Here is a 56,158-nt window from a genome sequence, read left to right on the forward strand (position 1 = left end):
AAGACGACCCGGTGCGAGAGCATCGTCCACTCGCTCTTGGGGAAGATCGCGCAGATCTCCGCCTCGACCTTCTCCGGGTCCTCCTGCTCGGTCAGCTTCCAGCGGCGCACCAGGCGGCCGAAGTGGGTGTCGACCGTGATCCCGGGGACCCCGAAGGCATTGCCGAGGACCACGTTGGCGGTCTTGCGGCCGACGCCGGGCAGGGTCACAAGGTCCTCGATCCGGCCCGGCACCTCGCCGCCGAAGGTGTCCCGCAGTGCGGCGGAGAGCCCCAGCAGCGACTTCGCCTTCGCCCGGAAGAACCCGGTCGGCCGGATGATCTGCTCCAGCTCCTCGGGCACGGCCTGCGCCATGTCCTCCGGGGTGGGGTAGGCGGCGAAGAGGGCCGGGGTGGTCTGGTTCACCCGCAGGTCGGTGGTCTGCGCGGACAGCACGGTGGCGACCAGCAGCTCGAAGGGGTTGCGGAAGTCCAGTTCCGGATGGGCGTAGGGATAGACCTCGGCCAGCTCACGGTTGATCCGGCGGGCTCGCCGGACCATGCCGAGGTGGGATTCCGCTTTCGCCGCCTTCACCGGTCGGGCCGGCTGCGCGGCCTTCGCCTCCACGGTCTTCGCCGCCTTCCCCGCCTCCGGCGCCTTCACGGTCGACCCAGGGGGTTTTTTGGCCGAATCTTTGCCTTTTGTGCGCCGCGGCTCCTCCGGAGCTGACCCGGAAGGGGCCTGTTCGCCCACAGCAGAATTACGGGTCGCGGTCACACCCGCGGACCCCTTGGCCTGTGCTCTCACCGGCTTATTGGACACCCGGCCAGCCTAAGGCCGGGCGCTGACACCCGCCCGGACCTCTGGTAACACCACTCCGATTGGCCTCTCGCCGCACAGCACGCCCGTATGTCCGGCATCCTTGTGACTTGAGTGACTGATCGCACTGTTTGAGGCGTCCGGCAAAATGGGGCCGAAGGTCCCTGACGCCGGTCGACATAGGAGAGAGACTCGTGGACGACGTTCTGCGGCGCGCCCCGCTCTTCGCGGCGCTCGATGACGAGCAGGCCGCGGAGCTCCGCGCATCCATGGGCGAGGTGACCCTCGCCCGCGGTGACGCCCTGTTCCACGAGGGCGACCCCGGCGACCGCCTGTATGTGGTGACCGAGGGCAAGGTGAAGCTCCACCGCACCTCGCCCGACGGCCGCGAGAACATGCTGGCCGTGCTCGGCCCCGGCGAGCTGATCGGCGAGCTGTCCCTCTTCGACCCGGGCCCGCGCACCGCCACGGCGACCGCGCTGACCGAGGTCAAGCTGCTCGGCCTCGGCCACGGCGACCTCCAGCCCTGGCTGAACGCCCGGCCCGAGGTCGCGACCGCGCTGCTGCGCGCCGTCGCCCGCCGCCTGCGCAAGACCAACGACCAGATGTCCGACCTGGTCTTCTCCGACGTACCGGGCCGCGTGGCCCGGGCGCTCCTGGACCTGTCGCGCCGCTTCGGCGTGCAGTCCGAAGAGGGCATCCACGTCGTGCACGACCTGACCCAGGAAGAGCTGGCACAGCTCGTCGGCGCCTCCCGCGAGACGGTGAACAAGGCGCTGGCCGACTTCGCCGGGCGCGGCTGGCTGCGCCTGGAGGCGCGTGCCGTGATCCTGCTGGACGTGGAGCGGCTGGCGAAGCGCTCGCGCTGAGCCGTCCGTCGTCCGACGACGCCCGTGAGGGGGTCCTGCCCGTGAGGGCGGGGCCCCCTTTCGCGTTCCCGCCCTCCGCCGCGCCGCCGGGCGGGGGTGTCACAGTGATCCACATGGGACAGGGACACAGAGGGCTGGATTCCGAGGGGTTCATCGAGCGCGAGGGCTCCCTGGGGCGGGTGCCGGCGCCCTTCCGGGACGTGGTCGCCGCCGCGCGGGAGCGGATCGCCGAGGCGTACGGGCGGCGGCTGCACAGCGCGTACCTGTACGGGTCCGTGCCGCGCGGCACCGCCCGGCCCGGCCGCTCCGACCTCGACGTGCTGCTCGCCCTGCACCGCGAGCCCACCGGTGAGGACCGGGACACCGCCGAGGTGCTCGGGCGCGGGCTGGACCAGGACTTCGCGGCGATCGACGGCGCGGGGATCCTGCTGTACGGCAAGGAGACCCTGCTCGGCGAGGCGGAGCGGCACGACCTGGGGTGGTTCCTCGCCTGCCTGTGCACCCCGCTGCTCGGCGCGGACCTGGCCGAGCACCTGCCGCGGTACCGTCCGGACGCCCTGCTCGCCCGGGAGACCAACGGCGACCTGGACGACGTACTCGCCACCACGCGCGAGCGGGCCGCGGCGGCGCGTACGGACGAGGAGCTGCGGAAGGTGAACCGTTTCCTCGCCCGGCGGCTCGTGCGCACCGGATTCACCCTGGTCATGCCCCGGTGGGGCGGCTGGACCAGCGATCTGGCCGAGTCCGCTGAGGTCTTCGGCGGGTACTACCCCGGCCGCGCGGCGCAGATGCAGGCCGCGGCGGCCGAGGGGCTGGACGCGGGCGCCGACCGGGGCGTGCTGCGCGCGCACCTCGACGACCTCGGGCCGTGGCTCGCGGCCGAGTACACCGCCCGGCACGGGCACCGGACCCCGCGCCGAGCGGCTCAGCCGTAGGTCTCCGGGCCGCCCGGGATCAGGCCGTGCTCGCGCAGGTACTCCAGCTGGGCGCGTACGGACCACTCCGCGGCCGGCCACAGGGACGGGTCCACATCGGCGTAGACGTGGGCGACGACGTCCTCGGGGGCGCTGAAACCGTTCTCCACGGCCGTCTCGACCTGGGCGAGCCGGTGCGCGCGGTGGGCCAGATAGAACTCCACCGCGCCCTGCGCGTCCTCCAGGACCGGCCCGTGGCCCGGCAGGACCGTCCGCACCCCGTCGTCGACGGTCAGGGAGCGCAGCCGGCGCAGCGAGTCGAGGTAGTCGCCCAGGCGCCCGTCGGGGTGGGCGACGACCGTGGTGCCGCGGCCGAGGACGGTGTCCCCGGTCAGGACGGCGCGGTCGGCCGGGAGGTGGAAGCAGAGCGAGTCGCCGGTGTGGCCCGGGGTGGGTACGACGCGCATCTCCAGGCCGCCGACCCGGATGACGTCGCCGCCCGCCAGGCCCTCGTCACCGAGGCGGAGCGCGGGGTCGAGGGCGCGCACCTTGGTGCGGGTCAGCTCGGCGAAGCGGCCCGCGCCCTCGGCATGGTCGAAGTGGCCGTGGGTGAGGAGGGTCAGCGCGATCCGCTTGCCCGCCCGCTCGGCCGTGTCGATCACGTTCCGGAGGTGGCCCTCGTCCAGCGGGCCGGGGTCGATGACCACGGCGAGGTCGGAGTCCGGTTCGGAGACCAGCCAGGTGTTGGTGCCGTCCAGGGTCATCGCGGAGGCGTTGGGGGCCAGTACGTTGACCGCGCGGGCGGTGGCGGGACCGGAGACGACGGTTCCGCGCGGCTGGCCGGGCAGGGCGGCGGCATCGGTCACGGCGTGCCTCCCGGGCGGACCCGCTTGGTGAACTCGTCGTGGCCCGGCCAGCTGAGCACCAGCTGGCCGTCCTCCAGCACGGCCTGGGCCAGCACCGGGGCCAGGTCCTGCCCGGCGGCCGCGGCGAGCGCCTCGGCGGCGCTCCCGTAGGGCTCCAGCGAGCGCAGGGTGGAGATGGTCGGCGGCATCATCAGCAGCTCGCCCTTGTCGTAGCCCGCGGCGGCCTCGGCCGGGCGGATCCACACGGTCCGGTCGGCCTCGGTGGAGGCGTTGCGGGTGCGCTGACCCGCGGGGAGCGCGGCCACGAAGAACCAGGTGTCGTAGCGGCGCGGCTCGAACTCGGGAGTGATCCAGCGGGCCCAGGCGCCCAGCAGGTCGGACCGCAGCAGGAGGCCCCGGCGGTCCAGGAACTCGGCGAAGGACAGCTCCCGGGCGACCAGCGCCTGCCGGTCCGCCTCCCAGTCGTCCCCGGTCGTGTCGCCGACGACGGTGCCGGGGCTCTCCCCGGCGAGCAGCACCCCGGCTTCCTCGAAGGTCTCGCGGACCGCGCCGCAGACGATGGCCTGGGCGGTGGCGGCGTCCGTGCCCATCCGGGCGGCCCAGTCGGCGAGGGCCGGGCCCGCCCAGCCGATGCGGTGGTCCTCGTCCCGCGGGTCGACCCCGCCGCCGGGATAGGCGTACGCGCCTCCGGCGAAGGCCATCGAGGTGCGGCGGCGGAGCATGTGCACGGCGGGGCCGGCGCCGCTGCCCTCGTCGTCGCGCAGGAGCATGACGGTGGCCGCGCGCTTGGGCGCCACGGGGGTCAGCGACCCGTCGGCGAGGGCGCGGATGCGGTCGGGCCACTCGGGCGGGTACCACTGCCCACCGGGGGCGACGGGCTCGCTGGGCGACTGGCCGTGCGGATCATTCGGCATGGCCGGATGCTACGGGTATCCGGCGGGATGTTCGAGAGCCCCCGCCCCTCCCCGGAGGAAGCGGCGGGGGCCCGGCCGGAAGGGACGACCCGGGCCGTCGAGCTAGACGGCGTCCGGGGTCAGTTCCACCAGGATCTCGACCTCGACGGGCGCGTCCAGCGGCAGCACCGCGACGCCGACGGCGCTGCGCGCGTGCACGCCGCGCTCGCCGAGCACCTCGCCCAGCAGCTCGCTCGCACCGTTCAGCACGCCCGGCTGCCCGGTGAAGTCGGGCGCGGAGGCGACGAAGCCGACGACCTTCACGACGCGCGCGATCCGGTCGAGGTCACCCACGACGGACTTCACGGCCGCCAGGGCGTTCAGCGCGCACACGGCGGCCAGCTCCTTGGCCTGCTCGGCGGAGACTTCCGCGCCGACCTTGCCGGTGACCGGCATGCTGCCCTTCACCATCGGGAGCTGGCCCGCGGTGTAGACGTACGCGCCCGAGCGCACGGCCGGCTGGTACGCGGCCAGCGGCGGGACGACGTCGGGCAGGGTCAGGCCGAGCTCGGCCAGCTTCGCTTCAACGGCTCCGGCGGTCATGCCTTCTCCCGCTTGAGGTAGGCGACGAGCTGCTCGGGGTTGTTCGGCCCGGGCACGACCTGGACGAGCTCCCAGCCGTCCTCGCCCCAGGTGTCCAGGATCTGCTTGGTGGCGTGGACCAGCAGCGGGACGGTCGCATATTCGAACTTCTTGGTCATGGAGCCGAGCGTAGTGCCTGTCCCGGGGCGTGATGCGCGACCCGTCCTGGCCCCGCCGCCCACGCCACCACCGTCGAGGAATTAGGCTCGGTGGCTGTGAGCAGGCTCCAGGTGGTCAGCGGCAAGGGCGGCACCGGAAAGACCACGGTCGCCGCGGCATTCGCGCTCGCCCTCGCACGTGAGGGCGGACGCACGCTTCTGGTGGAGGTGGAGGGCAGGCAGGGGATCGCGCAGCTCTTCGGCGCGGAGGCGCTCCCGTACGAGGAGCGCAAGATCGCCGTGGCGCCGGGCGGCGGGGAGGTGTTCGGGCTCGCGATCGACGCGGAGCGGGCCCTGTTGGACTACCTCCAGATGTTCTACAAGCTCGGCTCGGCCGGGCGCGCCCTGAAGAAGCTGGGCGCCATCGACTTCGCGACGACGATCGCGCCGGGGCTGCGGGACGTGCTGCTGACCGGCAAGGCGTGCGAGGCGGTGCGGCGCAAGGACAAGGCGGGCCGGTTCGTCTACGACCACGTGGTGATGGACGCGCCGCCGACGGGGCGGATCACCCGCTTCCTGAACGTCAACGACGAGGTCGCGGGGCTGGCCCGGTTCGGGCCGATCCACAACCAGGCGCAGGCCGTCATGAAGGTGCTGAAGTCCCCGGAGACGGCGGTGCACCTGGTGACGCTGCTGGAGGAGATGCCGGTCCAGGAGACCGCGGACGGGATCGCGGAGCTGCGCGAGGCCGGGCTGCCGGTCGGTCGCGTCATCGTCAACATGATGCGTCCGCATCACCTGGACGAGGGAACTCTGCGGGCGGCCGCCGGGGAGCGCCGCGCCGAGCTGGCGCGGTCGCTGTCCCGGGCGGGCCTCGGCGGCGCCCGGCGCGGGGGCCTGGCGGAGCGGCTGCTGGACCCGCTGCTGGAACAGGCCGAGGAACACGCGGGCCGGGTGGAGCTGGAGCGGGAGCAGCGGGCGGTCCTGGAGGGGCTCGACGTACCGGCGTACGAACTCCCCCTGCTCGGCGCGGGGATGGATCTGGCCGGGCTGTACGAGCTGGCGACGGAACTCCGCAAGCAGGTGGGGTCCGAATGAGCGAGAACCTGGGGAGCGTGGGGACCATGGGCCTGGACACTCCGCCGCGGCTGGGGGTCGACGCGCTGCTCGACGACCCCGGTACGCGGATCATCGTGTGCTGCGGGTCGGGCGGCGTCGGCAAGACCACCACGGCCGCGGCCCTGGGCGTGCGGGCGGCGGAACGCGGGCGCACGGTGGTCGTCCTGACCATCGACCCGGCGCGCCGGCTGGCCCAGTCGCTGGGCATCGACTCCCTCGACAACACCCCGCGGCGGGTGGCGGGGGTGGGCGGAGCCGGGGACGCGCAGGGGAGCGGGGGCGAACTGCACGCCATGATGCTGGACATGAAGCGGACCTTCGACGAGATCGTCGAGGGGCACGCGGACGGCGAGCGGGCCAAGGCCATCCTCGAGAACCCCTTCTACCAGTCCCTGTCGGCCGGGTTCGCGGGCACGCAGGAGTACATGGCGATGGAGAAGCTCGGGCAGCTGCGCGCCCGGGACGACTGGGACCTGATCATCGTCGACACCCCGCCGAGCCGGTCGGCGCTGGACTTCCTGGACGCGCCGAAGCGGCTGGGGTCCTTCCTGGACGGCAAGTTCATCCGGGTGCTGATGGCTCCGGCGAAGGTCGGCGGCCGGGCTGGGATGAAGTTCCTCAATGTCGGCATGTCGATGATGACCGGCACGCTGAGCAAGCTGATGGGTGCCTCGCTGCTGAAGGACGTACAGACCTTCGTGGCCGCGATGGACACGATGTTCGGCGGCTTCCGCACCCGCGCGGACGCGACGTACCGGCTGCTGCAGGCTCCCGGTACGGCCTTCCTCGTGGTCGCGGCGCCGGAGGCGGACGCGGTGCGCGAGGCGGCGTACTTCGTGCAGCGGCTGGCGGCGGAACGGATGCCGCTGGCGGGGCTCGTACTGAACCGGGTGCACGGCAGCGGGGCCGACCAGCTGTCGGCGGAGCGGGCGTTGGCCGCCGCAGAGAATCTTGAAGAGGGTGGCATTGTCGATCAGGAGTCCGGGAAAGCTGGACATCGTGGCTCCGCCGCGGACGGCTCCCCCGCCCCTGCCGGCCCTGCCCCACGGAACGGTACGACGGACGACTTCACGGCCGAGGACCTGACGGCCGACGGCACCACGGCCGAAGCCGCGACGGCCGAGGACCCGACGCCCGAGGGCCCGAGGCCCGGAGATGTCACCGGTGACGTCACCGCCGAGGACCTCGCTGAGGACTTCACGGCGGACTTCACGACGGATTTCACGGCGGACTTCACGGCGGACGAGATCACCGCCGGTCTGCTGCGCCTGCACGCCGAGCGCATGCAGGTGATCGCGCGCGAGCGGCGCACACGCGATCGCTTCACCTCACTGCACCCCGAGGTGGCGGTGGCCGAAGTGGCCGCCCTGCCCGGCGATGTACACGACCTCGCCGGGCTGCGGGCCATCGGAGAGCGGCTCGCGGCCGGGGTGCCGGCCGGAGCGTAGACGGGCTGCGCGGGGGTCTACCCGGCTGCCGCGTACGTCTCGAACCGAAGCTCGACCTCCGCATCGATATCGATCGCGTCGACATCCACGGTGAGGATGCCCGTACTGCGCTCGTACTCCGTACGGGCGGTTTCGAGCAGCCGTCGCCACGAGGTGACGGTGGGGCGCCTGCGCAGCAATGCGCGACGCTCCCGCTCGGTCATTCCGCCCCACACGCCGAACTCGACGCGATTGTCGAGCGCATCGGCCAGGCATTCGGTCCGCACCGGACATCCGGTGCACACCGCCTTGGCCCTGTTCTGTGCCGCTCCTTGAACGAACAGTTCATCCGGATCGGTAGTGCGGCAGGCTGCCTGCGCACTCCAGTCGGTAACCCAGCCCATCCCGGCGCCGTCCTCTCCCGAATCGAGGCTCCCCCACGGCGGTAGCGGCATATTCACCGCTGCCAGTTGAGGACGTTACGGAAGGCGGGCACAGTGCAACACCCCCGTCGGGCCCAATCTTGAATGGTCCGAACGGACTATGGGTAAGCGGCAGATCACCCGACGGAGTGATCGGACGACATGCCGGACCATTCCGGCAATTCGGGTGAATCATCGGTGGGCCACGGGTGGCAGGCGCGAGATTCGGACAAAGGTTCACCCCATTCGGGAAGGGTGAAAATCAGGCCGCGGGGTTGATGTCGCGCCACACTGCTGTGACAGTTGTTGCCACCTTAGGCCAAGGCATTCGCGTGTGTCCGGTGAATGAGAACGTAGGCTGCCCTCCATGGGAAAGAAGCGCTCAAGCGGAGGGCTCTCGGGGAGCCAACAGGCCGCCAGGTTCCTCGGGGTGTCCGTTCTCTCCGGAGTCGTGCTCGCCGGCATCGCGATCCCCGGCGCGGGAGCGCTGGGCCTCGCCGCCAAGGGCACGGTCGAGGGATTCGACGAGATCCCGGCCAATCTGAAGACACCGCCGCTGAGTCAGCGCACCACGATCCTGGACTCCGAAGGTGGCTTGATCGCCACTGTCTATTCGCGTGACCGCCAGGTCGTCCCGCTCACCGCGATCTCGCCGTACATGCAGAAGGCGATCGTCGCGATCGAGGACTCGCGTTTCTACGAACACGGCGCGGTGGACCTCAAGGGCATCCTGCGCGCCGTGAACCGCAACGCGCAGGAGGGCGGCGCCGCACAGGGCGCCTCCACGCTCACGCAGCAGTACGTGAAGAACGTCTTCGTCGAAGAGGCCGGCGACGACGAGAGCAAGGTGCGCGAGGCCCAGGAGAAGAGCCTCGGCCGCAAGATCCGCGAGCTGAAGTACTCGATCCAGGTCGAGGAGGAGCTCGGGAAGAAGAAGATTCTCGAGAACTACCTCAACATCACGTACTTCGGCCAGCAGGCGTACGGAATCGAGTCGGCGGCGCAGCGCTACTTCAGCAAGCCCGCCAAGGACCTCACCCTGGACGAGGCCGCGCTGCTCGCGGGCATCGTCCAGTCTCCGAGCCGCTTCGACCCGGTCAACGACTCGGCCGAGTCGATGAAGCGCCGCAACGTCGTCCTCCAGCGGATGGCCGACATGAAGGACGTCTCGCAGGCCGAGGCGGACGCGGCGAAGCTCAAGCCCGTCACGCTGAAGGTGACCCGCCCCAAGAACGGCTGCATCACCGCCGTCAAGGGCGCGGGCTTCTTCTGTGACTACGTGCGCAACACCTTCCTGTCCGACACGGTCTTCGGCAAGACGCGCGAGGAGCGGGCGAAGGTCTGGAACCGCGGCGGCCTGACCGTCCGGACCACTCTGGACCCGCAGTCGCAGGAGTCGGCCAACGCCTCGATCAAGGAGCACGTCTACGCCGACGACTCCATCGCGACGGCCGTGACCATGGTCCAGCCGGGCACCGGCCGGGTGCTGGCGATGGGGCAGTCGAAGCCGTACGGCTTCGGGAAGAACGAGACGCAGATCAACTACTCCGTGGACAAGCGGATGGGCGGCTCCAACTTCGGCTTCCAGACGGGCTCGACCTTCAAGCCGTTCATCGCGGCCGCCGCGCTGGAGCGCGGGACGGCACCGACGAAGGTGTACCCGGCGCCGTACGAGATCGACTACCCGAGCCCGATCCAGCGCTGCGACGGCACGCAGTACGTCAACGAGCGCGACCCGAAGACCAAGAAGTACGAGAAGGCGCAGAACGAGACCGAGGAGGAGTACGGCCCGTACGCGCTGAAGACGGCGATGGAGAAGTCCATCAACACGTACTTCGTCCAGATGATCGGCGATGTCGGGCTCTGCCCGGTGACCGAGATGACGCAGAAGCTGAACGTCGTCCCGGCCAGCGGCGAGAAGCTCCCGGAGTCCCCGTCCATCGCGCTCGGCTCCGCCGAGATGTCCCCGCTGACGATGGCCAACGCGTACGCCACCTTCGCCAACCGCGGTGTCTACTGCACCCCGATCGCGATCGAGGCGATCACCGACTCGCACAACAAGGCGCTCCAGGTGCCGAAGTCCAAGTGCGACCAGGCCATGTCGGAGCAGACCGCCGACACCATCAACACCCTGCTGCGCGGAGTGGTCGACTCAGGTACCGGTGAGAAGGCCGGACTGACCGACCGCGACAGCGCGGGCAAGACGGGTACCACCGACAGCCGCTACAACGCCTGGTTCGTCGGCTACACCCCGAACATGTCCGGCGCGGTGTGGGTCGGCTCGGGCGGTGCGAAGAAGATCTCGATGGAGGACATCACCATCGGCGGTCAGTACTACCCGAAGGTCTTCGGTGGCGGCCTGCCCGGTCCGATCTGGAAGGACGCGGTCTCGGGCGCGCTGTCCGGGCGCGAGTCCCCGACCTTCACCACGGTCAACATCCCGGAGCCCTCGAACCCCTCCGGCGGCAGCCGCGGCACCGGGAACGCGCCGAACCCGAACAAGCCGGGGAAGAACAAGCCCGGCAAGCCTGGCGGCGACGGCAAGCCGGGTGACGGCCAGCCGGGCGGCCAGACGATCGCGGGCGCGACCACGGGCGACCCCGGGACCGGCGGCGCCCTGCCCCCGAACCCCGGCATCACCCTGGGGCCGGGCGGCCTCCTGGGCGAGCCGACGGGCCGCCGGCCGTAGGGCGCGGGTAGGTACGGATGAGGGGAGGGCCCCGGTCGCAACGGCGACCGGGGCCCTCCCCTCATGCCCCTGTGAGACCGGAGCCCGGAGCTAGGAGCTAGGAGCTAGGAGAGGAGCTTCTTGACGGTGGCGGCGACGCGCCCGCCCTCCGCCAGCCCGGCCACCTTCGGGTTCACGATCTTCATGACGGCGCCCATCGCCCGCGGCCCCTCGGCACCCGCCGCCTTGGCCTCCTCGACGGCCGCGGTGACGATCGCGGTCAGCTCGTCGTCGGAGAGCTGCTTGGGCAGGTACGCGTCGAGCAGCTCGCCCTCGGCCACCTCGCGCGCGGCCTGCTCGGTCCGGCCACCCTGCGCGAAGGCCTCGGCGGCCTCGCGGCGCTTCTTGGCCTCCTTGGCGATCACCTTGAGGACTTCGTCGTCGGAGAGCTCGCGCGCTTCCTTGCCCGCGACCTCCTCCTTGGTGATGGCGGTGAGGGTCAGTCGCAGCGTGGACGAACGGAGTTCGTCGCGCGCCTTGATGGCATCGGTGAGGTCTTCCCTGAGCTGGGCCTTGAGCGTGGTCATGGGTCGAGTCTGCCAGGTGCGGGGGCGGTGGCGCCCGCTTGTTTTCCCGGTCTGCGACGATGGGGCCATGCGCGCGCGTTACAAGATCCCCCTGAAGGTCACTGCCGGAATCGCTGCCACCGGGGCCGCCGGCGTGGCGTACGCCGCCGGTTTCGAGGCACGGTCCTTCCGGTTGCGCCGGGTGACCGTTCCGGTCCTTCCCCCTGGGATGCGGCCCCTGCGGGTCCTGCAGGTGTCGGACATCCACATGGTCCGCGGGCAGCGCAAGAAGCGCGCCTGGCTCCAGTCCCTGGCCGGGCTGCGGCCCGACTTCGTGGTCAACACCGGCGACAACCTCTCGGACACCGAGGGCGTGCCGGACGTGCTCGACGCGCTCGGCCCGCTGATGGAGTTCCCCGGCGCGTACGTCTTCGGCTCGAACGACTACTACGGACCGCGCCTGCGCAATCCGGGGCGCTACCTGATCGAGAAGGTCCAGGGCCGGCACGGTCTGAACGGCAACAAGCCGGTCGTCGGCGCCGTGCACAACCCGTGGCAGGACCTGCGGGACGCCTTCGACACGGCGGGCTGGCTGAACCTCACCAACACGCGGGCGCGGATGAAGCTGGACGGGCTCGAGCTGGCCTTCACCGGCCTGGACGACCCGCACATCAAGCGCGACCGCTACGAGAGCGTGGCCGGCGGGCCGGAGGCCGACGCCGACTTCTCGCTCGCCGTCGTGCACGCTCCGTACCTGCGCGCGCTGGAAGCCTTCACGGCGGACGGCTACCCGCTGATCCTCGCGGGGCACACGCACGGCGGGCAGCTGTGCGTCCCCTTCTACGGGGCCCTGGTCACCAACTGCGACCTGGACGCCAAGCGGGTGAAGGGCCTCTCCACGCACGAGGCCGCCGGACACCGCTCGTACCTGCACGTCTCGGCCGGCTGCGGCACGAACCGTTTCACCCCGGTCCGCTTCGCCTGCCCCCCGGAAGCGACCCTGCTCACCCTGACGGCCGCACCCTGAGAACCCCCGCGAAAACCGGATTTCGTCTCCGGCCAAGGGTCCGCTAAAGTAATCGATGTCGCCAGGGCAGCAACACCGCCAAGGCGGCGATCGGGGTGTAGCGCAGCTTGGCAGCGCGCTTCGTTCGGGACGAAGAGGTCGTGGGTTCAAATCCCGCCACCCCGACTTCGTAAGACCAGGTAGGGCCTGATCCGCATTGCGGGTCGGGTCCTCTTGTGTTTTCCGGGGTTCTCCGGGGTGGGTGGTGAGGTGGTGTCAGGGTGCCGGGTGGGGCTTCGGGGGTGATCATGGGGGCGGGGAGCCGTTCGTGTGGGGGTCGCATGCTGGGAGAGACCAGTGACGGACCATGCCGGAGGAATCACTGACGTGCTGGTGGCCGGGGCCGGGCCGGTCGGGCTGACGGTCGCGGGTGAGCTGCGGCGCCGCGGTGTCGGCTGCCGGCTCGTCGACCGGCTTCCGGCCCGGTTGCCGTACGCGAAGGCGGTGGGCATCCAGCCGCGGACCCTGGAGGTCTGGGACCGGATGGGCCTGGTGCACGACGCCCTCGACCGGGCGGTGCCGCTGCGGGGGCAGCTGACGTACGTCAACGGGGTCGAGCAGCCCCGGCTCGAGCTGGCGCTGCCGCCCGAGGTGCCGTACGGCTTCGCCGCGCTGCCGCAGTACGAGACCGAGGACGTGCTCGAGAGGTTCCTGAACCGGTTCGGGACCGGGATCGAGCGGTCCACCGAGCTCGTGTCGTTCACGCAGGACGCCGACGGGGTGACCTGCCTGCTGCGCTCCCCCGCCGGGGAAGAAGAGGTCCGCGCCCGGTACCTGGTGGGCTGCGACGGTGCGCACAGCGTCGTGCGCAAGGGGCTCGGGCTGAGCTTCGAGGGGGGTGCGTTCCCCGAGGAGTACATGCTCGCCGACGTGGAGGTCGGCTGGGACCTGCCGTCCGGGTACGGCGTGCGGGCCATGCACCACGACGAGCGGGGCGCGGTCGACGACGTGCTGGTGTGCATACCGCTGCCCGGGGCGGGGCGGTACCGGATGTCCATGATGGTGCCGCCGGAGCTGTCCGCCGCGGCGGGGCGGAGCGGTGACGGGATCGCGCACGGCCTGGACGCGGACGGCGGGCGGGCACCGGGCCTGCGGCACGTCCAGGAGGTGCTGGAGCGGTTGTCGCCGCGGCCCACGACCGCGTCCGCGCTGCGCTGGGCCTCCGTGTTCCGGATCAGCCACCGGCTGGTGGACCGCTACGGGAGCGGGCGGGTCTTCGTCGCCGGGGACGCCGCGCACATCCATCCGCCGACCGGCGCGCAGGGCATGAACACCGGCATCCAGGACGCGTGGAACCTGGGCTGGAAGCTGGCGCTGGCCGTCGAGGGCGCCGCGGATCCGGGGCTGCTCGCCAGTTACGACGCCGAGCGGCGGCCGGTCGGTGAGGAGGTCGTCGGGCGGACGGTCCGGCACGCGGCCCAGGGGGTGCAGGCGGACCGGTCCGATCCGCGGACGCTGATGCTGCGCGAGGCGCAGCTGCTCGTCGGCTACCGGGGGAGCCCGTTGGTGGAGCCGGGGGTGGAGGGTGGGCCGGAGCCCTGGCCCGGTGACCGGGCTCCCGACTGTGGGGGGCTGACCAGGGAGATCACGGCGTATCCGCGGCGGTTGTTCGACCTGCTGCGGGGGTGTGAGCACCTGCTGGTGCTGTACGGGCCCGACGGGCGGGTGCCGGAGGGGTGTGCCGAACTCGCTGACGCGGTAGGGGGCGTGGGGGCGGGGCGGGTCGCGGTGTGTGCGGTGGTGGCGGATGGCGGGGAGGTCGCGGGAGGTGCGGAGGGGGCGGCGGTGCCTGTGTATCGCGATGCGCGGGGGGAGTTCGGGCGGTTGTACGGCGTACGGGAGACGACCGCGTTCCTGATCCGGCCCGATGGGTATCTCGCGGCGCGGATCGCTCCGCCGGGGGTGGGGGAGTTGCGGGCCTGTCTGGCGCGGGTCTTCGCCGGCTGAGTGGGCCGGGGGTGTGGGGTGCGGGGCGCGGGTGCGGGGCCGGTGCCTGCCCTCCGGGGGCGCCTCAAACGCCGGCGAGGCTGAGATTGGCGGGGCCACGTGCGTCGGCGAGGGGCTGGGATTGGCGGGGCACGTGCGTCGGCGAGGGGCTGGGATTGGCGGGGCACGTGCGCCGGCGAGGGGCTGGGATTGGCGGGGCACGTGCGCCGGCGAGGGGCTGGGATTGGCGGGGCCACGTGCGCCGGCGAGGGGCTGGGATTGGCGGGGCACGTGCGCCGGCGGGGTGGGATTGGCGGGGCCTCAAACGCCGGCGGAGCTGAGGTTCGCGGGGCTGGGAGGGGGTTATGTGGTGCCCGTTAGCAGGAGGGAGAGCCATAGGGCGGTGGTCGAGAGGAGGAGGGCGGGTGGGGTGGTCAGGAGGCCCAGGTGGGTGAACTCGACCAGGCGGACCTCGTGGTCGTGGTGGTGGGCGATGCGGCGCCACAAGAGGGTGGCCAGGGAGCCCGCGTAGGTGAGGTTCGGGCCGATGTTCACGCCCAGCAGTACGGCGAGTACGGCGCCCGGGCCCGCGGGGGCGACCAGGGGGACCAGGGCCAGGACCGCGGGCAGGTTGTTGATCAGGTTGGCGAGTACGGCGGCCAGCGCGGCCAGGCCGAGCAGCGCGGGCAGGCCGGTGCCGGCGGGGACGGCGTGCGCGAGGGCCGCGCCGAGGCCGTTGTCGACGAGGGCCCGTACGACGATGCCCAGGGCCAGGACGAAGGCGAGGAACGGCAGCGCGGCCGAGCGCAGGATCGCGGCCGGGGTGGTCCGGCGCCGGGCCAGCGCCCGGACGGCCAGCACCAGCGCGCCCGCCGCCGCGGCCCAGGCGGGGTCGGCCCCGACGGCCGAGGCGACCGCGAACCCGGCCAGCGTCCCCGCGACGGTCAGCAGCGCGAACAGCGGCAGCTCGGGCGGCTCCAGGGCATCCCGCCCGGCCGGTTCGGCATCGAGGTCGGCGGCGAAGAACCGGCGGAAGACCACGTACTCCACCGCGATCGCGACCAGCCACGGCAGGGTCATCAGGACCGCGAACCGGGTGAAGCTGAGGCCGCTCGCGGCGAAGGCCAGCAGGTTGGTGAGGTTGGAGACGGGCAGCAGCAGCGAGGCGGTGTTCGACAGGTGCGCGCACGCGTAGAGGTGGGGCGCGGGCCGGGCGCCCATGCGGGCGGCGGTGGCGAAGACGACCGGGGTGAGCAGGACGACCGTCGCGTCCAGGCTGAGGGCGGCCGTGATCAGCGAGGCGAGCGCGAAGACCGCGCCGAGCAGGCGGCGGGGGCGGCCCGCGGACCAGCGGGCCATCCAGGTGCCGCAGGCGTGGAAGAGCCCCTCGTCGGCGCAGAGCTTCGCCAGGACGAGGACGGCGGCGAGGAAGCCGATGACCGGGCCCAGGCGCTCGGCCTCGGCCCGGACCGCGTCCAGGCCGATCGCCCCGCAGCCGATGACCACGACGGCGGCCGGGACGGCGAAGAACGCCTCGGGGCGGCCGAAGGGGCGGGCCACCGCGCACACCAGCACCACCAGCAGGGCGGCCAGCGATACCGCGAAGGGGAAGGCATCGAAGGACATGACCCCGATCATCTCAGCAGGTCGTGGCCGCGGAGCGACGGGTCACCGGCCTCCGCCCCCATCGCCGGGTGCGGGCCGTTGGCCCCCGCTGGGCCGAGACCGGCCGCCCGCACCCCGGGTGCGGGTCCCTTGCCCTCCGGGGGCGCCTCAAACGCCGGAGGGGCTGGACATCGGCCCTCAGCCCGTCGCGTCCAGCAGCGCCGTCAGTTCGTCCCGGGCCAGTTCCATGAACGGCCCGGTCGCCGAGGCCGCCACCCCGCGCTCGTCGGCCACCGCGTACAGGTGGGCCAGTACGGCCTCCAGGTCCCCGAAGGGGCCCACCGGGCGCAGCAGCCACAGGCGGCCCGCCGGGCGGGGCGGCAGCCCGAGGCCGGCCAGGGTCTCGTCGGCCTCGGCGTCCATGCCGTGCAGGTCGGCGGCCGACAGCGGGGCGCACTCCACGTCGGTGACGGTGCCGTGGCCGTCCAGCCGGGTCTCCACGGCCCAGCGGGTGGAGCGGTCGGGCACCCAGGTCCGGGCGGCCGCGGGCCACACGTACGGCAGGAACACCCACAGCGCCTGCTCGGGGGCCGGTTCCCAGCCGAGCACCTCCAGCTCGCGCACCTCGGGCAGCCGGTCCGGCTCCAGCTCGCTGCGCCCGGAGCGGCGCAGCGCGAGGGGGTGCGGAGATCCGTCCTCGTCCCAGTCCCATGACATGGGCGCAGGCTACCGACGGCGGAGCCCCGCCGCGGGGAGGCCCGCTACGAGGACTCCCCCTCGGCCCAGCGGCTTCCTCTCAGCCCAGCGGGTTCCTCTCAGCCCAGCGGGTTCTTCGCGATCCGCGTCGCGAGGCCGTTGGCGACCAGGCCGGCCGCCGAGCAGTCGGGCTTGCGGGCCGCCTGGTCCTCGAACAGGGCGAGGAAGGACGGGCCGAAGTCCGCCCGCGGGTGGGCGGCGAGCAGCTCGGCGCGGAACCGCTCGTCGAACTCCTCCACCCGCAGGCCCGACACGTCGGCGCTGGTGCCCACCTGCAGCAGGTGGCTCTCCACGTCCTCGTCGGCCGTGACGTCCTCGCGCATGTGCCGCACGATGATCTCCTCGGCGCGGGCGCGCCGCGCCGGGGCCCAGCCGAGGCCCGCCGTCAGGACGCGGGCCACATGGCCGCCCGCCTCCTCGAAGGGGAGGGTGTGGCTGTCGAAGGGGGCGGTCAGGCCCAGGTCGTGCAGCAGCGCGGCGACGTAGAACAGCTCCTCGTCATACGCCAGGCCGTGCTCGGTGGCGTACCGCGCGCCGAAGGCGTAGGAACGCACGGAATGGTTGAAGAGGGCCTCGTCCGCATACTCCGCGGCGATCTCCCGCGCTGCCTCGGCCGGTCGTCCCGCTATGGTCCACATGTCGCTCGATTCCCCTCCGCCTGACGCCGGTTGACGCTGGTCACTGTAGGCGGCGGGTGAAGTCCACCTGCTCCGGGTCCTCCCCCGGCCAGTTCAGCGTGGTCGGGGCCACCGGGGTCTCGGCGAGGATCCGGCCGTGCGCGACGACGCAGCGCGGCCGGACCTGGCGGCGCAGCGCCTCGGACGGTGACGGCGCGGGCAGCAGCACGAAGTTGGCGGGGGCGCCCTCCGCGATGCCGTACGCGTCGTCCTCGAGCCCGAGCACCCGGGCCGCGCGGTCGGTCACCATGGAGAACGCGGTGGGGATCTCGTCCGTTCCCGTCAACTGGGCCGCGTACAGGCCGACCAGGGCCGTCTGGAGCGGGTTCCCCGTACCCAGGGCGTTCCACGGGTCCATCACGTCGTCGTGCCCGAAGGCCACGTTGACCCCCGCGGCCAGCATCTCCTTGACCTGGGTGAGGCCGCGCCGCTTGGGATAGGCGTCGAAGCGGCCCTGGAGGTTGAGGTTCGCGAAGGGGTTGCTCACCAGGTTGATCCCGGAACGCTCCAGCAGCCGCTGGAGTTTGAAGCTGTAGGCGCCGTTGTAGGAGCCCATGGCCGTCGTGTGGGAGGCGGTCGCCCGCCCGCGCAGCCCGGAGCGCAGCGCCAGGGTGGCCAGTACCTCCACGAAGCGCGACTGCTCGTCGTCGATCTCGTCGCAGTGGGCGTCCACGCGCAGCCCGTGCCGCTCGGCCAGTTCGAAGGCGAAGCGCAGCGAGTCGACGCCGTCCTCGCGGGTGTCCTCGAAGTGCGGGATCGCGCCGATCACGTCCGCGCCGCGCACCACCGCCTCGCGCATCAGGCGCTCGCCGTCGGGGAAGGAGACGATGCCCTCCTGCGGGAAGGCGACGATCTGGAGGGTCATCACGTCCCGCACCCGGTCGCGGACCTCCGCCAGCGCGTCGAGCGCGATCAGGCCGGGGTCGGTGACGTCGCAGTGCGTGCGGACGTACAGCACGCCCTGCGCGGCCTGCCAGCGCAGCACCTCGGTGGCGCGCGCGACGACGTCCTCGCGGATCAGGGTCCGCTTGCGCTCGCTCCAGCAGGCGATGCCCTCCCAGAGGGTGCCGGAGGCGTTCGGGCGCGGCTCGCCCGCGGTCAGCGCGGTGTCGAGGTGGATGTGCGGTTCGACGAAGGGCGCGGTGAGCAGCCCGCCGTGCGCGTCGATGAGGGTCCCCGTCATCGGGGGTTCACGCTCGTCGTCGTGCGGGATGAGGCGGGCGATCAGGCCGTCCTCGGCCACTTCCACGTCGACGAGGCCGGGGGCGACCGCGCCCCGGCCCTCTCCTGTGTGCAGCCGGGCACCCCGGACGATCATGCGCATACCGTGACGATATAGCGGTGCGGTGGCACATCCGGCGGCATCGCGACATCACGGCGCCCGGTGCGGCAAGAATGGGCGCATGACCAGCGATGTGAGCAGCGATGTGAGTGCCTCGACCTCCAGTGCCCCGCCCGCGATGCCGGACTGGGAGAAGCGTTTCCGGGCCCCCCGCGTCGGGCTGCCCGACTGGGCCGAGGACGCTCCGGACCGCAGTCTCTTCGTCTCCAACGCGACGGGGACGTACGAGCTGTACGCGTGGGACCGCGCGACCGGCACGCAGCGCCAGGCCACCGACCGCCCGAACGGCACCACCGACGGCACCCTCACCCCCGACGGCGCCTGGATCTGGTGGTTCTCCGACACCGACGGGGACGAGTTCGGCGTCTGGGTGCGCCAGCCCTTCGAGGGCGGCCCCGACGAGCCGGCGACCCCGGGTCTGGAGCCCTCCTACCCGGGCGGTCTGGCCATCGGCCGGGACGGCACGGCGGTGGTGGGCCGCTCCACCGACGAGGACGGCTCGACGCTGCACGTCGTACGCCCCGGTGCGGAGCCGGTGGAGATCTACCGCCACCACGAGTCGGCGGGCGTGGGCGACCTCTCCCGCGACGGCACCCTCGTCGTGATCGAGCACACCGAGCACGGCGACGCGATGCACTCCTCGCTGCGCGTGGTCACCCTGGACGGGGCGACCGTCGCCGAGCTGGACGACACCAAGGGCGGCACGGAGGAGCTGGGCCTGTCGGCGCTCGGTTTCGCGCCGGTCGCCGGGGACACCCGGCTGCTGGTCGGCCACCAGCGGCGCGGCCGCTGGGAGCCGATGATCTGGGACATCGCGGCCGGCACCCAGGAGGACCTGGAGATCGACCTGCCCGGTGACGTGAGCGCCGAGTGGTATCCGGACGGCAGCGCCCTGCTGATCGCGCACGAGTTCGAGGCGCGCGGCGAGCTGTGGCGCTACGACCTCGCGGCGCGCGAGCTGGTCCGCGTCGACACCCCGCCCGGTACGGTCTCGGGCGCGACCGCCCGCCCCGACGGCACGGTGGAGTACCAGTGGTCCTCGGCCGCCGAGCCCGCCTCGGTACGGTCCACCACCGGCGCGGTGGTGCTGGACCCGCCGGGCTTCCGGCCGCCGGGCTCCGTGCCGGTCGAGGACGTGTGGGTGGAGGGTCCGGGCGGCCGGATCCACGCGCTGGCGCAGCGCCCGGCCGGACACGGCGACGGGCCCTTCCCGACCATCTTCGAGATCCACGGCGGCCCGACCTGGCACGACAGCGACGCCTTCGCCGCCACCCCCGCGGCCTGGCTGGACCACGGCTTCGCGGTGGTCCGGGTCAACTACCGGGGCTCGACCGGCTACGGCCGCGAGTGGACCGACGCCCTCAAGCACCGGGTCGGCCTGATCGAGCTGGAGGACATCGACGCGGTGCGCGCGTGGGCGGTGGAGTCCGGGCTGGCCGATCCGGCGCGCCTGGTGCTGTCCGGCGGCTCGTGGGGCGGCTACCTGAGCCTGCTGGGCCTGGGCACGCAGCCCGAGGTGTGGGCCGTGGGGCTGGCCGCGGTGCCCGTCGCCGACTACGTGGCGGCGTACGAGGACGAGATGGAGCCGCTCAAGGCGCTGGACCGGACCCTGTTCGGGGGGACGCCCGAGGAGGTGCCGGACCGCTTCGCCGCGTCCTCGCCGCTGACGTACGTCGACGCGGTGCGGGCGCCGGTGCACATCGCGGCGGGCGTGAACGACCCGCGCTGCCCGATCCGGCAGATCGACAACTACGTCGAGCGGCTGGTCGCGCGCGGCGCCGAGCACGAGGTCTACCGCTACGACGCCGGGCACGGCTCGCTGGTCGTGGAGGAGCGGATCAAGCAGGTCCGGATGGAGCTGGACTTCGCGCTGAAGCACCTGCCGCAGGGGCCCGCGGCCTGACACCGGGTCCGGCGCGGTCCGGGGCCGCCCCGGGCGCGGCCCCACCCGGGACGAGGCGACCGGTGCACCCCCCGTACGGTGGTGGGGTGCACCGGTTTCTCCTGACCCCGCGCTGGTGGGGGATCAACGTCTTCGTCGTGCTGGCCGTTCCCTTCTGTCTGTTCATGGGGACGTGGCAGCTCGGCCGGTTCGAGGACCGCGTCGGCAGCCACCGGGAGGCGACCGCCGAGCGGCCCGCCGACCAGGGCGCGGCCCCGCTGGACTCCCTGCTCCCGGTGGACACCCGGACCTCGGGACGCCTCGCCTCCGCCTCCGGCGCGTACGCCGAGCAGTTCCTGGTCCCGGACCGGCTGCTGGAGGGGAAGACCGGGTTCTACGTGCTGACCTTGCTGCGCACCGACGGCGGCAAGGCCGTCCCGGTGGTCCGCGGCTGGCTCCCGGGGACGCCGGACGCGGCCAGGGCTCCGGCCCCGCCGACCGGCCGGGTCCAGGTCTCCGGCGTGCTCCAGGCCCCGGAGAGCTCCAGCACCAAGGGTGTCCACGCGCAGGGCGGTCTGCCCGCCGGACAGCTCGGGGTGATCGGGGCGGCCTCGCTGGTCAACCTGGTGCCGTACGGGCTGTACGACGCGTGGCTGACCGTGCCGACGGCCTCGGACGGGATGGTTCCGGTCCCGGCCAAGGCGCCGGCGAACACCGGGCTCGACCTCAAGGCCTTCCAGAACCTCGGCTACACCGGCGAGTGGTTCGTCTTCTCGGCCTTCGTGCTCTTCATGTGGTTCCGGCTCTACCGGCGCGAGGTCGAGACCCTGCGCGACGCGGAGGCCGGGCTGCTGCCGCGGACGGCTCCGGGCCCCGCCCCGGCCGCCACCCCGGCCACCGCCACGGCTCCTGCTACGGCTGCGGCTTCGACGGCGACGTCGACGTCGCGTCCAGCGGAATGACACCCGTGCGGTAGACCGTGCCCCCACAGGCCGTGGGGATGGTCGTCGTGGTCACGGGCGCGCCCCCCTGGGGGGCGTGCGTGAGCGCGACCCCGGCGCCCTCCGGGACCGGTCCGCGCGTCGGCTCCGCGGCCGTCGCGCTGTCGGTGGCCGTGGTGCCCGGGGCCAGCGCGCCGCCGACCTGCGGGGGCTTGGGGCCCGGGGCCGGGGTGCCCGCCGGGCAGGACGCGTCCGGCACGAACGCGAAGCGCACCTCGTAGGCCATGGCGGGCTGGAGGACCAGGCTCGGCGCCTGGGCCACCGGTTCCGGCAGCCCGGTCGCGGGATCGCTCGCGGTGTGCGCGAGGACCGCGACGGGGGCCTGCCCGGCCGCCGCCCCCGCCGCCGGGGCGGCCGTGAGGGTGTCGGAGCCGGTGACGGCGCAGCCGCTGGTGGAGAGGTTGGTGACCCGGAAGCTGCCGTAGACCTTGCCGTCCGCCGCCGCGGTACGGGCCCCGGCGCGCACGCCGAGCTGGGCCTCGCCGCAGCCGGGCAGCCCGGGCGCCGCGGAGGGCAGCGGGCCGCCGCCGGCCGGGGCGCCCGCGGTGGCCTGACCGGAGCCGCTGCCGCCGACGGCCTGGGTCGGCGCTCCGGGCGGCGGAGTGCGGTCGGCGCCGGCCGCGCCCTGGCCGGGGGCCGGGTCCTGCGCGGACCGGGGGGCCTGGCCCGCTCCGGCCGCGTGCGGATCGGAGGCGCCCTTGTGTTTGCCCTCCGCGGTCGCGGAGTGGCCCGCCATCGCCGAGTGGTCGCCCGCCGTGCCCTCGGCCGCCGTCAGACGCATGGCGACCGGGACCGCCGTACCGCACAGCAGGACGGCCGCGGCGGCGCCGATGACGGCCTGGCGCTTACGGGCCTTGCGGGCCGGGACGGCGTGGCGCAGGCGCTCCAGCGCGCCGTCCGAGGGCGTCAGGCCGCCGACGGCGCCGAGCAGCAGCCCGCGCAGCTCCTGCGGTCCCAGGTCGTGGGCGCGGTCGCGGTCGCGGTCGCGGTCGGGGGCGAGGTCGCGCTCGTGGTCGTGGGCGTGAGCGCGGTCGCCGGGATCCTGGTCGTGCGTGCCGCCGAAACGGTTCACCTGGTCACTCATGACTGCGCAGCCTCCATCGCCACCCGCAGCGCGGCAATGCCCCGCGATCCGTACGCCTTGACCGAGCCGAGGGATATCCCGAGCGCCTCGGCGACCTGGGCCTCCGTCATGTCCGCGAAGTAGCGCAGCACCAGCACCTCGCGCTGGCGGCGCTGGAGTCCGCGCATCGATTTGATCAGGTCGTCCCGCTCCAGCTGCTCGTAGGCGCCCTCTTCGGCGCTCGCCATGTCGGGCATCGGCTTCGACAGCAGCTTGAGGCCGATGATGCGGCGGCGCAGCGCGGAGCGCGAGAGGTTGACGACGGTCTGGCGCAGGTACGCCAGGGTCTTCTCCGGCTCGCGGACCCGGCTGCGCGCGGAGTGGACCCGGATGAACGCCTCCTGGACCACGTCCTCGCAGGACGCGGTGTCGTCGAGGAGCAGCGCGGCGAGGCCCAGCAGGGAGCGGTAGTGCGCCTGGTAGGTCGCGGTGAGGTGGTCGACGGTGGTGCCGACGGCCGCCTCGGGGGCCGCCGCCCCGGGTATCGCCGCTCCCGCCGCCGCCGGCTCGCCGGCCGCGGGCCCGGGGGCCGCGCCGTCGGAGCCGTCACGCGGGGAGGGCACGCGGACCCCCCTGGCCTTCGCGGCGGGCAGGGCCGACGCGCTGGTACCCGGCGTTCCGGCCGGAAGGGGCACGATCACCGGGAGGCCGCCGGTGGGGCGGGAGTGCGGTGAGCGCCGCCGCACGGGACGGATCCCGGGGCGCACCGGTGGAACCACGAAGTCGAGCAATGCCTCTGCCACGCCAGTTGGACACGCGTCCCCCGGTCAGGGTTGTACGCGTGCGGCAGCCTCACCAGCATTGTGTCGCTCGCCCTCATGCGTAACCGCTCTTCACCTTGATCAAGGGATCGCCACCGATCCTACAAAGCGAATTACGCGAATTCACCCGCGATCAGTTCCGCGATCTGGGTGGCGTTCAGGGCGACGCCCTTGCGGAGATTGTCGGCGCAGACGAAGAACTCCAGCGCGCGCGGGTCGTCGAGCGACACCCGCACCCGCCCCACCCAGGCGGGATCGGTGCCCGCCGCGTCCACGGGCGTCGGGAACTCCCCCGCCGCCGGGTCGTCCACGAGCACCACCCCGGGGGCGGCCTCCAGGATCTCCCGGGCCCGCACCAGCTCCACCGGGTTCTCGAAGGCGGCCCGTACCGTCAGCGAATGCCCGGTCATCACCGGGACCTGCACGCAGGTCACGGAGACGGGAAGTGCGTCAAGTTCCAGGATGCGGCGGAGCTCCGCCCGTACCGCCAGCTCGTGCGAGGACCAGCCGTCCGCCTCGAGCGAACCGGACCAGGGCACCACGTTGAGGACGAGCGGCGCCGCGAAGGGCCCGGTGTCCTCGCCGACGGCGCGGCGCACGTCGCCGGTGTGCTCGCCCAGCTCCGTCCCGGCGACCAGGGCCACCTGGCGGCGCAGCGTCTCGGCTCCGGCCCGGCCCTCGGCGCTCGCGGCCTGGTACGAGGAGACGACCAGCCCGGTCAGCGCGTACTCGGCGTGCAGCGCGCCCACGGCCGCGATCATCGCGGCGGTGACGGAGTCCGGCCCGGCGACGATCCCGCGCGGGCGCGTCCGTACGGCGTGCGCGTTGATCTCGGGCACCACCAGCGGGACCTCGGGGTCGCCGCGGAAGGCCGCGGAGTGGTCGACCACGACGGCGCCGCGGGCGGTCACCACGGGCGCCCAGCGGGCCGAGACCTCGGCCGGGGTCAGGAAGATCGCCACATCGCCCGCGCCGAGGCCGTCGAAGGCGTCCTCGGTGAGGGCGAGCACCTCGCTCTCCTCCCCGCGCACGGTCAGCCGTCGGCCGGCCGAGCGCGAGGAGGCGATCAGGCGCAGGTCGCCCCAGATGTCCGCCCGCTGGGACAGCATCCGGAGCAGCACGGAACCGACCGCTCCGGTCGCCCCGACCACGGCCAGCGCCGGGGCGGAGGACCGGTCGGCGGCCGTGTTCAACGTCCCGTGCCTCCGTAGACGACGGCTTCGTCGCTGTCGGAGTCGAGGCCGAAGGCCGAGTGCACGGCGCGGACGGCTTCGTTGACGTCGTCCTGACGGGTGACCACCGAGATGCGGATCTCGGAGGTCGAGATCAGCTCGATGTTGACGCCCGCGTCGGACAGGGCCTGGAAGAACGAGGCGGTGACGCCCGGGTTCGTCTTCATGCCCGCGCCGACCAGGGAGATCTTGCCGATCTGGTCGTCGTAGCGCAGCGAGTCGAAGCCGATCGCGCCCTTCGCCTTCTCCAGGGCGTCGATGGCCTTGTGGCCCTCGGACTTCGGGAGGGTGAAGGAGATGTCCGTCAGGCCGGTGGAGGCGGCGGACACGTTCTGCACGATCATGTCGATGTTGATCTCGGCATCCGCGATGGCACGGAAGATGGCCGCGGCCTCGCCCGGCTTGTCCGGCACACCGACGACCGTGATCTTGGCTTCGGAGACGTCGTGAGCGACTCCGGAGATGATGGCGTGCTCCACCGGCTCGTCCCCTTGCGGATTCTCGTTGCTGACCCAGGTGCCGCGCAGTCCGGAGAAGGACGAGCGGACGTGGATCGGGATGTTGTATCGGCGCGCGTACTCCACGCAGCGGTGCAGCAGCACCTTGGAGCCGGACGCGGCCAGCTCCAGCATGTCCTCGGAGGAGATCCAGTCGATCTTCCGGGCCTTCTTCACGACGCGGGGGTCCGCGGTGAAGACGCCGTCCACGTCGGTGTAGATCTCGCAGACCTCGGCGTCGAGCGCCGCGGCCAGGGCGACGGCGGTCGTGTCCGACCCGCCGCGGCCGAGGGTGGTGATGTCCTTGCTGTCCGCGGAGACACCCTGGAAACCTGCGACGATGGCGATGTTGCCCTCGTCCAGCGCGGTGCGGATCCGGCCCGGCGTGACATCGATGATGCGCGCTTTGTTGTGGACCGAGTCGGTGATCACGCCTGCCTGGCTGCCGGTGAACGACTGGGCCTCGTGGCCCAGGTTTTTGATCGCCATGGCCAGCAGGGCCATGGAAATCCGCTCTCCCGCGGTCAGCAGCATGTCGAATTCACGCCCGGCAGGCATCGGAGACACCTGCTCGGCGAGATCGATCAGCTCGTCCGTCGTGTCGCCCATCGCCGACACCACGACGACGACCTGGTGGCCGTCCTTCTTGGCGTCGACGATCCGCTTGGCGACCCGCTTGATGCCCTCGGCATCAGCTACGGAGGAGCCTCCGTACTTCTGCACGACTAGGCCCACGTGCGCTCCTCGATCAAGTCCGTCTGTTTGCGGGTGCAGTCTAACGAGCGGCCGCGATCCGACCGCCTCGTACCACATCATGAGACGAAAAGATCAAAGATCGGGTTCCCGTCCGGAGCCTTCGATTCCGGTGTCCCGGGCTATTTCTTGCGCAGCCCCAGCGGCCCGGCGATCTCCTCCGCCATCACCAGTCCGGCCTGCTCCGCGAGGTCGTCCTCGGTCAGGTCCTCGTCCGTGTCCAGGCCGTCCAGCTCCTGCAGGGGCTGGTCGAGGCGGACGTGGGCGACGAGCGACTGCAGGGCCCGCAGGGTGGCCGAGGCGGTCGATCCCCAGTTGGAGAAGTAGGAGAACTGCCACCACCACAGCGCCTCGGTGGTGCGGCCCGCCCGGTAGTGGGCGAGGCCGTGCCGCAGGTCCGCGATCACGTCGGCCAGGTCGTCGGAGATCCGGTGCGCGACAGGTGCCTTGCGGGGCTCGTACGGGTCGAAGACCTCGGAGTACACGTCGACCGGGTCCAGCATCAGGGCGAACCGCTCGCGCAGCTCGTCCACGCCCGGCTCGGGCCCGATGTCCGGCTCGTAGCGCTCGTCGGGGACGACGTCCTCGTACGCCCCGAGCCGGCCGCCCGCCAGCAGCAGCTGGGACACCTCCAGCAGCAGGAACGGCACGGCGCTGTCCGGGTCCTCGCCCTTGGCCACCTCGGTGACCGCGACGATGAAGGACTCGATCTGGTCGGAGATCTGGACGGCGAAATCGTCCGGATCCTGGCCCAGGGCGTGCAGCGTTGCGTCAGACATCGAGAAGTCGCCTTCCTTCAAAGGCCCGCCCGAGCGTGACCTCGTCCGCGTACTCCAAGTCTCCCCCGACAGGGAGTCCGCTGGCCAGGCGGGTGACCTTGAGGCCCATGGGCTTGATCATCCGGGCGAGGTACGTCGCCGTCGCCTCGCCCTCCAGGTTCGGGTCGGTGGCCAGGATCAGCTCGGTCACCGCCCCGTCCGCGAGGCGCGCCAGCAGCTCGCGGATGCTCAGGTCGTCCGGGCCGACGCCCTCGATCGGGCTGATGGCGCCGCCCAGGACGTGGTAGCGGCCCCGGAACTCACGCGTCCGCTCGATCGCGACGACGTCCTTCGACTCCTCGACCACACAGATCACGGTCAGGTCCCGGCGCGGGTCGCGGCAGATGTTGCACCGCTCCTCCTGCGCCACGTTCCCGCACACCGCGCAGAACCGGACCTTGTCCTTGACCTCCAGCAACGCGTGCGCGAGGCGGCGGACGTCGGTGGGCTCGGCCTGCAGGATGTGGAAGGCGATCCGCTGCGCGCTCTTGGGCCCGACGCCGGGCAGCCTGCCCAGTTCGTCGATCAGGTCCTGGACCACGCCTTCGTACAACGGACTGCCTTCTTTCGTTTGCGCCCCCGGGGAGGATCCGCCGGGGAGTGGGGGGTGGGGTCAGAACGGGAGGCCGGGGATGCCGCTGCCGCCGCCCAGGCCCTGGGCCAGCGGGCCCAGCTTCTGCTGCTGGAGCGCCTGCGCGTTCTCGTTGGCCGCCTGGACCGCCGCGACCACCAGGTCGGCGAGCGTCTCGGTGTCCTCGGGGTCCACGGCCTTGGGGTCGATCACCAGCGCGCGCAGCTCGCCGGAACCGGTCACCGTGGCCCTGACCAGGCCGCCGCCCGCCTGTCCGTCGACCTCGGTGCGGGCCAGCTCTTCCTGGGCCGTGGCGAGGTCCTGCTGCATCTTCTGGGCCTGCTGGAGCAGCTGCTGCATGTTGGGCTGGCCACCGCCGGGGATCACTGGTCACTCACTCCATACGTCGGACTGCTACGGGTCAAACCGAGCCTACGTGCTCCCCGGGCGCCGCGCCCTACGCCGTGAAGACCAACTCTTTCGAGTGAGCGTGAGGCGTGCACGTACCTGATCAAGGCCTTCTTGCGGGCGGAAATCCCGGGATTCGTCGCCCATCGGGGGCTGTTCGGAGGTAGGAAGGGCATGCGCACCATTGCGCACACGCGCACCACCACACGTCAGCGCAGGCAGAGGGAGTGCCGGGTGAGCCAGCCGGAGATGCAGCCCGAGGGGCCACCCCGGGATCCCCGGGAGGAGGGCGGCGGACCGATGGCCGCCGCCGGCGACCTGACCGGCCGGCCCTTCCCCCTCGGGGACTGGGGCGAGCCCGCGGAGCGGCTCGACGAGCTGTACCGCCGGGTCGAGGACGATGCGCTGCGCACCGCCGGGTGGTACCTCTGCGACCGTGCCTGGAAGCGCCGCGGGGCGCGGATCCTGCGGGCCGGGGCCGCCGTGGGCGTGCTCGCCGGGGCCGCCATGCCGCTGCTGGAGCTGACCGGGTCCGCGCCGGGGCTCGCGGCGTACGGGTACCTCTCGCTGCTGCTGGGCGCGGCCTGCCTGGCCTGCGACCGGTTCTTCGGGCTGACGTCCGGGTGGATGCGGGACGTGGCGACGGCGCAGGCGGTGCAGCGAAGACTCCAGACGCTCCAGTTCGACTGGGCGTCGGAGAACGTGCGCGAGGTGCTCGGCCCGACCGAGGGCACGGCCAGCGAGGCGGCGGACCGCTGCCTGACCGTGCTGCGGCGGTTCCAGGAGGACGTGACGGAGCTCGTCCGCTCCGAGACCGCGGACTGGATGGTGGAGTTCCGCTCGGGCCCGGCGCCGCTGGTGATGCAGTCCCTGGGGGCCTCCGGCGCCCGCGCCGAGGCGGGCGTCCCGCCGGCCCGTTTCCCGCTGCCCCCGGGCACCCGCCCGAACATGCCGCGCCAGCGGCCGCCGGAGCAGCCGCGGTGACACCGGGCGGCCCCGGATCTCCCGCCGGTCACGGCAGCGGGGGATCCGGAGCCGCCCGGGGGCGGGCGGGTCCGCCGCTCAGCTGAAGATGATCATCGAGCCTTGGCCCAGGCTCCGCGTCGCCGCCGCGTGCAGCCCCAGCCACACGTGCCGCTCGCGGGCGAACGGACTGTCGTCGTACGGAATCGGCCCCGCGGGCTCCTCCAGCGAGGTCGGCCTCCCCGGCGGCGCGGGCGGCGCCGGCGGATTCGCCGGGTCGATCCCGATCGCCGGCCCCACGAACGCCAGCTCCCGCAGCAGACCCTGGGCGGAACCCAGCGGTCCGCCCCCGGCCAGCAGCTCCTCGTTGGCGAGCGGGACCGCGAAGTCCACCGGCACGTACGCCCCGGCGTGGTCGTAGTGCCACACCAGGTGGGACTGCTGGGCCGTGGACTCGAACATCTCCAGCAGCTGCTCGTAGTCCCCGCCCAGCTCGTCCACCGGGGTCACCGGCAGCCCGCAGAGCTGCAGCAGATAGGCGCGCCGCAGGAAATGCAGGGCGTCGTAGTCGAACCCGGCCACCGGGGCCACGTCCCCCGACAGTCCAGGCATGTAGGCGAAGACGGGCACGGACGGCAGTCCGGCCTCGCCCAGCGCCTTGTCGTACGAGGCGATCTCTTCCGCGAAGGGATTGTCGGGGCTGTGGCACAGCACGTCGACAAGGGGGACCAGCCACAGGTCACAGGCCACGCGGGCTCCGTCCGGTCGTTGTCCGCCGATCGGCCCAGCGTAGTGCGCCGGACACCCTCCGCGAAGGGGTCGGTAAAGGTCTGCTCCCCCGGCCGGTCACCCAGCCGGTCACCTACTGGTCACCGAGCCGGGCACCGAGCCGGTCACCGGACTACTTCGGACCCACCCGCCAGACCCACGCGTCCGCCACCTTCGTGGGCGGGGCCCCCAGCAGATCCGTCAGCGTGCGCACCAGCTCCGCCGAGCGGTCCTGCTCCGGTACGACCACCGCGCCCGCCTTCCAGTGCGCCAGGTCCCGGCGCGCCTGAGCCTGCCATTCCGGGCCGACCACGGGCGGCTCGGTGCCGTAGCGGACGTCCCGCAGCAGATTGGACAGGTGCCGCGGGGGCGCGCCGTAGATCCCGATCCGGTCGGGGCCCCAGGGCCCGTTGTAGTAGCCCCCGGCCAGCTTGAAGCCGAAGTCCGCCTCGACCTGCCAGCGCAACGCGTCGGCCATGCCCGGGTCGGGCAGCGGCACGGCGACGAGCGACTCGCCGTCCTTGACGTACTGCTTCCACGCGCCGGAGGTGATGAACACCGGCACGGGGGCCCGGTCCCGCACCGCGAGCGGCAGCGGCAGCACCGGGAGGAGGACGGCGGCCACCGCGAGCAGGCCGAGGGTGCGGTGCTCGCGGGAGGGGGACGCCGCGATCCGGTCCAGCGCGAGGGCGAGCAGGATGCCGAGGACCGGGGCGCACACCATCGCCACGCGCCCCTCGATGACCGATTCGAAGAGCGGCAGCTTGATGATCCAGCGCCACGGACCGGGCAGCGTGAGGTCGGTGAGCGGGATCGGGACGAGCGGCCCGAGGGACAGGACGGCCGCGACGACGCCGGTGACGGCGAGCGCGCGCACCAGCCTGCTGCGCCACATCCAGACACAGACGATCGCGCCGAAGGCGAGCAGCGGCCAGCCGTAGAAGGCGTTCTGCTCGGTGGTGTTCATGGACAGCTTGCCCGCGGTCTCCGCGTCTCCGAAGAGCGAGCGGCCCGCGTACTCGATCAGGGCGCGCGGGCTGTTCCCGGCGTTGTCCCCGTGCAGCACCGAGTGGTAGCTCTGCGGGCCGGAGAACTGCCAGTACAGCGGGTAGATCACCAGCGGCAGGCAGACCGCCAGCGCGACGGCCACGCCGCGGCCCAGCGGGCGCCAGGCCGCGCGGACCCGGTCGCGGTCGACGACCACGAAGGCGAGCGCGAAGACGAGCAGGCCCAGCGCGGTGATGAGCAGCGGCTCCTCGCCGATGAAGATCTGGTACGCCGCGAACAGGCCGAGCAGCACCCCGTCGCGCACCACGCCGCGGCCGCCGTTCGGGGCATCGCAGAGGCGCAGCGTCCGGTCGATGATCAGCGGGATCATGAACAGGACGACGAAGTTCGGGTGGCCGTTGGCGTGCGAGATCATCGGCGGCGCGAAGGCGGCGAGCGCGCCGCCCGCGGCCGCGGCCCAGCGCGAACGCACCAGACGGCGGCGGATCAGCCAGTACCAGGTCCAGCCCGAGGCGGCCATGCCGAGGGTCAGGACCAGCACGAAGGTGACGGTCGCGCCGAAGGCGAGGGTGACCGGGATCAGCGGGACGGTGAGGCCGAGCATGGTCGCGTTGGCCATCAGGTTCACGCCGTCGGGCATGCCCTGGGTGTCGGTGAAGAGCGGATTGCGCAGGTGGGTGATGTTGTCGGTGGTGACGCCGACGAACCATTCCCACTGGTTCTGGTCCTGGAGCGCGTCCCGCAGGTAGGCGCCGTCGAGGTCGAGCCACAAGCCGTGGAAGAGCAGGAACGAGAGGGCGACGAAGAAGGCGGCGACGGCCAGGCCGCCCGCGTTCAGCCGGAAGAGTTCGCGGACGCGCAGGCCGAAGGGGTGGGGCCGGGGGGCGGGGGCGGGGGGCCGGCGGTCGGGCCGGGTGTTTACGTCGGGGCGGGTGCTCGCGTCGGGCCGCGTGTTTGCGTCGGGCCGCGCGCCCGGCAGTTCCGCGGTTTCCCAGCCCTGGCCGCGGCAGTGGCGCAGCACCTCGGCGTCGATGGCCGGGCCGTGCAGGGTGGAGGCGGCGAAGGCGGCGCGGGCCCGGCCGCCGTCGAAGAGGGCGAAGGCGAGGGTGTCGGCGCGGAAGCCGGGCAGTCCGGGCACGCCGAGGGCGCGGGCCAGGCGGCCGCGGTGGTGGCCGAGCAGCGCCGCCGTGGTGTCCGGCGCGTCGTCGAGGGCGCTCCCCAGGGCGTCGAGGCCCGCGAGGCCGTCGGCCGCGTGGGCGGTGTCGACGAGCAGGACCCGGCGTCCGGTGGAGGCTCCGACCGCGGCACGCAGGGTGCGGACGGTGCGGATCCGGGAGTCGGTGGGGGGCGTGGCGGGGGCTGCGGGGGCGGGGGCGGGGGCTGCGGGTGCGTCTGCGGTTACGGCTCCGGGTGCGGGGTCTTCCGGGGCCACGACCAGCAGCTCCCAGTCGCCGCCGCCGGGCCAGGTCGCGGCGTACGCGTCGAGGTCCGCGCGCAGCCGGGCCAGGAGCGGAGCGGTCCGGTCCGCCGGGGCTCCGTGGGTCCGCAGGACCACGCTGAGGCGGACCGGCTGCGGCCAGCCGGCGCCCGTACGCGCGTCGAGGCGCCCGCTGGGGGCGCTCACGCGCCCGCCGCCGTCAGCTCGGAGGCCCAGTCCAGGCCGTGCTGGTTGTAGGCGTGCACCAGGCGGCGCACCTCGTGCGCGTCGGCGAGGGTCACCGCCTCCACGAGTTCGTTGTGACCGCTCCACAGCGCGGCGTGCAGTTCCGGCTCGCGCTGGAGGTAGGGCACGGCGAAGACCCAGCACTGGACGCGGATGCGGTGGAGGAACTCCGAAATGTAGACGTTGCCCACCAGCCCGCTCAGTTCCTTCCAGAAGCGCAGGTCGTAGCCGATGAGCACCTCGAGGGAACCGCTCAGCGCGGCCCGCCGGGCCTCCTCCGCCCGCCGCCGCACCGACACCAGCATCTCGGCCGCGCCGGGCGTCGTACCGCGCTCGATGAGACGGCGGAATATCCCGTCCACTATCAGCGTGCGGGCCTCGACCATGCCGCGGTAGTCGTCCACGGAGAAGACCCGCACCCGGAAACCGCGGTGCTGCACGGAGTCCAGCAGCCCCTGCGCGGCCAGATCCACCAGCGCTTCGCGCACGGGTGTGGCCGAAACGCCGTACTGTTCGGCGATCTGCTTGACCGTGAACTCGGTGCCCGGTGGCAGGCGTCCCGCGAGCACCTCGTCACGCAGCGCGTCCGCGATCTGCTGGCGAAGTGTGTTGCGGGTGACAGCGCCGCTGCCTGGCATAAGAGTCCGTCTCCTTCATAGAACTCCGAACACCTTAGGCCAGGCGGCAAACCCGGGGCCGGGACGCTATGTGATCACTGTGTGGCCGTTATGCGGACACGGTGTGCCGGTCCGCGACCGTGAGGGCCTCGTCGAGCAGGGCGAGACCTTCCTTCGCCTCCGTCTCCGAAATGGTGCACGGCGGGACGACATGGGTGCGGTTCATGTTGACAAAGGGCCACAGACCGGACGCCTTGCAGGCCGCCGCGAACTCGGCCATCGGCGCGTTGTCGGCGCCCGCCGCGTTGTAGGGGACGAGCGGCTCGCGCGTCTCCTTGTCCCGTACGAGCTCCAGCGCCCAGAAGGCACCCAGGCCGCGCACCTCGCCGACCGAGGGGTGGCGCTCGGCGATCTCGGCGAGCGCCGGGCCGAGGACGTTCTCACCGAGGTGGGCGGCGTGCTCGACGACACCCTCGTCCTCCATCGCGTTCATCGTGGCGACGGCGGCGGCGCAGGCGAGCGGGTGGCCGGAATACGTCAGTCCGCCCGGGTAGGCGCGGGTGGCGAAGGTCTCGGCGATCGCCCCGGAGATGGCGACGCCGCCGAGCGGTACGTAGCCGCTGTTGACGCCCTTGGCGAAGCACAGCAGGTCGGGGGTGACGTCCCAGTGGTCGGCGGCGAACCACTTGCCGGTGCGGCCGAAGCCCGACATGACCTCGTCCAGGATGAAGACGATGCCGTAGCGGTCGCACAGGGCGCGGACCCCGGCGAGGTAGCCGGGCGGCGGGGTCATGATCCCGGCGGTGCCCGGCACCGACTCGAGGATGATCGCGGCGATGGACTGCGGGCCCTCGAAGGCGATCGTGTCGGCGAGGTGGCGCAGGGCGCGCTCGCACTCCTGCTCCTCGGTCTCGGCATGGAAGGCCGAGCGGTAGAGGTAGGGGCCCCAGAAGTGGACGACCCCGGCCGAGGCGGTGTCGGAAGGCCAGCGGCGCGGGTCGCCGGTCAGGTTGATCGCGGCGGCGGTGGCGCCGTGGTACGAGCGGTACGTCGACATGACCTTCTGGCGGCCGGTGTGCAGCCGGGCCATCCGGACGGCGTTCTCGACGGCTTCGGCGCCGCCGTTGGTGAAGAAGATCTTGTCGAGGTCCCCGGGGGTGCGCTCGGCGATCAGGCGGGCCGCCTCGGAGCGGGCGTCCACGGCGAAACCGGGGGCCAGGGTGCAGAGCCGGGCGGCCTGCTCCTGGATCGCGGCGACGACCTTGGGGTGCTGGTGGCCGATGTTGGTGTTGACCAGCTGGGAGGCGAAATCGAGGTAGTGCTTGCCCTCGTAGTCCCAGAAGTACGATCCCTCGGCCCCGGCGACGGCGAGCGGGTCGATCAGGGCCTGGGCGGACCAGGAGTGGAAGACGTGGGCACGGTCGGCGGCCTTGACGGCCGCCCCGGCCCGGGGATCGGCGGACACGGCGCGGGGAGCGGCGTGGGGAGCGGCGTGCGGGACATGAGGGGTCATGCCGTCAGGCTAGAAGTGCGCAGGTGGGAGGGGATATCGGCGGTCTGTATGGGGCTGGGGCGCGGACCTCGGCAACCTGTCCGGGGATGGGGCGGGGTTTCACGGTCTACGGCACCCGGGCGGACGGGGGCGCGGACGGGGAGACCGGGCAAAGCGCCGCCGGTTGTCATCCACGTAGTACCTGAGAGCTACGCGCAAAGCCCCCTCCATGGGGTGACGCTGACGACGGAGCGCGATTCCTAACTTCGGTACCGGAGAGAACGCCCCTCTGGACCGAAGGAAGAACGACATGCCGCCCCACGCGAACAGCCGCTCCGCACGCCTGCGCCGCACGCTGCTCGCCGGGCTGATAGCCGCGGCGGTCGTCTTCCCCGTGTCCGCCGCCACCTCCCCGGACGCCCCCGCCCCGCAGGCCGTCCGGTTCTCCCAGAGCGCGAGCGCCTCCGAGCGGTACACCGCCAGCCTCGCCAACCTCGGCGAGGCGGCCCGGATGGCGGCGGACGCGGGGCGCGCGGACCGGGCCGCGAAGCTGCGGGCCATGAGGGCGGGCGGGACCGCCCGGTTCCTGTCCTTCGACGGCCACGGGACGGGGCGGGCCGTCGAGGTGCTGGGCGACCTGGCGACGGCGGACCGCGTCGCCGTCCTCGTCCCCGGGTCCGATACCACCCTCGACACCTACCAGAGGTTCCGTGCCGGGGCTCTCGCCCTGCAGCAGCGTCTCCAGGCCGAGCATCCGCGCTCCGCCGTGGTCGCCTGGCTCGGGTACGACACCCCCGGCACGGTCAGCACCACCGTCCTGACGGCGACCCGCGCCGATGACGGCGCGCGCGAACTGGCGCCGTTCCTCGAGGAGTTGCGGCGTCTGGGCCCGAGCGGTGCGCACCAGGCGCTGCTCTGCCACTCCTACGGGTCGGTCGTCTGCGCCCGGACCGGGACGGGGCCGGCCGTCACCGACATGGCGTTGTTCGGCAGCCCGGGCACCGGCGCCGACACCGCCGCCGGGCTGCCCACCCGGGCCCGGGTGTGGGCGGGGCGGGGCAGCGACGACTGGATCGAGGGCGTGCCGCACGTACGCGTCGCCGGGGTCGGATTCGGCGTGGATCCCGTGGATCCGGCGTTCGGTGCACTCGCGTTCGACGCCGGGACCGGCGGCCACAGCGACTACCTCCGGCCCGGCACCACCTCCCTCGACAGCCTCGCCCGGATCGTCCTGGGCACCACCGCCCCCACGGAGGCCTCCCATGCCTGAGCTTCGCGCCCGCTGGGCCGCCGTGGCCGGCCGCATCGACTCCGCGACACCCACCGGCCGGGACCGGAGCGTGGACGCGCTGCGCGCCGTCGCGATCTGCGGAGTGGTCCTGGGGCACTGGCTGATCACCTCGCTGAACCCCGCCGAGGGCGGGCTCAGGACCAGCAGTCCGCTGTCCTCCATGCCGTGGCTGGCTCCGCTCTCGTGGGTGCTCCAGACGCTGTCCGTCTTCTTCCTCGTCGGCGGGCACGTGGGGGCCCTGAGCTACGCGGCGGCCCGGGCCGCCGGGGTGTCGTACGGGCAGTGGATCGGGCGGCGGCTCGGGCGGCTCTTCCGGCCGGTCGCGGCGGTGCTCGTGCTGTGGACGGTCGTGGCGGGCGCGATGCTGGTCACCGGGGTCGAATTCGGCACGGTCCGGGGGCTGGTGAGGCTGGTGCTGTCCCCGATGTGGTTCCTGCTGGTGTTCGCCTGTCTGACCGCGCTGACTCCGCTGGTGGCCCGGTTGAGCCCGCTGTGGCCGCTGGCCGTCGTCGCGGTGGTGGATGGGTGGCGGTTCGCGCTGGACGGGCCGGCCTGGATCGGCTGGGTCAATGTGCCGGCCGGCTGGCTCGTGCCGTACGTCCTGGGGGCGGCGTGGGCGCGGGGGGCGTTCACGGCCCGGCGCGCCCCGGCCGTGCTGATGCTCGCGGGCGGGGTCGTGGCCACGGCCGCCCTGGTCCTGTGGGGCGGGTATCCGGCGTCGATGGTGGGCGTCCCGGGTGCCGCGATATCGAACCTGAACCCGCCGACGCTGGCCGCGGTCACCTTCGGTCTGGCCCAGTGCGCGCTGGCGCTGCTGGTCCGGGAGCCGCTGGCGCGGGTCATGCGCAAGCCGGGGGCCTGGGCCGGGGTGGCCCTGGTCAACCTCTCCGCGATGACCGTCTTCTTGTGGCACCAGACCGCCATGATGTGCGTCACCGCCCTGGGGCTGGGGAGCGGGGTGGAGCTGCCCGGTCTCCTCACCGCCGCCGACTCCGCGTCGTGGATGGCCGCCCGTCTGTTGTGGCTGCCGGTGTTCGGGGCCGCCCTGCTGGTCTGCCGGGCCGCGTTCCACACGTACGAGCGGGGCGGCCGTGAGCAGGGCGGCCGCGAGCAGCGCTCGCGGGGCACCTCCCGCATCGTGCGCGCCGGAATCGCTCCCGCCCCGGTCGTGACCCGTGCCTAGGGTGTCCCTCGTGAAAGAGGAGATCAACACCGTGGGCAGCCGCCCCTCGAGGCTTCGCGCCGCGCTGCGGTCCCTGCGGGAGGATCTGCTCACCGTGCGCTGGGACCCGCTGCCGAGGCTGACCCGGCCGCGCTGGCTCGCGTGGCTGCCGCACCTGCTGGTCGGCTATCTGGCGTCCCTGCTCAGCTCCGTGGTCGTCGCCCAGGTGAGCGGGCACTACCAGGTGGACGGCTTCCTCCCCGGGCTGCTGGCGGTGCTGACGGGCGTCTCCATCCTGGTGGCGATGTTCTGGCCGATCCTGGGCTGGTGGCTGGCGCTGGGCGCGGCGGCGGGGATCGCCGTCGTCATCCACCCCCATGTCATGCCGGGGCAGCCCTGGCCGTGGATGCCCATCGGGGTGTTCGCCTTCGCCCCGGTGGTGCTGCTGGTGGCGCTGCGCATGCCCTCCCGGGTGACCGCGGCGGTCGTCGGCATCACCGTCGTGGTCAGTGCGGTCGCCGAGCTGAACTTCGGGCCGCCGGTGGGCTCCTCGTCCACCCTCACCGAGTCGGTGCTGGTCCTCGGCTTCACCGGGGTGCTGGGGTACTCGCTGCGCGCGCTGCGGCTGGCGCGTGGCCGGCTGGTGGAGCAGGAGACCCTCACCGAGGCGGAGCGCGCGCAGCGCACGCTGCTGGAGGAGCGCAGCCGGATCGCCCGCGAGCTGCACGACGTCGTCGCGCACCACATGTCGGTCATCTCCATTCAGGCGCAGGTCGCCGTGCACCTGGCGGAGAATCCGTCCGAGGAGCTGAAGGAGAATCTGGCGGGCATCCGGGGCAATGCCCTGGAGGCGCTGACCGAACTGCGCCGGGTGCTGGGTGTGTTGCGCTCGGAGCATCCCGACGATCCGGCGAATCCGCACCACCCGCAGCCGACGCTGGCGGAGCTCGACGCGCTCGTGGCGAATGTGCGGGCCGCCGGACTGCGGGTGACCACGGAGGTCGCGGGCGAGGCGCGGGCGCTGTCCCCGGGGGTCGAGCTGACCGCGTACCGCGTGGTCCAGGAAGCGCTGAGCAACTGCCTGCGCCATGCGCCGGGTTCCCGGGTGGAGGTGGGCCTGGCGTACGGGCCGCATACGCTGCACCTGTGCATCGCCAACTCGGCGCCGACCCGGTCGGCCCCGCCCTCGCCGGGCGCGGGGCACGGGCTGCTGGGCATGCGCGAGCGGGCGGGCATGCTGGGCGGTGAGCTCGCCGCCGGACCGCGCCCCGGCGGTGGTTACGAAGTGAGCGTCGTACTCCCGCTGGACCCGCCGACCGACGCCCTCGCCAAGGAGAGCAGAGACCGATGACCACTCCGATCCGGGTCATGATCGCCGACGATCAGATGATGGTCCGGCAGGGCTTCACCGTGCTGCTCAACGCGCAGCCGGACATCGAGGTGGTCGGCCAGGCCGTCGATGGCGCCGAAGCCATCACGAAGATCGCCGAGCTCGGTCCGGACGTGGTCCTGATGGACATCCGGATGCCGGGCATGGGAGGCATCGAGGCCACGGCGGCCATCACCGCCGCGCCGGGTTCCACCGTCAAGGTGCTCGTGCTGACCACCTTCGACCTCGACGAGTACGTGTACGAGGCGCTGCGGGCGGGCGCCTCCGGCTTCATGCTCAAGGACGCCTCGGCCGATCAGCTGGCCGAGGCGGTGCGGGTGGTCGCGGCCGGTGAGGCGCTGCTCTCGCCGAACATCACCAAGCGGCTGATCACGGAGTTCTCCCGGATGGGAGCCCCGCGGGCCCCTTCGAAGGACCGGATCGGGGAGCTGACCGAGCGGGAGACGGAGGTGCTGTCGCTGATCGCGCAGGGCCTGTCCAACGGGGAGATCGCGGCGCATCTGATCGTGGCCGAGCAGACCGTGAAGACGCATGTGAGCCGGATCCTGGTGAAGCTGGGGCTGCGGGACCGGACGCAGGCCGCCGTCTTCGCGTACGAGACGGGTCTGGTCCGTCCGACGGGCTACTGACGGCGCCGCGTAGTACTTGAGAGGGACCCGCACAAGTCACCATCAGCGGCGACGCGGACGAGGGGGGCGGCGGCATACCGTTCGTATGTGACCGAAACGACCACCGGGGCAGCACCCCGGCCCCCTGAGATCCGGCTGGCGTCGAGCTTGTTCCAGAGCCTGCGCCAGGACCTCCTGACGGACGCCCTCGCCTACCGACCCCTTCAGCCGTTGCGCGTGGACGGCCCGTTGATCCGCCGGCTGCCCCAGCGGATCCGGCGTGAGGTCGCCTTCGCCCCGCATCTGGCCGTGGTGCTGGTGGCGTTCTTCGTGATGTTCAACGCGGGTCGCGGCGGGTACGAGACGCCGGCGCGGATCCTGGTGATCGGGCTGATATCGGCCGCTCCGGTGGCGCTGACGCTGGTGCGGCCGATCGCGGCGTTCTGGGCCGAGATGGCGGCCACAGCGGCCCTGGTCGTCCTCCATGCGGGCGGGGAGCTCTGGCCCTGGTCACCGGGATCCTTCTTCGCGCACCTGACCGTGCTCACCGTCGTGGCGCTCCGGACCGGGCCGCGGGTGGCGGCATGGATGTGGGTGGTCAGCACCGGGGGCGGGGTCGCCCTGACCGTGCTGTTCGGCAACGCCCGCTCCGTCGGCAGCCTGCCCATGGTCTTCCTCTCGGCGCTGATCCTGCTGGCGGTCAGCGTCCGCCACATCCGGAGATCGGCCGCGCAGCAGGTCACGGCGCAGCAGGAGGTCACGGCGGTCGAGCGGGACCGGCGGACCCTCCTGGAGGAGCGGACGACGATCGCCCGCGAGCTGCATGACGTGGTGGCGCACCACATGTCGGTGGTCGCGATCCAGGCGGAGGCCGCGCCGTACCGGGTGGAGAATCCGCCGCCGGAGCTGGAGGCGGCCTTCGTCACCATCCGGGAGAACGCGGTGGCGGCGCTCACCGAGCTGCGGCGGGTGCTGGGCGTGGTGCGCTCCGCGGACTACGAGGCGCCGGACGCCCCGCAGCCGACGCTGGCCACGCTGGACGGGCTCCTGGCGAATGTGCGGGAGGCCGGCCTGACCGTGGAGAAGACGGTGACGGGCGCGGTGCGCGAGCTGCCCCAGGGGGTGGAGCTGTCGGCGTACCGGATCGTCCAGGAGGCCCTGAGCAACGCCCTGCGGCACGCTCCGGGCGCGGCGGCCGGGGTCGAGGTGTCGTATGTACTGGGCGGCCTGGGAGTGCGGATCGTCAATGACGCGCCGACCGGGGACATCCGGCCGTCGCCGGGCGCGGGGCACGGGATCACCGGGATGCGCGAGCGGGTGGCCATGTTGGAGGGCGAGATGACGTCCGGGATGACGGCGGAGGGCGGGTACGAGGTGTCCGTGTTCATACCGGTGCGCAACCGGTCGACCGAGGACGCCGCGGCATGACGATCCGGGTGCTGATCGTGGACGATCAGATGATGGTCCGGGAGGGGTTCTCCGTCCTGCTCAACGCGATGCCCGGCATCGAGGTGGTGGGCGAGGCGGTCGACGGCCGGGAGGCCTTGGCCCAGGTGACGGCCCTACGGCCGGACGTGGTGCTGATGGACATCCGGATGCCGGTGATGAACGGCCTGGAGGCGACGCGTCAGATCGTCGCGGCGGACGCGGACGCGAAGGTGCTGGTCCTGACGACCTTCGACCTCGACGAGTACGTGTACCAGGCGCTGCGGGCCGGAGCCTCGGGGTTCCTGCTCAAGGACGCCTCCGCCCGGCAACTGGCCGACGGCGTGCGGGTGGTGGCGTCCGGCGAGGCGCTGCTGGCGCCGTCGGTGACCAAGCGGCTGATCGTGGAGTTCGCGAAGCTCGCGGACACGCCCCGAATGGTGGATCCGCGGGTGATGGAGGACCTGACGGAGCGGGAGACGGAGGTGCTGATCCTGATCGCCCAGGGGCTGTCCAACGCCGAGATAGCCGACCGCCTGGTGATCGCGGAGTCCACGATCAAGACCCATGTGAGCCGGATCCTGGTCAAGTTGGGGCTGCGCGACCGCACCCAAGCCGCCGTCTACGCCTACGAGACCCGGCTGGTCACCCCGGCGTAGGGTGCGGGGATGGACTTCGATCCGTGGGACGCCGCGTTCGTCGCCGATCCTTACCCCGCCTACCGGAAGCTGCGCGAGCAGGGGCGGGCGCTGTGGTGCGAGGCCACCGGGCAGTGGCTGATCCCGCACTACGCGGACGTGAGCGCGTTGCTGCGGGACCGGAGGCTGGGGCGGACGTACCTGCACCGGTTCAGCCACGAGGAGTTCGGGCGCAGCGCGCCGCCGCCCGAGCACGAGCCGTTCCACGTCCTCAACGGGAACGGCCTGCTGGACCTGGAGGACCCCGCGCACGCGCGGGTGCGGCGGCTCGTCGCGAAGGCGTTCACGCCGCGCACCGTGGAGCGGCTCGCGCCCGCCGTGGAGCGCCTGGCCCGGGAGCTGACCGCCCGGTTCGTGGCCCAGGGCGGCGGGGACCTGCTCACCGCCGTCGCCGAACCGCTCCCGGTCGCGGTGATCGCCGAGCTGCTCGGGATCCCGGAGGCCGACCGGGCGCCGCTGCGGCCGTGGTCGGCGGACATCTGCGGGATGTACGAACTGCGACCCGACCCGGAGACCGCCGCGCGGGCGGTCCGGGCGAGCCTGGAGTTCAGCGCGTACCTGCGCGACCTGATCGCCGAGCGCCGGGGGACGCCGGGCCCCGACCTGATCTCCGCGCTGATCGCCGCCCATGACGACGAGGGGGGCGGCAGGCTCAGCGAACAGGAGATGATCTCCACCTGCGTCCTGCTGCTCAACGCGGGACACGAGGCCACCGTCAACACGACCACCAACGGCTGGTGGGCCCTGTTCCGCAATCCGGCCGCGCTCGAACGGCTCCGGAGCGGCGGCCCCGAAAAGTTGTCCACAGCTGTGGATGAACTCATGCGGTACGACACGCCGCTCCAGATGTTCGAGCGCTGGGTGCTCGACGACATCCGGGTCGGGGACACCGTCATCCCGCGCGGCGCCGAGGTGGCGCTGCTCTTCGGCTCCGCCAACCGCGACCCGGCCCGCTTCGAGCACCCCGACGAGCTGGACCTCGTACGGACGGACAACCCGCACCTGACCTTCGGCGCCGGTATCCACTACTGCCTGGGAGCCCCGCTCGCCCGGCTCGAACTCACGGCGTCCTTCGGAGCGTTGCTGGACCCCGCGGTCCCCCGGCTGCGACTCGTCAGCGAACCGCGGTGGCGCGACGGCTATGTGATCCGGGGCCTGCGGGAGCTGCTCGTGGAGTGTGAGGGGGAGCCGGGCGCGGGTCAGCCGGCGAAGCCCGGGACCACCAGGCCGGACTCGTAGGCGATCACGACGGCGTGGGTGCGGTTCTGGGCGCCGAGTTTGGTGAGCACGTTCCCGACGTGGGTCTTCACCGTCTCCAGGGTCACCCTGAGCGAGGCGGCGATCTCCGGGTTGGACAGGCCCGTGGCCATCGACCGCAGCACCTCCTCCTCCCGGCCCGTCAGCGCCGCCCTCGGCAAGGCCTCGGCGGAGCCCAGCGGGCGGGCGGCGACCATCCGGCGCAGCGCCGCCGGGAAGAGGATCGCCTCCCCGGCCGCCACCACCCGCACCGCCTCCGCGATCTCCTGGACCGGACGCCGCTTGAGCACGAACCCGCTGGCCCCCGCGCTGAGGGCGGCGGTGACGTAGCCGTCGTTCTCGAAGGTGGTGATCACCACGACCTTCGGCGGTTCGGCCGACTCGGCGAGCAGCTGCCGGGTGGCCTCGATGCCGTTGCGGCGCGGCATCCGCACGTCCATCAGGACCACGTCCGGCCGCAGCAGCCGCGCCCGCTCGACCGCCTCGACGCCGTCGGCGGCCTCGCCGATCACCGTGATCCCCGGCCGGGCGCCGAGCAGCATGCGCAGACCGCTGCGGGTCACCTCGTCGTCGTCCGCGATCAGGAGCGTGATGGGGGCGGGGCCGGTCGGGTCCGCCGTGGCGGCTTCGCCCGGGCCGGGGCCGGCGCCGGTCATGCCGACACCCGTACGGGCAGCCGGACCGCCAGTTTCCAGTGCCGCGGGCCGTCCGGGCCGACCTCGATCTCACCGTGCAGCAGCCGCACGCGCTCGGCCAGCCCCGGCAGCCCGTGCCCGGACGTCGCAAACGCCCGCGGCGCCGGGCCCGCGCCCGCCTCCGGCCCCACTCTCGCGTCCGCCTCCGCCCGGGTGCCGGTCCGGTTGACCACGCCGATCTCCAGCACCCGCGGCGCCGCCGTCACCCGGACCTCGATCGGACCGCCCGCCCCGTGCCGCAACGCGTTCGTCAGCGCTTCCTGCAAGATCCTGTACGCCGCCCGGGAGAGCGTCCCCTGGACCTGCGCCAGCCCGCCCGACAGCTCGGTCTCCACCACCGCGCCCGCGTGCCGCAGCCGGTCCAGCAGTTCGGGCAGGTCGGCCAGGGTCCGGGTCGGCGCGGTCTCCGCCTTCTCCTCCCGCAGGACGCCCAGGACGTAGTCCAGGTCCTCCAGCGCGGCCCGGGCCGACTCCTCGATGCTGCGCATCGCGGCCCGCGCCGCCACCGGGTCGGCGGCGAGCACCTCGCCCGCCACCGCCGCCTGGATCGTGGTGGCGGTCAGCGTGTGTCCAATGGAGTCGTGCAACTCGTGTGCCAGCCGGTTGCGTTCGGCCAGGCGCAGCTCCCGTTCCGCCGCCAGCGCGAGCCGCTCCCCCGACGAGGGCCCCAGCAGCCGCGGCGCCAGCCACCGCAGGGCGCCCGTCACCACCGCGCAGACCACCGCCGCCAACAGCAGGCAACCGAGCGCGGCCACCCAGCTTCCCCAGCCGCCGGTCAGCCGCACGGACCGGCCCCACAGCGCCACCCCCGCGTCGGCGCCGAGCCAGTTGCCGGGGAGCACCAGGGTCAGGAAGAGGAGCCCGCCGCTCGCCAGCGCCCCCGCCCACCCCAGTGCCACGTGCAGCAGCAGCCAGAGCGGGGTGCGCCACCGATCGGCGCCGGTCGGCGCGGCGGGCGCCACGGCCGACGCGGCGGCCACCGGATCGGTCACCGGATCGGTCACCGGATCGGGCAGCGGCACCCCGAGCAGCCGTCGGGCGGACACGATCAGCGCCCGCCGCGTGGAGCGGGCCAGCCCCACCGCGCCGATCAACACGGCCCAGAGCGACAGGACCACCACGAGCCGCACGCCCTCCGGGCCGGATCGCCACGCGAGCACCGGCGGCAGCGCGCAGAACAGCAGCGGCAGGCTCGCCAGGGCGCCGCCGTGGGCGAACAGCGCGCCCGCGTACGTGGAGCCGCTCAGCAGCGACCGGAATCCTATGACCATGATCGGGCAAGTATCGCCGCGCGTCCCCTGGCCGTCCTCCCCCGATCGAGGGAGGAACACCTCCCGCCTTACCGCGATGTGCGGGCGGCCCTGCGCGAACCACCCTCGTGTCCTGACCGGTTGACGAAAGGACCGCAGATGAACACGACCGTGCCGGACCACTCGACGCCGCACCACGCGGGACCGCACCCCCCAGCACCGCATCACACCTCACCGCATCACACGCCACCGCATCACACCTCACCGGCGGCCGGGGCCCCCGGCCGCAACGGCCCGGCCGTGGCCGCTCTGTCGTCGGGCATCACCGGTGTGCTGACTTCGGTCGTGCTCGTCGGCGGCCCGCTCGGCGTCCTCGGCCTGGTCCTGGGCGTGGTCGGCCTGCGAACGGCCAAGCGCACCGGCACCGGCCGGGCCGTGGCCATCGCCGCTCTGGTGACGTCGTTCCTCGCGATCGCGATGTCCGTCCTGCTGGCCGTCGGCCTGGCCTGGTACGCCAACCACACGCAGGAGTGCTACCGGCCCGACAGCTTCCGGCAGTACACGCAGTGCGTCCAGCAGCAGCTCAGCGGCAGCTGACCGACTGCCCTCCCCGAACTCCCAGCTCCACGGCAAGGACGGACAGCATCATGCGAAGCGGACGGACAGCATCCCTCGCGGTCGCCGGTGCGGTGGCGGCCCTCGTGTCGGCCCTCGCCCCCGCGACGGCCTCCGGCACATCGCCCTCCTCCCCCACGGCCATGGACCCGCTGCGCCCGTACACGCGGCAGAAACCGCAGTGGCAGCCCTGCGACGCGGGGAGCCCCGCCGCCTTCCGGTGCGCGACGCTCACCGTGCCGCTGGACTACGGCGATCCGGGCGGCAAGACGATCGACATCGCGGTATCGCGGCTGAAGGCGAGCGGCGCCAAGGACCGCCGCGGTGTTCTGCTGCTCAATCCGGGCGGCCCCGGCGGGCCCGGCCTTCGCCTGCCCACCGACCCGTCGATGACCTTCCCGGATGAGGTGAGGAGCCACTTCGACCTCATCGGATTCGACCCGCGAGGCGTCGGCCAGAGCTCTCCCGTCGGCTGCGGTCTGACGCGGGAGGAGCAGAGCATCGCGCGCCCGTACCGGGCCGCGGCCTTCGCGAAGGACGTGGAGTGGGCCCGTACGGTGGCGGACAAGTGCCGGGCCGCGGCGGGTGACACGCTGCGCCACCTCACCACCCGCAACACCGCCCGCGACATGGACGTCATCCGTGCCGTGCTGGGAGAGAAGCGGATCTCCTACCTGGGGTACTCCTACGGCACCTACCTCGGCGCCGTCTACACGCAGATGTTCCCCCGCCGGGCCGACCGGTTCGTGCTGGACAGCGCGACCGACCCGGGCCGGGTCTGGCGGGCATGTTCGAGCAGCTGGCGGAGGGGACCGAGCCGGCGTTCGCGCGCTGGGGCGAGTGGACCGCCGCACGAGACGGCACCTACCACCTGGGGGCGACCCCGGCCGAGGTCCGCGCGGTCTTCTGGGGCCTGGTCGCCCGGGCCGACCGCAATCCCACCGACTCCGGCGACGGCACCGGGCCCCGCAGCGGCGACGACATCCGGTCCGAGCGCGACCGGTTCTTCCACGTCCGGGACGCCGCGGCGTGGGTCGCCGCTCTGAAGAGGGCCGCGGACGGCGAGAAGCCCACCAAGGACACGCACCCGACCCGGACCCCGGGCCGGACACCGAACCCGCCCCCTACCCAGGCCTCATGACCCGTTCGGTCCGCCCGGTCCGCCCGGTCCGCCCGGGCGGGCTCCGAGCCCCGCGACGTCGGCGTTCGGCCGTCCGGTTCCGCCGGACAACGACGCCGCGAGCGCGTGGGCCGTCATGTGCGCGGACACGCCCCCCTGGCCGCGCGATCCCGAGCAGTACCGCCGCGACGCGATCCGCGACAAGGCCCGCTATCCGCTGTACGGCGACTTCGCGTCCGGCATCAAGCCGTGCGCCTTCTGGAAGCGGGGCAGCGAGCCCGCGACGACGGTGGACAACACCGTGGGCGCGCTGATCCTGCAGAACCAGTGGGACCCGCGCACGCCGCTGCCCGGCGGCCTGGCCATGCACCGGGCCCTGCGCGGCTCCCGGATGATCACGGTCGCCGACGGGGAGGGCCACGGCGTCTACGCCCTCGGCAACTCCTGTGCGGACAAGAGCACCACGGCCTATCTGGTCACGGGCAGACTCCCCAGCAAGGACCTGACCTGCCAGGCCCCGACCGAGCGGTAGGAGCAGAACCACCGCCGACGGCCCACGGCAGTCGAACCACAGGCAGTCGAACCACAGGCAGGCGAACCATCGGCAGTCGAACTACCGGAAGGGGCCCTCGTCGACGAACCTGCGCAGCTGGCGGGCGAACGACCTCGCCTCGTCCGGTGGCCAGGCGCTCAACGAGGCCTCGATCCGGTCCGCGAGGCGCTGCCGCATGGTCTCCACCGTGCGCGCGCCCTGCTCGGTGAGGGCCAGGAGTACGGCCCTGCGGTCGGCGGGGTCCGGTTCGCGCCGCACCAGGCCGCCGGCCTCCAGCCGGGACGCGCGCCGGCTGACGCCGGAGCGGTCCAGGCCGATTTCGACGGCCAGGTCGGCGGCGCTGCACGGGCCGGTTCTGGCCAAGCCGCTGAGGACCGGGTAGGTGACCTCGTCCACGGCGTCGCCGAGGTTCTCGGTCAGGGCTTGGTACAGGCCGGCCCGGAGGGTGCGTTTGAGCAGGTCGCCCAGGGCGTCGGCGACCTCGTGTCCCGTCTCGTTCTCCACACCGAAAAGAATAGCGTGCGCCGCGCACGCAGAAGAGGTACTCTCCTCTCAAGCGTGCGTCGCGCACGCAATCTCGCAGGGACTCTCAACCGTGGAGGACACCATGAGCAACACCACGACCGACACCACCACCGACTTCGCGACCCGCACCACGCCCCGCACCCACGCCCGCACCCACACCGACATCGCCACCGCCCTCCGCGATCTCCTCTTCTCCCCGGGGTCCGACCTCGACGAGGTCGCCGACCGGCACTTCGCCCCCGACTACCGCCAGCGCACGGACGGTTCCTGGGCCGACCGCGCCGGATTCCTCGACCACATCGCCCACCTGCGCACGGTGGTGGCGGAGGGCAGCGTCGAGGTCCACGAGGAGCTGAGCGACGGGACCCTGTACGCCGACCGCCACACCGTCCACGTCACCAAGAAGGACGGCTCCACCGTCAGCATGGAGGTCTACCTCTTCGGCGAGTTCGCCCCCGACGGCCGGTTCCGCCGTATCGAGGAGACCACGCTCATGCTGGACGGCGACCCGACGGACCGGAACCTCGGAAGCGCCCGCTGAACACCCCGCGTCGGCGATCCGGGCCCGGCGCCGCCGTCAGGCGATCATGTCCCGGCGGCGCAGCGAGGCCAGACCCGCCACCGTCAGCAGGGCCGCCAGCCCGGTCAGGGCGAGCACCGGTATCCACTCGATGGCCTCGGCCCCGGGCAGCCGGGGCAGGTGCGCGAAGGGCGAGAGGTCCAGGACGGCCTGCGGGAGGTTCAGCGCGGGGCCGACCCAGCCCAGGGCCAGCGCCGCCCCGGCCACCGCCCAGGCGGCCACCGCGAACCGCGGCAGCGCGCCGTACAGCAGCACCGCCAGCGCACCGATCACCCACACCGCCGGGAGCTGCGCCAGGCAGGCCCCCACCGCCGCGCCCACGTCCTGACCGTGCCCGAGGCCGAGCCCGAGCCCGCCCAGGGCCAGGATCACCGCCGACCCGCCGAAGGCGATCGCCAGGTGCCCGCCCGCCCAGGCGAGCCGCCCCACCGCGCCCGCGAGGAGCGGTTCGGCGCGCTGCGCGCTCTCCTCTGCGCCGAGCCGCAGCACCGACGAGACGATGTACAGCGCGGCCACCATCCCCAGCATCCCGGCCATCGCCGCCAGGAAGGCGTCGGTCATCCCGCTCTGCCCGCCCATCCGCTCGATGATCTCGCGGGTCTTGTCGTTGTCGCCGATCAGCTGGGCGACGCCGTCGGTCATCGCGCCGAAGGCGGCGCCGGCCGCGAGGAACCCGGCACTCCACCCCAGCACGCTCCCCCGCTGCAGCCGCCACGCCAGCGCCGAGGTCCCGCCGAGCCGCCCGCGCGCCGGTCCCGGCCGGGCCGCGAGGAAGCTCATCCCCAGATCCCGGCGCCCCGCCAGGACGTACGCGAGGACCACCAGCACCCCGCAGGCCAGGGCGAAAAGACCCAGCACCCACCAGCGTTCGCGGGCGAAGGGCCGTACGTTCTCCAGCCAGCCCAGCGGCGACGCCCAGGTCAGCGCCGCGTCCCCGGAGGCCCGGCCCGCGTCCCCGGCAGCGCGCGCCACGAACGCCGCGCCGAGCAGCGCGCCCGTCAGCCCCTTGGCGAGCCGGGCACTCTCGGTGAGCTGGGCGGCGATCGCGGCGGCGCCGGCGAACACCAGCCCGGTACCGCCGATCGCGGCCGCCAGCGCCACCGCCCCGCCCGTGCCCCGCCCGGCCAGCCCGGCCGCGACCAGCACCACGACGAGGGCGTTGGCGACGAGCGCGGCCAGCAGCGCGGCGGTCAGCGGGGCCCTGCGCCCCACCATCGCGGCGGAGAGCATCTCCTGACGGCCGCTCTCCTCCTCCTCGCGGGTGTGCCGGACCACGATGACCAGGCTCATGACGGCCGCGCACAGCCCGGCGAAGACCCCGCCCTTCCAGGCGCTGAGGGCGCCGACCGAATCTCCGAAGACCGGCCCGTAGACGGCGCGCAGCGAACCGTTGGCATTCATGGTGAGGAGGAGCCGGGCCCGCTCGGCCGCCGTCCCGTACGCCGACTCCAGGGAGGCGGGCATGCTGAGGACCAGCAGCGAGACGACCCCGATCCACACCGGCATCATCACGCGGTCCCGGCGCAGCGCCAGCCGCAACAGGCTGCCGGTTCCGGCGAGTTGGTTCCTCATCGCACGACCCCCGCCCTCTGCGCGTCCTTCTCCGCGTCGCGCTCCGCGTAGTGCCGCATGAACAGCTCTTCCAGCGTCGGCGGGGTGGAGGTCAGCGAGCGGACCCCCGACGCGGCGAGGGCGCGCAGCACGGCGTCCAGCTTGCCCGTGTCGGCCTGGAGCCGGATCTTCAGCCCCCGCACCTCGACGTCGTGCACCCCGGGCAGATGCGCGAGTCCGTTGGGCGGGGCGGCCAGTTCGGCGGTGATCGAGGTGCGCGTGAGATGGCGCAGCTCCGCGAGGCTGCCGCTCTCCACGGTCCGCCCCTTGCGGATGATGCTGACCCGGTCGCAGAGGGTCTCGACCTCGCTGAGGATGTGCGAGCTGAGCAGGACCGTCCGCCCGGCGGCCCGCGCTTCGGCCACGCAGCTCTGGAAGACCTCCTCCATCAGCGGGTCGAGCCCGGAGGTGGGCTCGTCGAGGATCAGCAGATCGACGTCGGCGGCGAAGGCGGCGACGAGGGCGACCTTCTGCCGGTTGCCCTTCGAATACGCGCGCCCCTTCTTGGTCGGGTCGAGCTCGAACCGCTCGATGAGATCGGCCCGGCGGCCCGCGTCGAGACCGCCGCGCAGCCGCCCGTAGAGGTCTATGACCTCGCCGCCGGAGAGGTTGCGCCACAGAGTGACGTCGCCGGGCACATACGCCACGCGGCGGTGGAGGGAGACCGCGTCGGCCCAGGGGTCGCCGCCGAGGAGCTCGGCGGTGCCGGAGTCCGCGCGCAGCAGACCCAGCAGGACCCGGATGGTGGTGGATTTCCCCGAGCCGTTGGGGCCGAGGAAACCGTGGACCTCGCCGGCCGCGACCGAGAGGTCGAGCCCGTCCAGTGCGTGGGTGCGCCCGAACGCCTTGTGGAGTCCGGCGACGCTGATTGCCTTCTTCATGTTCTGAACGTACGCTACTTTCACAATTTTGTGAAGGTTGGAAAGCGAGTAAAGTCAGGAACGTGGCGAACATGGATACGAACACGGACACAGGCACAGGCACGGACGCGGACACAGGCACAGGCACAGGCACGGACGCGGACACGGCAGCGGCGGACTCCGCGGCGCGCGACGAGGAAGCGGTCTCCCGCTTCGTGGAGCGCTTCGCCTCGCAGCTGTCCGAGGCGGGCATGCAGCGCATGGCCTCGCGGGTCTTCGCCGCGCTGCTGGCCAGCGACGGCGGCGCGATGACCTCGGCCGAGCTCAGCCTGGCCCTGCAGATCAGCCCGGCGGCGGTATCGGGCGCGGTCGGCTACCTCACCCAGGTCAACATGGTCAGCCGGGAGCGCGAGCCGGGCTCCCGCCGCGACCGGTACGTCCTGCACAACGAGCTCTGGTACGAGACCTTCACCCGCCGCGACCATGTCCTGGCCCTCTGGGAGAAGACCCTGCGCGAGGGTGCGGCCGGCCTCGGACCGGACACCCCCGCCGGGAGCCGCATCGCCGAAACGGCGGCCTTCTTCGAGTTCCTCCAGGGCGAGATGATGGCCATGATGGACCGCTGGCGCGTCCACCGCGCCACCCTCGACCTGCCCTGAGACCTACCCGGCCCGCGCGGTCGACCCGGCCCGTCCCGACCGCCCGCCGGTGCCCGGCCCGAGCCGCCCGCGCCCCAGCCTCCGCGCCCCCGGCGCCCACACCAGACACCGCGCCCCCCGCAACGCCCCGCACGCCCCCACCCCGCCCGGTTCGCCGCCCCCGCCCGCCAGCCAGACCACCCCGTCCCCCGCCGACCCCGGCGGCCAGGGCCGCGTCGGCAGGACCCGCCGGCCGAGCAGCCCCGGGGTCACCACGCCCCCACCCTCCCCGAGCAGCACCACCGGGGCACCCAGCGCGCTCCGGTACCCGGCGACCCGGCACGGCCTCCAGGGCAGCGGGCTCCGCAGCGCGCGCCCGGCCCACCAGGCGACGTACAACTCGCGCACCCCGAGCACCACCGGGCTCAGCAGCACCACCAACAGCAGCGCCCCCACGGCTCGCGGCCGCACCAGCGCGCACCCGGCCACCGCGGGCCACCAGAACACCGGCAGCAGGCACAGGAACACCCCGTCCCGCCGCCACCCGCTCAAGGCGTCCCGCAGAGCCCCCTCATCAGGCCCCGCACCAGCCGCCGAACCCGCCGCCGAACCCGCCGCCGCACCCGCCACGGCACCCGCACCCGCACCCGCCTCCGCACCCGGAACGCCCACCGCCACCGCCACCCCCCTCACCGCGGCAGCGTGAGCCCCCACGCCCCCGGCCGCAAGGTCCACGTCCGGCGCCGCACCGGCCCGGCCTCGGCGTGGTCGGCGCGGTAGCGGAAATCCGCCCCCGAAACCGTCACGGACAGTCCCCGCCCGATCACCGCGGGCCCGGCGTCCACCATCCGGACAACGACTTCGACCAATCCGTCCCGCGCACCCACGGCCACGTCCGCCACGGCCTGGTCCACATCGCTGACCAGCACTCCGTCCGCCTCCACCCGCAGCCGCAGCCGCTGCACGGGCGCCGCGCCGCGCCCCACGGGCGGCCGCACCAGCGTCCGCACCAGCGACCGGCACGCACTCCACACCGCCAGCGCCCCGGCCGCCCCGGCGCCCGGCGCGGCGGCCCGCGCCACAGCGGCCCCGGCGACGGCACCGGACCCGGGCCCGCCTCCCGCGCGCCCCCTCACCCCGACGGCCGAACCACCCGAACCGGCGATCCGCAGACCCCCCAGCACGACCCCGTCGCTGTCGTCGACCAGCAGGTCACGCGTGCGCACGACCCCGTCGAGCACGGCCCGCGCCCCCGCCACCGCACCCACCGGCACGCCCAGCGAACGCGCCAGCGACAGCGATCCGGCGGCGCCCACGGGCACCAGCGCCAGCGCCGCGTCCGCCAGCTCGCGGCGCCGGTGCAGCAGGCCCACGGCGCGCACCAGCGCCTGGTCGTCACCCACGATCACCGGCTGCCGATGACCCCGGCGGGCAAGGGCCCGCGCGAACTCCTCAAGGCTCTCGGGGAGGCAGATCTTCGCCGCCGCCCCGGCCGACAAGACATCCTTCGCGATCCGCACGGACTCGCCGTCGAGGCGGCGGGCGACCGGGTCGACGAGCACGAGCAGGCCGCCTACCGGCGCGCCCGCATGGCTCATGGTGGGCTCTGGAGCCGACACCTCGGTCCTTCCTCGGGTAGCATCTTTGTGCAAGAGGCCCTTGCGCTATTGCGCCAGGGCCTTCGTCTATTCCGGGGCACCGGTCCGACGGCTCAGCCTGCGGTGTACATCGTCGTACGCCCCCTGACCTTGGACATGCCCCATCCGGAAGAGGTGTACGCCTGTGCCCGCTCTTGTGCTGCTCGGAGCTCAGTGGGGTGACGAGGGCAAGGGAAAGGCCACCGACCTGCTCGGTGGATCCGTCGACTATGTAGTGCGTTACCAGGGTGGCAACAACGCCGGTCACACCGTCGTCGTAGGCGACCAGAAGTATGCACTGCACCTTCTCCCTTCCGGCATCCTCTCCCCCGGATGCACCCCGGTCATCGGCAACGGTGTCGTCGTCGACCCGGCCGTCCTGCTCTCCGAGCTGCGCGGCCTGAACGAGCGCGGCATCGACACCTCCAAGCTGCTCCTGAGCGGCAACGCGCACCTCATCACGCCGTACAACGTCACCCTCGACAAGGTCGGCGAGCGCTTCCTCGGCAAGCGGAAGATCGGCACGACCGGCCGTGGCATCGGCCCGACGTACGCGGACAAGATCAACCGCATCGGCATCCGCGTCCAGGACCTCTACGACGAGTCGATCCTGGTCCAGAAGGTCGAAGCGGCCCTCGAGGGCAAGAACCAGCTCCTCGCGAAGCTGTACAACCGCCGCGCGATCGACGCCGCCCAGATCGTCGAGGAGATGCTCGGTTACGCGGAGCTGATCAAGCCCTACGTCGCCGACACGACCCTCATCATCAACAACGCGCTCGACGAGGACAAGGTCGTGCTGTTCGAGGGCGGCCAGGGCACCCTGCTCGACGTCGACCACGGCACGTACCCCTTCGTCACCTCCTCGAACCCGACCGCGGGCGGCGCCTGCACCGGTGCGGGCGTCGGTCCGACGAAGATCTCGCGCGTCATCGGCATCCTCAAGGCGTACACGACGCGTGTCGGCGCGGGCCCGTTCCCGACCGAGCTGTTCGACGCGGACGGCGAGGCGCTGCGCCGCATCGGCGGCGAGCGCGGTGTCACCACCGGCCGTGACCGCCGCTGCGGCTGGTTCGACGCCCCGATCGCGCGCTACGCGACCCGCGTGAACGGCCTGACGGACTTCTTCCTCACCAAGCTCGACGTCCTCACCGGCTGGGAAGAGATCCCGGTCTGCGTGGCGTACGAGATCGACGGCAAGCGCGTCGAGGAGCTGCCGTACTCGCAGACCGACTTCCACCACGCGAAGCCGATCTACGAAAACTTCCCGGGCTGGTCCGAGGACATCACCAAGGCGAAGACCTTCGACGAGCTGCCGAAGAACGCCAAGGCGTACGTCAAGGCCCTCGAGGAGATGTCGGGCGCCCCGATCTCCGCGATCGGCGTCGGCCCCGGCCGCACCGAGACGATCGAGATCAACTCGTTCCTGTAGCCGGACGGGCGGCCCCCCGGGCCGCCACCCTGTACGACCCCCGAGGGGCGGACCGCCGCGCGCGGTCCGCCCCTCGGGCGCGTCGGGGGGTCATGGGCCCGGTGGCGGCCCCTGACCCGGGCCGGGTTCAGGAACGGGTCCAGGAACGGGTCCGGGAGCGGGTCCGGGAGCGGGTCCGGGAGCCGGTCCGAGCAGCCGTACGTCGGCAGCGGCCAGTTCGGCCCCGGTGAAGGCCCCGTGCTCAGCTTCGTACCGGTCCAGGTACCGGCCGAGGAGCGCGCTGCGGATCTGACGATCCACGACCTCCGGCGTGACGATGACGCGCGTGGTTCCCGGCATGGCGCGAGCGTATGACGCTCCGCACCGGGCGGGTGGATGTGGTCCGCGTACCACCCGTCCGGGTGACGCCTGGAACAATCGGGCTAGCGAGCCGCCGGTCCGTCCAGGCGGTTGCGGTCGATGGTGAGGGTTTCGCCGCCCCAGGTCTCCTTCACGTTGCCCGCGAACTGGTGGATGCGCGCGTCCTTCGGCCACAGGCCGGCGGTCAGCGGGCCCTGGTCGGCCGTCGTCTCCCGCTGGTCCCAGCGCGCGTACCAGAGCGCTTCCGGCAGCGGGGAACGGCCCGCGCGGGCCGCTTCGGCGAGGTCGCGGACCCCGGAGCCGAGGCTGGAGTAGAACCCGGCCCGGTAGCCGGACGCCTTCAGCTCCCGCGTCCAGCCCACCACCGCGTCGACGACGGCCCGCCCGCATTCGGGGGCCGGGTCCTTGACGGCGTACGACTCGATGTCCAGGTACACCGGGCTGTCCTCGCCGATGCCCAGCGCGGTGAGCGCCCGTACCGCCTCCCGCGCCTGGGTCCGGCCCTGGTCGAGGGCGCGGGCGGGCTCGAAGCGCTCGGTCTTGTGCGGGTAGTCGTTGCAGGGCGCCTGCATGCCGACGTGCGCGGGGATCAGCCTCCAGCCCATGGCGCGGACCTGACGGACCCACTCGGGGGTCAGTTCCGGCTGCGCACAGTGCCGTTGGCTGCCGCTGACGTAGATGCCGACGGCCCGGTACGGGGAGGTGCCGTACCAGGCGCGCATCACCTTCACCGGCGGCGCGGCGCAGGCGTCGAAGCCCAGGCCGTGGATCACCTCGGTGGGCGAGGGGGCGGGGGTGGTCATGCCGAGGAGGGCGAGGGAGGCAGCGCTCAGGCCGAGGTTCCGCAGAAGAGTGCGCACCGACCGGGACCCTGCCGCCCGGGTGCGCCCAAGTGGGGGACCGGTCCGGCGTGTCGGCGCGCGATCACCCCTTCCGGTGGGCGGCGCGCGCGTCTTGACGCCGGCGGGCGCTCCCGTGGGCCGCGGGGAACACACCCTTTTTGTACGTCGCCTGCTCACCCGGATCGGCTTGGCCCGGCCACCGCTCCGCCGGGCGTGGAGCACCACTCCCCGCCCCCACCCGACACGCGGAGCGCCCCGGCACGCACAGGCGGGGGCCGGAGGCCGGAGGCCCTGCCGCCGCATGGCCGCCGCCGGTCCGATGCGGGTGGAGCGGGATGAGTGCCGGGCGGGCTCAGAGTCCCTCGGGAGTCGGGGCCATCCGCCAGCCGAGGGTGTTCCCGGTCCGGCCCGGGCCCTCAAGGGCGCTCCTTCGTCGCGTCGCTGCGCGATGGCCTACGGCCACCCTTGACCGCCCGCGCCGGACCGGCAGGCATCAATGCCTGGCGGAGGGCCCCGACGAAAGACGCCCGGGGGGACCACCCGTTCCTCCGCCCCGGGTCGGCCGGTGCGGCCGGGTCCAGGAGTGCGCCCACGATCGCTACGCGCTCCTCCCGGCACGGCGACCACAGACCGCAGGGAGCCGAGGCCCCCAGACGGCCATCCCCTCTTCTCCCGGCTCTGCGACCGTCCGTCCGTCCGTCCGAAGTGGATCCGGGTCAGGGGCCGCTCGTGACCGGCTACACCTCGTTGAAGCCGCGCGACGCGTCGTAGACGTCGGTCTCGATGACGATGACGAAGAACCTCGTCACGACGTAGTGGACCATCACGTGGTCTTCCCACGCCCCGCGCGTCACAGGGTCCTCCGTGTAAACGAGGTGAGTGCCTTCGCCTTCAGGCTCATCCGTGATCCTGTCGACGATCCGCTGGAACGCCTCCCGGTCCGTGGCCGGCATGTAGTCGTCGACGAACCGCGCGACCTGTTCGGTGAACTGCACACGTCTTTTCATCACATCGGAGCGTATGGACGGGGGAAGATCCCCGCCTGGAATATCGGGCGCCCCCGACCCGCCTCGGGACCCGTCCGACCGAAGTGGGGCCGGGGCAAGCGGCGCAGGCCGACCGAACCCGGCCGTCCTGGGGGCACCAGCCGGGACCGGCCGGCAGTCGCTGATCACAGAGGAGCGCGGAGCGATCGGCCGCGGTCGGTCTAGCACGCACGGCGGGTGCGGGAGGGACGGCGGGCGGCCCATGCGGTCCTGTCGCCCGGGCCCGCCCCCGGCGGACCGGACAGCCCGTGGCGTTCCGGGACGTGCCGGTCGGTCAAGGGTGGCCGCAGGCCATCGCGCAGCGACGCGACGAAGGAGCGCCCTTGAGGGACCGGTGCGGCCCGGAAGGACACTCG

Annotated in this window: 54 protein-coding genes and 1 tRNA gene (1 of these 55 running past the window's edge); 24 read left to right on the top strand and 31 right to left on the bottom strand. The window is 72.9% G+C overall.

Features of this window, described 5'->3' with window-relative positions:
• Positions 1-641, bottom strand: partial view of an endonuclease III gene (gene nth / locus ABT084_RS03465; protein ID WP_502968827.1) — the 5' portion only. 211 nt of this gene lie to the left of the window's left edge; the window shows 641 of its 852 coding nt (coding positions 1-641); its start codon is at positions 639-641; its stop codon lies beyond the left edge, outside the window.
• 350 nt (positions 642-991) lie between these two features.
• On the opposite strand from nth, the gene ABT084_RS03470 reads away from it, so the two are divergent.
• The gene (locus tag ABT084_RS03470; RefSeq protein WP_003981529.1) at positions 992-1,666 is read left to right on the top strand and encodes a Crp/Fnr family transcriptional regulator; all 675 of its coding nucleotides are present in this window, start codon (positions 992-994) and stop codon (positions 1,664-1,666) included.
• A gap of 113 nt (positions 1,667-1,779) precedes the next feature.
• A complete protein-coding gene (locus ABT084_RS03475) occupies positions 1,780-2,601 on the top strand; it encodes a nucleotidyltransferase domain-containing protein (protein ID WP_351037992.1) in 822 nt (273 codons plus the stop codon).
• On the opposite strand, the gene ABT084_RS03480 is transcribed toward ABT084_RS03475, so the two are convergent.
• The 4 genes from ABT084_RS03480 to sp36 form a co-directional block, all read right to left on the bottom strand.
• Entirely contained in the window at positions 2,592-3,446 is an 855-nt protein-coding gene (locus tag ABT084_RS03480) for an MBL fold metallo-hydrolase (protein WP_351037993.1), read from the bottom strand. The two genes, ABT084_RS03475 and ABT084_RS03480, sit on opposite strands and share 10 nt — an antisense overlap.
• Positions 3,443-4,360, bottom strand: a complete 918-nt coding sequence (locus ABT084_RS03485) for an NUDIX hydrolase (RefSeq protein WP_351037994.1) — start codon at positions 4,358-4,360, stop codon at positions 3,443-3,445. The genes ABT084_RS03480 and ABT084_RS03485 overlap by 4 nt, the downstream gene beginning before the upstream one ends.
• A 102-nt stretch (positions 4,361-4,462) precedes the next feature.
• Entirely contained in the window at positions 4,463-4,942 is a 480-nt protein-coding gene (locus tag ABT084_RS03490; RefSeq protein WP_351037995.1) for a RidA family protein, read from the bottom strand.
• A complete protein-coding gene (gene sp36, locus ABT084_RS03495; protein WP_007264966.1) occupies positions 4,939-5,100 on the bottom strand; it encodes a Sp36 family protein in 162 nt (53 codons plus the stop codon). The genes ABT084_RS03490 and sp36 overlap by 4 nt, the downstream gene beginning before the upstream one ends.
• Positions 5,101-5,196: 96 nt before the next feature.
• On the opposite strand from sp36, the gene bagA reads away from it, so the two are divergent.
• Together bagA and bagB are read left to right on the top strand one after the other, a co-directional pair.
• Positions 5,197-6,177, top strand: a complete 981-nt coding sequence (bagA, locus tag ABT084_RS03500) for an ATPase BagA (RefSeq protein WP_351037996.1) — start codon at positions 5,197-5,199, stop codon at positions 6,175-6,177.
• A 26-nt stretch (positions 6,178-6,203) separates the two neighbouring features.
• Positions 6,204-7,646, top strand: a complete 1,443-nt coding sequence (bagB, locus tag ABT084_RS03505) for an ATPase BagB (RefSeq protein ID WP_351038126.1) — start codon at positions 6,204-6,206, stop codon at positions 7,644-7,646.
• 17 nt (positions 7,647-7,663) lie between these two features.
• Here the strand turns inward: bagB and ABT084_RS03510 are convergent, their stop codons facing one another.
• A complete protein-coding gene (locus ABT084_RS03510) occupies positions 7,664-8,029 on the bottom strand; it encodes a WhiB family transcriptional regulator (RefSeq protein ID WP_351037997.1) in 366 nt (121 codons plus the stop codon).
• Positions 8,030-8,414: 385 nt separating this feature from the next.
• Between ABT084_RS03510 and ABT084_RS03515 the strand changes: the two genes are divergently transcribed.
• Positions 8,415-10,736: a transglycosylase domain-containing protein gene (locus ABT084_RS03515; protein ID WP_351037998.1), complete on the top strand. Its 2,322-nt coding sequence runs from the start codon at positions 8,415-8,417 to the stop codon at positions 10,734-10,736.
• Between the two features lie 104 nt (positions 10,737-10,840).
• Here ABT084_RS03515 and ABT084_RS03520 read toward each other — a convergent pair whose 3' ends face one another.
• Positions 10,841-11,302, bottom strand: coding sequence for a GatB/YqeY domain-containing protein (locus ABT084_RS03520; protein WP_351037999.1), 462 nt, complete (start codon positions 11,300-11,302; stop codon positions 10,841-10,843).
• Positions 11,303-11,369: 67 nt separating this feature from the next.
• On the opposite strand from ABT084_RS03520, the gene ABT084_RS03525 reads away from it, so the two are divergent.
• From ABT084_RS03525 to ABT084_RS03535, 3 genes are all read left to right on the top strand, one after another.
• Positions 11,370-12,308 (top strand): metallophosphoesterase, encoded by a 939-nt coding sequence (locus ABT084_RS03525; protein ID WP_351038000.1) that lies wholly within the window; start codon positions 11,370-11,372, stop codon positions 12,306-12,308.
• A gap of 91 nt (positions 12,309-12,399) precedes the next feature.
• Positions 12,400-12,473 (top strand) — tRNA-Pro (locus ABT084_RS03530).
• A gap of 171 nt (positions 12,474-12,644) precedes the next feature.
• Positions 12,645-14,294 carry an FAD-dependent monooxygenase gene (locus ABT084_RS03535; protein WP_351038001.1) on the top strand — a complete coding sequence of 550 codons (1,650 nt, stop codon included), beginning with the start codon at positions 12,645-12,647 and terminating at the stop codon, positions 14,292-14,294.
• 342 nt (positions 14,295-14,636) lie between these two features.
• Here ABT084_RS03535 and ABT084_RS03540 read toward each other — a convergent pair whose 3' ends face one another.
• The 4 genes from ABT084_RS03540 to codA form a co-directional block, all read right to left on the bottom strand.
• Complete coding sequence (locus ABT084_RS03540; RefSeq protein ID WP_351038002.1) at positions 14,637-15,899, bottom strand: SLC13 family permease; 1,263 nt, start codon at positions 15,897-15,899, stop codon at positions 14,637-14,639.
• Between the two features lie 177 nt (positions 15,900-16,076).
• Positions 16,077-16,595 carry a DUF5956 family protein gene (locus ABT084_RS03545; protein WP_351038003.1) on the bottom strand — a complete coding sequence of 173 codons (519 nt, stop codon included), beginning with the start codon at positions 16,593-16,595 and terminating at the stop codon, positions 16,077-16,079.
• Positions 16,596-16,693: 98 nt separating this feature from the next.
• The gene (locus ABT084_RS03550; RefSeq protein WP_351038004.1) at positions 16,694-17,272 is read right to left on the bottom strand and encodes an HD domain-containing protein; all 579 of its coding nucleotides are present in this window, start codon (positions 17,270-17,272) and stop codon (positions 16,694-16,696) included.
• Positions 17,273-17,312: 40 nt separating this feature from the next.
• Complete coding sequence (gene codA, locus ABT084_RS03555) at positions 17,313-18,635, bottom strand: cytosine deaminase (protein WP_351038005.1); 1,323 nt, start codon at positions 18,633-18,635, stop codon at positions 17,313-17,315.
• Between the two features lie 79 nt (positions 18,636-18,714).
• Between codA and ABT084_RS03560 the strand changes: the two genes are divergently transcribed.
• Complete coding sequence (locus ABT084_RS03560) at positions 18,715-20,556, top strand: S9 family peptidase (RefSeq protein ID WP_351038006.1); 1,842 nt, start codon at positions 18,715-18,717, stop codon at positions 20,554-20,556.
• Between the two features lie 86 nt (positions 20,557-20,642).
• Positions 20,643-21,497, top strand: coding sequence for an SURF1 family protein (locus tag ABT084_RS03565; RefSeq protein WP_351038007.1), 855 nt, complete (start codon positions 20,643-20,645; stop codon positions 21,495-21,497).
• Here the strand turns inward: ABT084_RS03565 and ABT084_RS03570 are convergent.
• The 7 genes from ABT084_RS03570 to ABT084_RS03600 form a co-directional block, all read right to left on the bottom strand.
• Complete coding sequence (locus tag ABT084_RS03570) at positions 21,448-22,620, bottom strand: hypothetical protein (protein WP_351038008.1); 1,173 nt, start codon at positions 22,618-22,620, stop codon at positions 21,448-21,450. The genes ABT084_RS03565 and ABT084_RS03570 overlap by 50 nt on opposite strands.
• Positions 22,617-23,366 carry a SigE family RNA polymerase sigma factor gene (locus ABT084_RS03575; RefSeq protein ID WP_502968832.1) on the bottom strand — a complete coding sequence of 250 codons (750 nt, stop codon included), beginning with the start codon at positions 23,364-23,366 and terminating at the stop codon, positions 22,617-22,619. The genes ABT084_RS03570 and ABT084_RS03575 overlap by 4 nt, the downstream gene beginning before the upstream one ends.
• 167 nt (positions 23,367-23,533) lie before the next feature.
• The gene (locus ABT084_RS03580; protein WP_351038009.1) at positions 23,534-24,613 is read right to left on the bottom strand and encodes an aspartate-semialdehyde dehydrogenase; all 1,080 of its coding nucleotides are present in this window, start codon (positions 24,611-24,613) and stop codon (positions 23,534-23,536) included.
• A complete protein-coding gene (locus tag ABT084_RS03585; protein WP_351038010.1) occupies positions 24,610-25,884 on the bottom strand; it encodes an aspartate kinase in 1,275 nt (424 codons plus the stop codon). The genes ABT084_RS03580 and ABT084_RS03585 overlap by 4 nt, the downstream gene beginning before the upstream one ends.
• 140 nt (positions 25,885-26,024) lie before the next feature.
• Positions 26,025-26,681, bottom strand: a complete 657-nt coding sequence (locus tag ABT084_RS03590; protein ID WP_351038011.1) for a DUF5063 domain-containing protein — start codon at positions 26,679-26,681, stop codon at positions 26,025-26,027.
• Complete coding sequence (gene recR / locus ABT084_RS03595) at positions 26,674-27,273, bottom strand: recombination mediator RecR (RefSeq protein WP_330331244.1); 600 nt, start codon at positions 27,271-27,273, stop codon at positions 26,674-26,676. Before recR ends, ABT084_RS03590 begins: the two co-directional genes overlap by 8 nt.
• A gap of 60 nt (positions 27,274-27,333) precedes the next feature.
• The gene (locus tag ABT084_RS03600) at positions 27,334-27,678 is read right to left on the bottom strand and encodes a YbaB/EbfC family nucleoid-associated protein (protein WP_351038012.1); all 345 of its coding nucleotides are present in this window, start codon (positions 27,676-27,678) and stop codon (positions 27,334-27,336) included.
• 255 nt (positions 27,679-27,933) lie between these two features.
• On the opposite strand from ABT084_RS03600, the gene ABT084_RS03605 reads away from it, so the two are divergent.
• Positions 27,934-28,683: an SLATT domain-containing protein gene (locus tag ABT084_RS03605; RefSeq protein WP_351038013.1), complete on the top strand. Its 750-nt coding sequence runs from the start codon at positions 27,934-27,936 to the stop codon at positions 28,681-28,683.
• A 78-nt stretch (positions 28,684-28,761) separates the two neighbouring features.
• Here ABT084_RS03605 and ABT084_RS03610 read toward each other — a convergent pair whose 3' ends face one another.
• The 4 genes from ABT084_RS03610 to ABT084_RS03625 all read right to left on the bottom strand — a co-directional run bounded on the left by ABT084_RS03610 (position 28,762) and on the right by ABT084_RS03625 (position 34,231).
• Positions 28,762-29,412, bottom strand: a complete 651-nt coding sequence (locus tag ABT084_RS03610) for a putative DNA-mimic protein (RefSeq protein ID WP_351038014.1) — start codon at positions 29,410-29,412, stop codon at positions 28,762-28,764.
• A gap of 151 nt (positions 29,413-29,563) precedes the next feature.
• Entirely contained in the window at positions 29,564-32,062 is a 2,499-nt protein-coding gene (locus ABT084_RS03615) for a glycosyltransferase family 2 protein (RefSeq protein WP_351038015.1), read from the bottom strand.
• Positions 32,059-32,739 (bottom strand): GntR family transcriptional regulator, encoded by a 681-nt coding sequence (locus tag ABT084_RS03620; RefSeq protein WP_351038016.1) that lies wholly within the window; start codon positions 32,737-32,739, stop codon positions 32,059-32,061. The genes ABT084_RS03615 and ABT084_RS03620 overlap by 4 nt, the downstream gene beginning before the upstream one ends.
• 88 nt (positions 32,740-32,827) lie before the next feature.
• A complete protein-coding gene (locus ABT084_RS03625) occupies positions 32,828-34,231 on the bottom strand; it encodes an aspartate aminotransferase family protein (protein WP_351038017.1) in 1,404 nt (467 codons plus the stop codon).
• A 289-nt stretch (positions 34,232-34,520) separates the two neighbouring features.
• Between ABT084_RS03625 and ABT084_RS03630 the strand changes: the two genes are divergently transcribed.
• From ABT084_RS03630 to ABT084_RS03660, 7 genes are all read left to right on the top strand, one after another.
• Positions 34,521-35,480 carry an alpha/beta hydrolase gene (locus tag ABT084_RS03630; protein ID WP_351038018.1) on the top strand — a complete coding sequence of 320 codons (960 nt, stop codon included), beginning with the start codon at positions 34,521-34,523 and terminating at the stop codon, positions 35,478-35,480.
• Entirely contained in the window at positions 35,473-36,684 is a 1,212-nt protein-coding gene (locus tag ABT084_RS03635) for an acyltransferase family protein (protein ID WP_351038019.1), read from the top strand. The genes ABT084_RS03630 and ABT084_RS03635 overlap by 8 nt, the downstream gene beginning before the upstream one ends.
• Positions 36,685-36,694: 10 nt before the next feature.
• Positions 36,695-38,014 (top strand): sensor histidine kinase, encoded by a 1,320-nt coding sequence (locus ABT084_RS03640; protein ID WP_351038020.1) that lies wholly within the window; start codon positions 36,695-36,697, stop codon positions 38,012-38,014.
• Positions 38,011-38,682, top strand: coding sequence for a response regulator (locus ABT084_RS03645; protein ID WP_351038021.1), 672 nt, complete (start codon positions 38,011-38,013; stop codon positions 38,680-38,682). Before ABT084_RS03640 ends, ABT084_RS03645 begins: the two co-directional genes overlap by 4 nt.
• Positions 38,683-38,769: 87 nt before the next feature.
• Positions 38,770-40,089, top strand: coding sequence for a sensor histidine kinase (locus ABT084_RS03650; RefSeq protein WP_351038022.1), 1,320 nt, complete (start codon positions 38,770-38,772; stop codon positions 40,087-40,089).
• Positions 40,086-40,745, top strand: coding sequence for a response regulator (locus ABT084_RS03655; RefSeq protein WP_351038023.1), 660 nt, complete (start codon positions 40,086-40,088; stop codon positions 40,743-40,745). The genes ABT084_RS03650 and ABT084_RS03655 overlap by 4 nt, the downstream gene beginning before the upstream one ends.
• 9 nt (positions 40,746-40,754) lie before the next feature.
• The gene (locus ABT084_RS03660) at positions 40,755-42,023 is read left to right on the top strand and encodes a cytochrome P450 (protein ID WP_351038024.1); all 1,269 of its coding nucleotides are present in this window, start codon (positions 40,755-40,757) and stop codon (positions 42,021-42,023) included.
• Here the strand turns inward: ABT084_RS03660 and ABT084_RS03665 are convergent.
• Positions 41,984-42,697, bottom strand: coding sequence for a response regulator transcription factor (locus tag ABT084_RS03665; RefSeq protein ID WP_351038025.1), 714 nt, complete (start codon positions 42,695-42,697; stop codon positions 41,984-41,986). The genes ABT084_RS03660 and ABT084_RS03665 overlap by 40 nt on opposite strands.
• Positions 42,694-44,007, bottom strand: a complete 1,314-nt coding sequence (locus tag ABT084_RS03670; RefSeq protein WP_351038026.1) for a sensor histidine kinase — start codon at positions 44,005-44,007, stop codon at positions 42,694-42,696. Before ABT084_RS03670 ends, ABT084_RS03665 begins: the two co-directional genes overlap by 4 nt.
• Positions 44,008-44,286: 279 nt before the next feature.
• Between ABT084_RS03670 and ABT084_RS03675 the strand changes: the two genes are divergently transcribed.
• The 3 genes from ABT084_RS03675 to ABT084_RS37935 all read left to right on the top strand — a co-directional run bounded on the left by ABT084_RS03675 (position 44,287) and on the right by ABT084_RS37935 (position 46,253).
• Positions 44,287-44,583 (top strand): DUF4190 domain-containing protein, encoded by a 297-nt coding sequence (locus ABT084_RS03675; protein ID WP_351038027.1) that lies wholly within the window; start codon positions 44,287-44,289, stop codon positions 44,581-44,583.
• Positions 44,584-44,633: 50 nt separating this feature from the next.
• Positions 44,634-45,647 carry an alpha/beta fold hydrolase gene (locus tag ABT084_RS37930; protein WP_502968828.1) on the top strand — a complete coding sequence of 338 codons (1,014 nt, stop codon included), beginning with the start codon at positions 44,634-44,636 and terminating at the stop codon, positions 45,645-45,647.
• A gap of 210 nt (positions 45,648-45,857) precedes the next feature.
• Complete coding sequence (locus tag ABT084_RS37935; protein WP_502968829.1) at positions 45,858-46,253, top strand: alpha/beta hydrolase; 396 nt, start codon at positions 45,858-45,860, stop codon at positions 46,251-46,253.
• A gap of 81 nt (positions 46,254-46,334) precedes the next feature.
• Here ABT084_RS37935 and ABT084_RS03685 read toward each other — a convergent pair whose 3' ends face one another.
• Positions 46,335-46,778: a MarR family winged helix-turn-helix transcriptional regulator gene (locus tag ABT084_RS03685; protein WP_351038028.1), complete on the bottom strand. Its 444-nt coding sequence runs from the start codon at positions 46,776-46,778 to the stop codon at positions 46,335-46,337.
• 103 nt (positions 46,779-46,881) lie between these two features.
• Between ABT084_RS03685 and ABT084_RS03690 the strand changes: the two genes are divergently transcribed.
• The gene (locus ABT084_RS03690; protein ID WP_351038029.1) at positions 46,882-47,340 is read left to right on the top strand and encodes a nuclear transport factor 2 family protein; all 459 of its coding nucleotides are present in this window, start codon (positions 46,882-46,884) and stop codon (positions 47,338-47,340) included.
• Positions 47,341-47,376: 36 nt separating this feature from the next.
• On the opposite strand, the gene ABT084_RS03695 is transcribed toward ABT084_RS03690, so the two are convergent.
• Positions 47,377-48,951 (bottom strand): ABC transporter permease, encoded by a 1,575-nt coding sequence (locus ABT084_RS03695; protein WP_351038030.1) that lies wholly within the window; start codon positions 48,949-48,951, stop codon positions 47,377-47,379.
• Complete coding sequence (locus tag ABT084_RS03700; protein ID WP_351038031.1) at positions 48,948-49,871, bottom strand: ABC transporter ATP-binding protein; 924 nt, start codon at positions 49,869-49,871, stop codon at positions 48,948-48,950. Before ABT084_RS03700 ends, ABT084_RS03695 begins: the two co-directional genes overlap by 4 nt.
• Before the next feature lie 71 nt (positions 49,872-49,942).
• On the opposite strand from ABT084_RS03700, the gene ABT084_RS03705 reads away from it, so the two are divergent.
• A complete protein-coding gene (locus tag ABT084_RS03705; RefSeq protein ID WP_351038032.1) occupies positions 49,943-50,509 on the top strand; it encodes a GbsR/MarR family transcriptional regulator in 567 nt (188 codons plus the stop codon).
• A gap of 3 nt (positions 50,510-50,512) precedes the next feature.
• On the opposite strand, the gene ABT084_RS03710 is transcribed toward ABT084_RS03705, so the two are convergent.
• Entirely contained in the window at positions 50,513-51,040 is a 528-nt protein-coding gene (locus ABT084_RS03710; protein ID WP_351038033.1) for a hypothetical protein, read from the bottom strand.
• A 137-nt stretch (positions 51,041-51,177) separates the two neighbouring features.
• Entirely contained in the window at positions 51,178-52,086 is a 909-nt protein-coding gene (locus tag ABT084_RS03715) for a diacylglycerol kinase family protein (protein WP_351038034.1), read from the bottom strand.
• A gap of 184 nt (positions 52,087-52,270) precedes the next feature.
• Here ABT084_RS03715 and ABT084_RS03720 point away from each other — a divergent pair, with 184 nt between their 5' ends.
• Positions 52,271-53,554 (top strand): adenylosuccinate synthase, encoded by a 1,284-nt coding sequence (locus ABT084_RS03720; RefSeq protein WP_283454210.1) that lies wholly within the window; start codon positions 52,271-52,273, stop codon positions 53,552-53,554.
• 422 nt (positions 53,555-53,976) lie between these two features.
• Here the strand turns inward: ABT084_RS03720 and ABT084_RS03725 are convergent, their stop codons facing one another.
• Together ABT084_RS03725 and ABT084_RS03730 are read right to left on the bottom strand one after the other, a co-directional pair.
• Complete coding sequence (locus ABT084_RS03725; RefSeq protein WP_351038035.1) at positions 53,977-54,774, bottom strand: DUF1906 domain-containing protein; 798 nt, start codon at positions 54,772-54,774, stop codon at positions 53,977-53,979.
• A 719-nt stretch (positions 54,775-55,493) separates the two neighbouring features.
• Positions 55,494-55,763, bottom strand: a complete 270-nt coding sequence (locus ABT084_RS03730; RefSeq protein ID WP_351038036.1) for a hypothetical protein — start codon at positions 55,761-55,763, stop codon at positions 55,494-55,496.
• Positions 55,764-56,158: the final 395 nt, after the last annotated feature.

It is taken from the genome of Streptomyces sp. NPDC002138 (assembly GCF_040296485.1).
Lineage (GTDB): Bacteria > Actinomycetota > Actinomycetes > Streptomycetales > Streptomycetaceae > Streptomyces.

Bases quoted from the DNA above. Each gene is read 5' to 3' on its own strand.
- ABT084_RS03475 (WP_351037992.1), top strand. From the start codon at position 1,780: ATGGGACAGGGACACAGAGGGCTGGATTCCGAGGGGTTCATCGAGCGC.
- ABT084_RS03485 (WP_351037994.1), bottom strand. From the start codon at position 4,360: ATGCCGAATGATCCGCACGGCCAGTCGCCCAGCGAGCCCGTCGCCCCC.
- ABT084_RS03490 (WP_351037995.1), bottom strand. From the start codon at position 4,942: ATGACCGCCGGAGCCGTTGAAGCGAAGCTGGCCGAGCTCGGCCTGACC.
- sp36 (WP_007264966.1), bottom strand. From the start codon at position 5,100: ATGACCAAGAAGTTCGAATATGCGACCGTCCCGCTGCTGGTCCACGCC.
- bagB (WP_351038126.1), top strand. From the start codon at position 6,204: ATGGGCCTGGACACTCCGCCGCGGCTGGGGGTCGACGCGCTGCTCGAC.
- ABT084_RS03510 (WP_351037997.1), bottom strand. From the start codon at position 8,029: ATGGGCTGGGTTACCGACTGGAGTGCGCAGGCAGCCTGCCGCACTACC.
- ABT084_RS03515 (WP_351037998.1), top strand. From the start codon at position 8,415: ATGGGAAAGAAGCGCTCAAGCGGAGGGCTCTCGGGGAGCCAACAGGCC.
- ABT084_RS03520 (WP_351037999.1), bottom strand. From the start codon at position 11,302: ATGACCACGCTCAAGGCCCAGCTCAGGGAAGACCTCACCGATGCCATC.
- ABT084_RS03525 (WP_351038000.1), top strand. From the start codon at position 11,370: ATGCGCGCGCGTTACAAGATCCCCCTGAAGGTCACTGCCGGAATCGCT.
- ABT084_RS03540 (WP_351038002.1), bottom strand. From the start codon at position 15,899: ATGTCCTTCGATGCCTTCCCCTTCGCGGTATCGCTGGCCGCCCTGCTG.
- ABT084_RS03545 (WP_351038003.1), bottom strand. From the start codon at position 16,595: ATGTCATGGGACTGGGACGAGGACGGATCTCCGCACCCCCTCGCGCTG.
- ABT084_RS03550 (WP_351038004.1), bottom strand. From the start codon at position 17,272: ATGTGGACCATAGCGGGACGACCGGCCGAGGCAGCGCGGGAGATCGCC.
- codA (WP_351038005.1), bottom strand. From the start codon at position 18,635: ATGCGCATGATCGTCCGGGGTGCCCGGCTGCACACAGGAGAGGGCCGG.
- ABT084_RS03560 (WP_351038006.1), top strand. From the start codon at position 18,715: ATGACCAGCGATGTGAGCAGCGATGTGAGTGCCTCGACCTCCAGTGCC.
- ABT084_RS03570 (WP_351038008.1), bottom strand. From the start codon at position 22,620: ATGAGTGACCAGGTGAACCGTTTCGGCGGCACGCACGACCAGGATCCC.
- ABT084_RS03590 (WP_351038011.1), bottom strand. From the start codon at position 26,681: ATGTCTGACGCAACGCTGCACGCCCTGGGCCAGGATCCGGACGATTTC.
- ABT084_RS03620 (WP_351038016.1), bottom strand. From the start codon at position 32,739: ATGCCAGGCAGCGGCGCTGTCACCCGCAACACACTTCGCCAGCAGATC.
- ABT084_RS03625 (WP_351038017.1), bottom strand. From the start codon at position 34,231: ATGACCCCTCATGTCCCGCACGCCGCTCCCCACGCCGCTCCCCGCGCC.
- ABT084_RS03630 (WP_351038018.1), top strand. From the start codon at position 34,521: ATGCCGCCCCACGCGAACAGCCGCTCCGCACGCCTGCGCCGCACGCTG.
- ABT084_RS03635 (WP_351038019.1), top strand. From the start codon at position 35,473: ATGCCTGAGCTTCGCGCCCGCTGGGCCGCCGTGGCCGGCCGCATCGAC.
- ABT084_RS03645 (WP_351038021.1), top strand. From the start codon at position 38,011: ATGACCACTCCGATCCGGGTCATGATCGCCGACGATCAGATGATGGTC.
- ABT084_RS03655 (WP_351038023.1), top strand. From the start codon at position 40,086: ATGACGATCCGGGTGCTGATCGTGGACGATCAGATGATGGTCCGGGAG.
- ABT084_RS03660 (WP_351038024.1), top strand. From the start codon at position 40,755: ATGGACTTCGATCCGTGGGACGCCGCGTTCGTCGCCGATCCTTACCCC.
- ABT084_RS03665 (WP_351038025.1), bottom strand. From the start codon at position 42,697: ATGACCGGCGCCGGCCCCGGCCCGGGCGAAGCCGCCACGGCGGACCCG.
- ABT084_RS03670 (WP_351038026.1), bottom strand. From the start codon at position 44,007: ATGGTCATAGGATTCCGGTCGCTGCTGAGCGGCTCCACGTACGCGGGC.
- ABT084_RS37930 (WP_502968828.1), top strand. From the start codon at position 44,634: ATGCGAAGCGGACGGACAGCATCCCTCGCGGTCGCCGGTGCGGTGGCG.
- ABT084_RS37935 (WP_502968829.1), top strand. From the start codon at position 45,858: ATGTGCGCGGACACGCCCCCCTGGCCGCGCGATCCCGAGCAGTACCGC.
- ABT084_RS03690 (WP_351038029.1), top strand. From the start codon at position 46,882: ATGAGCAACACCACGACCGACACCACCACCGACTTCGCGACCCGCACC.
- ABT084_RS03695 (WP_351038030.1), bottom strand. From the start codon at position 48,951: ATGAGGAACCAACTCGCCGGAACCGGCAGCCTGTTGCGGCTGGCGCTG.
- ABT084_RS03700 (WP_351038031.1), bottom strand. From the start codon at position 49,871: ATGAAGAAGGCAATCAGCGTCGCCGGACTCCACAAGGCGTTCGGGCGC.
- ABT084_RS03705 (WP_351038032.1), top strand. From the start codon at position 49,943: ATGGATACGAACACGGACACAGGCACAGGCACGGACGCGGACACAGGC.
- ABT084_RS03715 (WP_351038034.1), bottom strand. From the start codon at position 52,086: ATGAGCCATGCGGGCGCGCCGGTAGGCGGCCTGCTCGTGCTCGTCGAC.
- ABT084_RS03730 (WP_351038036.1), bottom strand. From the start codon at position 55,763: ATGAAAAGACGTGTGCAGTTCACCGAACAGGTCGCGCGGTTCGTCGAC.